The 54208-nt window shown below is 73.2% G+C and carries 59 protein-coding genes (1 of these 59 running past the window's edge); 32 read left to right on the top strand and 27 right to left on the bottom strand.

Annotated elements, in window-relative coordinates:
- Window positions 1-1366, top strand: the 3' portion of a protein-coding gene (locus tag ACZ4TR_RS47665) for an aminotransferase class I/II-fold pyridoxal phosphate-dependent enzyme (RefSeq protein ID WP_465295636.1). 95 nt of this gene lie to the left of the window's left edge; only the last 1366 of its 1461 coding nucleotides appear in the window; its start codon lies off the left edge, out of view; the stop codon is at window positions 1364-1366.
- Between the two features lie 212 nt (window positions 1367-1578).
- Here ACZ4TR_RS47665 and ACZ4TR_RS47660 read toward each other — a convergent pair whose 3' ends face one another.
- Window positions 1579-2058 (bottom strand): hemerythrin domain-containing protein, encoded by a 480-nt coding sequence (locus ACZ4TR_RS47660; RefSeq protein WP_364528213.1) that lies wholly within the window; start codon window positions 2056-2058, stop codon window positions 1579-1581.
- 8 nt (window positions 2059-2066) lie between these two features.
- Complete coding sequence (locus ACZ4TR_RS47655) at window positions 2067-2429, bottom strand: hypothetical protein (protein ID WP_465295634.1); 363 nt, start codon at window positions 2427-2429, stop codon at window positions 2067-2069.
- A gap of 94 nt (window positions 2430-2523) precedes the next feature.
- Between ACZ4TR_RS47655 and ACZ4TR_RS47650 the strand changes: the two genes are divergently transcribed.
- Window positions 2524-3612 (top strand): carboxylate-amine ligase, encoded by a 1089-nt coding sequence (locus ACZ4TR_RS47650; RefSeq protein ID WP_465295632.1) that lies wholly within the window; start codon window positions 2524-2526, stop codon window positions 3610-3612.
- Window positions 3613-3697: 85 nt separating this feature from the next.
- Here the strand turns inward: ACZ4TR_RS47650 and ACZ4TR_RS47645 are convergent, their stop codons facing one another.
- Window positions 3698-4108, bottom strand: a complete 411-nt coding sequence (locus ACZ4TR_RS47645; protein WP_465295630.1) for an STAS domain-containing protein — start codon at window positions 4106-4108, stop codon at window positions 3698-3700.
- Window positions 4109-4217: 109 nt separating this feature from the next.
- Between ACZ4TR_RS47645 and ACZ4TR_RS47640 the strand changes: the two genes are divergently transcribed.
- Window positions 4218-5348, top strand: a complete 1131-nt coding sequence (locus ACZ4TR_RS47640) for a carboxylate-amine ligase (protein ID WP_465295628.1) — start codon at window positions 4218-4220, stop codon at window positions 5346-5348.
- A 9-nt stretch (window positions 5349-5357) separates the two neighbouring features.
- Complete coding sequence (locus ACZ4TR_RS47635; protein ID WP_465295626.1) at window positions 5358-6359, top strand: iron-containing redox enzyme family protein; 1002 nt, start codon at window positions 5358-5360, stop codon at window positions 6357-6359.
- On the opposite strand, the gene ACZ4TR_RS47630 is transcribed toward ACZ4TR_RS47635, so the two are convergent.
- Both ACZ4TR_RS47630 and ACZ4TR_RS47625 read right to left on the bottom strand, forming a co-directional pair.
- Window positions 6341-6553 (bottom strand): CDGSH iron-sulfur domain-containing protein, encoded by a 213-nt coding sequence (locus ACZ4TR_RS47630; RefSeq protein WP_465295624.1) that lies wholly within the window; start codon window positions 6551-6553, stop codon window positions 6341-6343. The genes ACZ4TR_RS47635 and ACZ4TR_RS47630 overlap by 19 nt on opposite strands.
- A complete protein-coding gene (locus tag ACZ4TR_RS47625) occupies window positions 6540-7259 on the bottom strand; it encodes a methyltransferase (protein WP_465295622.1) in 720 nt (239 codons plus the stop codon). Before ACZ4TR_RS47625 ends, ACZ4TR_RS47630 begins: the two co-directional genes overlap by 14 nt.
- A 155-nt stretch (window positions 7260-7414) precedes the next feature.
- Here ACZ4TR_RS47625 and ACZ4TR_RS47620 point away from each other — a divergent pair, with 155 nt between their 5' ends.
- Entirely contained in the window at window positions 7415-7579 is a 165-nt protein-coding gene (locus ACZ4TR_RS47620) for a hypothetical protein (protein ID WP_465295620.1), read from the top strand.
- 108 nt (window positions 7580-7687) lie between these two features.
- Here the strand turns inward: ACZ4TR_RS47620 and ACZ4TR_RS47615 are convergent, their stop codons facing one another.
- The 4 genes from ACZ4TR_RS47615 to ACZ4TR_RS47600 all read right to left on the bottom strand — a co-directional run bounded on the left by ACZ4TR_RS47615 (window position 7688) and on the right by ACZ4TR_RS47600 (window position 12698).
- Window positions 7688-9565: a CheR family methyltransferase gene (locus ACZ4TR_RS47615; protein WP_465295618.1), complete on the bottom strand. Its 1878-nt coding sequence runs from the start codon at window positions 9563-9565 to the stop codon at window positions 7688-7690.
- Window positions 9566-9575: 10 nt separating this feature from the next.
- The gene (locus ACZ4TR_RS47610; protein WP_465295616.1) at window positions 9576-10340 is read right to left on the bottom strand and encodes an ATP-binding protein; all 765 of its coding nucleotides are present in this window, start codon (window positions 10338-10340) and stop codon (window positions 9576-9578) included.
- A complete protein-coding gene (locus ACZ4TR_RS47605; protein WP_465295614.1) occupies window positions 10337-11344 on the bottom strand; it encodes a chemotaxis protein CheB in 1008 nt (335 codons plus the stop codon). The genes ACZ4TR_RS47610 and ACZ4TR_RS47605 overlap by 4 nt, the downstream gene beginning before the upstream one ends.
- Before the next feature lie 79 nt (window positions 11345-11423).
- A complete protein-coding gene (locus ACZ4TR_RS47600; RefSeq protein ID WP_465295612.1) occupies window positions 11424-12698 on the bottom strand; it encodes an ATP-grasp domain-containing protein in 1275 nt (424 codons plus the stop codon).
- Between the two features lie 85 nt (window positions 12699-12783).
- Between ACZ4TR_RS47600 and ACZ4TR_RS47595 the strand changes: the two genes are divergently transcribed.
- Together ACZ4TR_RS47595 and ACZ4TR_RS47590 are read left to right on the top strand one after the other, a co-directional pair.
- A complete protein-coding gene (locus ACZ4TR_RS47595) occupies window positions 12784-14286 on the top strand; it encodes an FAD-dependent oxidoreductase (RefSeq protein ID WP_465295610.1) in 1503 nt (500 codons plus the stop codon).
- 20 nt (window positions 14287-14306) lie between these two features.
- Complete coding sequence (locus tag ACZ4TR_RS47590) at window positions 14307-15107, top strand: endonuclease/exonuclease/phosphatase family protein (protein ID WP_465295608.1); 801 nt, start codon at window positions 14307-14309, stop codon at window positions 15105-15107.
- Here the strand turns inward: ACZ4TR_RS47590 and ACZ4TR_RS47585 are convergent.
- Together ACZ4TR_RS47585 and ACZ4TR_RS47580 are read right to left on the bottom strand one after the other, a co-directional pair.
- Window positions 15104-15625, bottom strand: a complete 522-nt coding sequence (locus tag ACZ4TR_RS47585; protein WP_364528255.1) for a DUF1360 domain-containing protein — start codon at window positions 15623-15625, stop codon at window positions 15104-15106. The two genes, ACZ4TR_RS47590 and ACZ4TR_RS47585, sit on opposite strands and share 4 nt — an antisense overlap.
- On the bottom strand, window positions 15622-16416 hold the full coding sequence (locus ACZ4TR_RS47580; RefSeq protein ID WP_465295606.1) for an SDR family NAD(P)-dependent oxidoreductase: 795 nt from the start codon (window positions 16414-16416) through the stop codon (window positions 15622-15624). The genes ACZ4TR_RS47585 and ACZ4TR_RS47580 overlap by 4 nt, the downstream gene beginning before the upstream one ends.
- Window positions 16417-16513: 97 nt before the next feature.
- Here ACZ4TR_RS47580 and ACZ4TR_RS47575 point away from each other — a divergent pair, with 97 nt between their 5' ends.
- Window positions 16514-17527 (top strand): DNA topoisomerase IB, encoded by a 1014-nt coding sequence (locus tag ACZ4TR_RS47575; protein WP_465295604.1) that lies wholly within the window; start codon window positions 16514-16516, stop codon window positions 17525-17527.
- 133 nt (window positions 17528-17660) lie between these two features.
- Window positions 17661-18002, top strand: a complete 342-nt coding sequence (locus ACZ4TR_RS47570; RefSeq protein ID WP_465295602.1) for a hypothetical protein — start codon at window positions 17661-17663, stop codon at window positions 18000-18002.
- Window positions 18003-18081: 79 nt separating this feature from the next.
- Here the strand turns inward: ACZ4TR_RS47570 and ACZ4TR_RS47565 are convergent, their stop codons facing one another.
- Window positions 18082-18471 carry a VOC family protein gene (locus ACZ4TR_RS47565; RefSeq protein WP_465295601.1) on the bottom strand — a complete coding sequence of 130 codons (390 nt, stop codon included), beginning with the start codon at window positions 18469-18471 and terminating at the stop codon, window positions 18082-18084.
- Window positions 18472-18476: 5 nt separating this feature from the next.
- Window positions 18477-19463 (bottom strand): YihY/virulence factor BrkB family protein, encoded by a 987-nt coding sequence (locus ACZ4TR_RS47560; protein WP_465295652.1) that lies wholly within the window; start codon window positions 19461-19463, stop codon window positions 18477-18479.
- A gap of 81 nt (window positions 19464-19544) precedes the next feature.
- On the opposite strand from ACZ4TR_RS47560, the gene ACZ4TR_RS47555 reads away from it, so the two are divergent.
- Window positions 19545-20009, top strand: coding sequence for an SRPBCC family protein (locus ACZ4TR_RS47555; protein WP_465295599.1), 465 nt, complete (start codon window positions 19545-19547; stop codon window positions 20007-20009).
- Window positions 20010-20520: 511 nt separating this feature from the next.
- Here the strand turns inward: ACZ4TR_RS47555 and ACZ4TR_RS47550 are convergent.
- From ACZ4TR_RS47550 to ACZ4TR_RS47525, 6 genes are all read right to left on the bottom strand, one after another.
- On the bottom strand, window positions 20521-22113 hold the full coding sequence (locus ACZ4TR_RS47550) for a phytoene desaturase family protein (protein ID WP_465295597.1): 1593 nt from the start codon (window positions 22111-22113) through the stop codon (window positions 20521-20523).
- 14 nt (window positions 22114-22127) lie between these two features.
- Window positions 22128-23201 (bottom strand): NAD-dependent epimerase/dehydratase family protein, encoded by a 1074-nt coding sequence (locus ACZ4TR_RS47545; RefSeq protein ID WP_465295650.1) that lies wholly within the window; start codon window positions 23199-23201, stop codon window positions 22128-22130.
- Window positions 23202-23234: 33 nt separating this feature from the next.
- Window positions 23235-25259, bottom strand: a complete 2025-nt coding sequence (locus ACZ4TR_RS47540) for a CocE/NonD family hydrolase (RefSeq protein WP_465295595.1) — start codon at window positions 25257-25259, stop codon at window positions 23235-23237.
- 19 nt (window positions 25260-25278) lie between these two features.
- On the bottom strand, window positions 25279-26469 hold the full coding sequence (locus ACZ4TR_RS47535) for a zinc-dependent alcohol dehydrogenase (protein ID WP_465295593.1): 1191 nt from the start codon (window positions 26467-26469) through the stop codon (window positions 25279-25281).
- Window positions 26470-26535: 66 nt separating this feature from the next.
- The gene (locus tag ACZ4TR_RS47530) at window positions 26536-27531 is read right to left on the bottom strand and encodes an inorganic phosphate transporter (protein ID WP_465295591.1); all 996 of its coding nucleotides are present in this window, start codon (window positions 27529-27531) and stop codon (window positions 26536-26538) included.
- The gene (locus tag ACZ4TR_RS47525) at window positions 27532-28146 is read right to left on the bottom strand and encodes a DUF47 domain-containing protein (protein WP_465295589.1); all 615 of its coding nucleotides are present in this window, start codon (window positions 28144-28146) and stop codon (window positions 27532-27534) included.
- A 93-nt stretch (window positions 28147-28239) separates the two neighbouring features.
- On the opposite strand from ACZ4TR_RS47525, the gene ACZ4TR_RS47520 reads away from it, so the two are divergent.
- Both ACZ4TR_RS47520 and ACZ4TR_RS47515 read left to right on the top strand, forming a co-directional pair.
- Window positions 28240-29169 carry a glycosyltransferase gene (locus tag ACZ4TR_RS47520; protein ID WP_465295587.1) on the top strand — a complete coding sequence of 310 codons (930 nt, stop codon included), beginning with the start codon at window positions 28240-28242 and terminating at the stop codon, window positions 29167-29169.
- A gap of 19 nt (window positions 29170-29188) precedes the next feature.
- Window positions 29189-30397, top strand: a complete 1209-nt coding sequence (locus tag ACZ4TR_RS47515; RefSeq protein WP_465295585.1) for a glycosyltransferase — start codon at window positions 29189-29191, stop codon at window positions 30395-30397.
- A 65-nt stretch (window positions 30398-30462) separates the two neighbouring features.
- Here the strand turns inward: ACZ4TR_RS47515 and ACZ4TR_RS47510 are convergent, their stop codons facing one another.
- The 3 genes from ACZ4TR_RS47510 to ACZ4TR_RS47500 are packed head-to-tail and all read right to left on the bottom strand — an operon-like array spanning window position 30463 to window position 33043.
- Window positions 30463-31353, bottom strand: a complete 891-nt coding sequence (locus tag ACZ4TR_RS47510) for a glycosyltransferase family 2 protein (protein WP_465295583.1) — start codon at window positions 31351-31353, stop codon at window positions 30463-30465.
- Complete coding sequence (locus ACZ4TR_RS47505) at window positions 31332-32198, bottom strand: glycosyltransferase family 2 protein (protein ID WP_465295581.1); 867 nt, start codon at window positions 32196-32198, stop codon at window positions 31332-31334. The genes ACZ4TR_RS47510 and ACZ4TR_RS47505 overlap by 22 nt, the downstream gene beginning before the upstream one ends.
- Complete coding sequence (locus ACZ4TR_RS47500) at window positions 32195-33043, bottom strand: polysaccharide pyruvyl transferase family protein (protein WP_465295579.1); 849 nt, start codon at window positions 33041-33043, stop codon at window positions 32195-32197. The genes ACZ4TR_RS47505 and ACZ4TR_RS47500 overlap by 4 nt, the downstream gene beginning before the upstream one ends.
- A gap of 71 nt (window positions 33044-33114) precedes the next feature.
- On the opposite strand from ACZ4TR_RS47500, the gene ACZ4TR_RS47495 reads away from it, so the two are divergent.
- The 9 genes from ACZ4TR_RS47495 (at window position 33115) to ACZ4TR_RS47455 (ending at window position 41624) form a co-directional block, all read left to right on the top strand.
- Window positions 33115-34080 (top strand): UDP-glucuronic acid decarboxylase family protein, encoded by a 966-nt coding sequence (locus ACZ4TR_RS47495; RefSeq protein WP_465295577.1) that lies wholly within the window; start codon window positions 33115-33117, stop codon window positions 34078-34080.
- A 113-nt stretch (window positions 34081-34193) separates the two neighbouring features.
- Entirely contained in the window at window positions 34194-35867 is a 1674-nt protein-coding gene (locus ACZ4TR_RS47490; RefSeq protein ID WP_465295575.1) for a carbamoyltransferase family protein, read from the top strand.
- On the top strand, window positions 35867-36427 hold the full coding sequence (locus ACZ4TR_RS47485; RefSeq protein WP_465295648.1) for a D-sedoheptulose-7-phosphate isomerase: 561 nt from the start codon (window positions 35867-35869) through the stop codon (window positions 36425-36427). Before ACZ4TR_RS47490 ends, ACZ4TR_RS47485 begins: the two co-directional genes overlap by 1 nt.
- Window positions 36424-37791 carry a PfkB family carbohydrate kinase gene (locus tag ACZ4TR_RS47480; RefSeq protein WP_465295573.1) on the top strand — a complete coding sequence of 456 codons (1368 nt, stop codon included), beginning with the start codon at window positions 36424-36426 and terminating at the stop codon, window positions 37789-37791. Before ACZ4TR_RS47485 ends, ACZ4TR_RS47480 begins: the two co-directional genes overlap by 4 nt.
- A gap of 25 nt (window positions 37792-37816) precedes the next feature.
- Entirely contained in the window at window positions 37817-38503 is a 687-nt protein-coding gene (locus ACZ4TR_RS47475; protein ID WP_465295571.1) for an SDR family oxidoreductase, read from the top strand.
- The gene (locus ACZ4TR_RS47470; RefSeq protein WP_364528057.1) at window positions 38494-39444 is read left to right on the top strand and encodes a glycosyltransferase family 9 protein; all 951 of its coding nucleotides are present in this window, start codon (window positions 38494-38496) and stop codon (window positions 39442-39444) included. The genes ACZ4TR_RS47475 and ACZ4TR_RS47470 overlap by 10 nt, the downstream gene beginning before the upstream one ends.
- Window positions 39437-40747 (top strand): UDP-glucose dehydrogenase family protein, encoded by a 1311-nt coding sequence (locus tag ACZ4TR_RS47465; RefSeq protein WP_465295569.1) that lies wholly within the window; start codon window positions 39437-39439, stop codon window positions 40745-40747. The genes ACZ4TR_RS47470 and ACZ4TR_RS47465 overlap by 8 nt, the downstream gene beginning before the upstream one ends.
- On the top strand, window positions 40744-41349 hold the full coding sequence (locus ACZ4TR_RS47460; RefSeq protein WP_364528063.1) for a flavodoxin family protein: 606 nt from the start codon (window positions 40744-40746) through the stop codon (window positions 41347-41349). Before ACZ4TR_RS47465 ends, ACZ4TR_RS47460 begins: the two co-directional genes overlap by 4 nt.
- Window positions 41350-41441: 92 nt before the next feature.
- Complete coding sequence (locus ACZ4TR_RS47455; RefSeq protein WP_465295567.1) at window positions 41442-41624, top strand: hypothetical protein; 183 nt, start codon at window positions 41442-41444, stop codon at window positions 41622-41624.
- Window positions 41625-41801: 177 nt separating this feature from the next.
- Here the strand turns inward: ACZ4TR_RS47455 and ACZ4TR_RS47450 are convergent, their stop codons facing one another.
- Entirely contained in the window at window positions 41802-42974 is a 1173-nt protein-coding gene (locus tag ACZ4TR_RS47450) for an FUSC family protein (RefSeq protein WP_465295565.1), read from the bottom strand.
- Window positions 42971-44320 carry an aldehyde dehydrogenase family protein gene (locus ACZ4TR_RS47445; protein ID WP_465295563.1) on the bottom strand — a complete coding sequence of 450 codons (1350 nt, stop codon included), beginning with the start codon at window positions 44318-44320 and terminating at the stop codon, window positions 42971-42973. The genes ACZ4TR_RS47450 and ACZ4TR_RS47445 overlap by 4 nt, the downstream gene beginning before the upstream one ends.
- 90 nt (window positions 44321-44410) lie before the next feature.
- Between ACZ4TR_RS47445 and ACZ4TR_RS47440 the strand changes: the two genes are divergently transcribed.
- Genes ACZ4TR_RS47440 through ACZ4TR_RS47430 form a run of 3 tightly spaced genes read left to right on the top strand, consistent with a single transcriptional unit; the run spans window position 44411 to window position 47533 of the window.
- Window positions 44411-45889 (top strand): HAD-IIIA family hydrolase, encoded by a 1479-nt coding sequence (locus tag ACZ4TR_RS47440; protein WP_465295561.1) that lies wholly within the window; start codon window positions 44411-44413, stop codon window positions 45887-45889.
- Entirely contained in the window at window positions 45886-46926 is a 1041-nt protein-coding gene (locus tag ACZ4TR_RS47435; RefSeq protein ID WP_465295559.1) for a glycosyltransferase family 9 protein, read from the top strand. Before ACZ4TR_RS47440 ends, ACZ4TR_RS47435 begins: the two co-directional genes overlap by 4 nt.
- A 37-nt stretch (window positions 46927-46963) precedes the next feature.
- The gene (locus ACZ4TR_RS47430; protein ID WP_465295557.1) at window positions 46964-47533 is read left to right on the top strand and encodes an antibiotic biosynthesis monooxygenase; all 570 of its coding nucleotides are present in this window, start codon (window positions 46964-46966) and stop codon (window positions 47531-47533) included.
- Window positions 47534-47574: 41 nt separating this feature from the next.
- On the opposite strand, the gene ACZ4TR_RS47425 is transcribed toward ACZ4TR_RS47430, so the two are convergent.
- Window positions 47575-47763 (bottom strand): DUF2795 domain-containing protein, encoded by a 189-nt coding sequence (locus ACZ4TR_RS47425; RefSeq protein ID WP_364528084.1) that lies wholly within the window; start codon window positions 47761-47763, stop codon window positions 47575-47577.
- A 164-nt stretch (window positions 47764-47927) separates the two neighbouring features.
- Here ACZ4TR_RS47425 and ACZ4TR_RS47420 point away from each other — a divergent pair, with 164 nt between their 5' ends.
- The 7 genes from ACZ4TR_RS47420 to ACZ4TR_RS47390 all read left to right on the top strand — a co-directional run bounded on the left by ACZ4TR_RS47420 (window position 47928) and on the right by ACZ4TR_RS47390 (window position 51327).
- Window positions 47928-48752 (top strand): SDR family oxidoreductase, encoded by an 825-nt coding sequence (locus tag ACZ4TR_RS47420; RefSeq protein ID WP_465295555.1) that lies wholly within the window; start codon window positions 47928-47930, stop codon window positions 48750-48752.
- 149 nt (window positions 48753-48901) lie between these two features.
- Complete coding sequence (locus ACZ4TR_RS47415) at window positions 48902-49372, top strand: DUF4383 domain-containing protein (RefSeq protein ID WP_465295553.1); 471 nt, start codon at window positions 48902-48904, stop codon at window positions 49370-49372.
- A gap of 11 nt (window positions 49373-49383) precedes the next feature.
- Window positions 49384-49551, top strand: coding sequence for a hypothetical protein (locus ACZ4TR_RS47410; protein WP_465295551.1), 168 nt, complete (start codon window positions 49384-49386; stop codon window positions 49549-49551).
- On the top strand, window positions 49548-49979 hold the full coding sequence (locus tag ACZ4TR_RS47405; RefSeq protein WP_465295549.1) for a hypothetical protein: 432 nt from the start codon (window positions 49548-49550) through the stop codon (window positions 49977-49979). The genes ACZ4TR_RS47410 and ACZ4TR_RS47405 overlap by 4 nt, the downstream gene beginning before the upstream one ends.
- Window positions 49976-50338: a VOC family protein gene (locus tag ACZ4TR_RS47400; protein WP_465295547.1), complete on the top strand. Its 363-nt coding sequence runs from the start codon at window positions 49976-49978 to the stop codon at window positions 50336-50338. The genes ACZ4TR_RS47405 and ACZ4TR_RS47400 overlap by 4 nt, the downstream gene beginning before the upstream one ends.
- 51 nt (window positions 50339-50389) lie before the next feature.
- On the top strand, window positions 50390-51031 hold the full coding sequence (locus ACZ4TR_RS47395; protein ID WP_465295545.1) for a MerR family transcriptional regulator: 642 nt from the start codon (window positions 50390-50392) through the stop codon (window positions 51029-51031).
- A complete protein-coding gene (locus ACZ4TR_RS47390) occupies window positions 50968-51327 on the top strand; it encodes a hypothetical protein (protein ID WP_465295543.1) in 360 nt (119 codons plus the stop codon). Before ACZ4TR_RS47395 ends, ACZ4TR_RS47390 begins: the two co-directional genes overlap by 64 nt.
- 1 nt (window position 51328) lies before the next feature.
- On the opposite strand, the gene ACZ4TR_RS47385 is transcribed toward ACZ4TR_RS47390, so the two are convergent.
- Complete coding sequence (locus ACZ4TR_RS47385; protein ID WP_465295541.1) at window positions 51329-51766, bottom strand: DUF6292 family protein; 438 nt, start codon at window positions 51764-51766, stop codon at window positions 51329-51331.
- Window positions 51767-51820: 54 nt separating this feature from the next.
- Window positions 51821-52477, bottom strand: a complete 657-nt coding sequence (locus tag ACZ4TR_RS47380; protein WP_465295539.1) for a phosphoribosyltransferase — start codon at window positions 52475-52477, stop codon at window positions 51821-51823.
- Window positions 52478-52631: 154 nt separating this feature from the next.
- Here ACZ4TR_RS47380 and ACZ4TR_RS47375 point away from each other — a divergent pair, with 154 nt between their 5' ends.
- Window positions 52632-54074, top strand: a complete 1443-nt coding sequence (locus ACZ4TR_RS47375; RefSeq protein ID WP_465295537.1) for a glycoside hydrolase family 76 protein — start codon at window positions 52632-52634, stop codon at window positions 54072-54074.
- Window positions 54075-54208: the final 134 nt, after the last annotated feature.

Genomic DNA, 54208 nt, shown 5'->3' with positions numbered 1-54208 from the left:
GGGCGTCGATCCGCGAGTGCTGGAGATCGTCGGCGCGAAGGTCTTCGAGTCCGACGTCATCGCACTCAACGGCCTCGACGACCGGCTGATGCGCCAGGGCGTGCTCGCCGAAGCGCAGGAACTGATGGCCGACGCGGTCGGCGCCGAGCACACGTTCTTCTCCACCTGCGGCAGCTCGCTTTCGGTGAAGAGCGCGATGCTCGCGGTCGCCGGGCCGCACGAGAAGCTGCTGGTGCCGCGGCACGTCCACAAGTCGGTGGTGTCCGGGCTGATCGTCAGCGGCGTCCAGCCGGTGTGGGTGCGGCCGCACTGGGACGCCGGGCAGCACCTGACCCACCCGCCCGGCCCGCGGGAGTACGCGGAGGCGTTCGAACGGGACCCCGACGTGAAGGGCGCCCTGATGGTGACGCCGACCGACTACGGCACCTGCGGCGACGTCCGCGCGGTCGCGGAGTTCTGCCACGCCCGCGACCTCCCGCTGATCGTCGACGAGGCGTGGGGCGCGCACCTGCCCTTCCACGACGGCCTGCCGCCGTGGGGGATGTTCGCGGGCGCCGACGTGTGCGTCACGAGCGTGCACAAGATGGGCGCGGCCGTCGAGCAGAGTTCGGTGTTCCACCTGCAGGGCGACCGCGTGGACCCGAACGTGCTGAAGTCGCGCGAGGACCTGCTCGGCACCACGAGCCCGAGTTCGCTGGTGTACGCCGCCCTCGACGGCTGGCGGCGGCAGATGGCCGAGCACGGCAAGGAACTGCTGGACGGCGCCCTCACCCTGGTGAAATCCGTGCGCGGCCGGGTGTCGGACCTCGGGTTCACGGTCCTGCACGACGAGTTCCTCGGGCCGGACCTCGCGGATTCCGTGGACCCGCTGAAGGTCGTGCTCGACCTCGCACCGCTGGGCATCAGCGGGTACCAGGCCGCCGACTGGCTCCGCGAGCAGCAGCACGTCACCGTCGGGCTGTCGGACCATCGCCGGATCGTGGCCCAGATCAACCATTCGGATGACGACGAGACGACGGGCGTGCTCGTCTCCGCGCTCGAAGCGCTGCTGAAGGCCGCACCGGAGTTCAAGACGCCGCCGAAGGTCGAGATCCCGCCGCCGGCGGAGTTCGAGCTGGAGACGGCGATGCTGCCGCGCGACGCGTTCTTCGGCCCGGCCGAGCAGGTCTCCCTGGACGAGGCACCAGGCCGGATCGCGGCGGAGATGATCACGCCGTACCCGCCGGGCGCTCCCGGCGTGCTGCCGGGTGAAGTGATCACGAAGCCGATCCTGGATTACCTGCGCAGCGGACTGGAGGCGGGGATGGAACTGCCCGACCCGGCCGACTCCGAGCTGAAGTCGGTCCGGGTGGTCGCCCGGCAGTGAGGAGGGCCGGGTCGGAACCTCCTGGTGCGACCCGGCTTTGCCGGGATCGCGGAACGGCCCGCGCCGGATCACCCCCGATGCAGTGAATGACTCATTCCTGGCGCCGGACGCCAGGAATGAGTCATTCACTGCATCGAAATCCCCTGTGCGAGTTCTGCAAGCGTGAACCCGGCGGCGCTGCGGTGCCGGAAACGAGCAACGCCGCCGGTGCCTCAGGCCTTCGCGCTCTTTAGTTCGAGAGGATTCTTCGGCGCGTCCGACCGGGCGTCGATCATCCGCTGCCCCAGTTCCTGAAGCCGCTTGCGCCCCATGGCCGAGCGGACCTCCGGGAACCACTCGTCCTCTTCCTCCTCCACGTGGTGGCGGACGTTCTCGGTCAGCACCGTGACCTTCGCGTCGAACGTCTCTTCGTGGGGGTCGAGGTCGAGCAGTTCGGACAGCATCCACACCACGACGTGGTGCTCCTCCACGCTCTCCAGGACGTGGTCCTTCGTCTCCGGCACCGCCTCGCGCGCCGCCGGGTAGAAGATCTCCTCCTCGATGTACGCGTGGACGGTCAGCTCCTCGATGATCGAGTCGGCGATGCGGCGCTTCTCGTCGTAAGCGTCCTCCCCCGCCTTCTCGAACTCCTTGAACAGCTTCTCCACGGTCTTGTGGTCGTTCTTGAGCAACACGATCGCGTCGGTCGACATCGATTTCCTCACGGTGTGGCCAGGTCCCGCAGGGCGACCTGGGAGTTCTCCAGTTCCTTCGTCATCAGCAGAGCCACGGTGCGGGCGTGGGCCAGCGCCCGGCCGACGGCCCCCACCGCGTCCCACGTCGCCTCCACGGTGCCGCCGTGGCCGGTCACCCGGCCGGACAGGAGGCCCTCCTCAAGCCGGCCCTGCAAGGCCGGCAACAGGTGGGTCAGGTCGTCCGCCAGCAGCCGCAGGGCGCCGAGCACCCGGTACATCTCGGCCGGCGAGTCGAGTCCGCCCTCGCCCACGCAGCGGGACAGCCGGCGCACGGTGGCCCCGGCGTCGGCGGCCAGCAGCGACGGCGAGGAGGCTGCGCTCGGGTTCATGACCGCTCGAATACCCGTTCGCCGCCGGGGAAAACGCCGTTTGCGCGGTACTCCATCCGGGTACTCAGCCGACTCCCCGATACCAGGAGCAGCGGTGAACCCAGACGTGTTGACGTTCGGCATCGAAGAAGAGTTCTTCGTCGTCGACCGGCGTGGCCACCTCTCGCAGGCCGGCGATGACGTCGTCGACGCCGCGGAGGCGGCCGACGACGTTCAGGGCGAGTTGCAGCACGAGCTCAACCTGTCGCAGGCCGAAACCGCCACCGACGTCTGCCGCACGCACGCCGAGGCGCTGCGGCAGCTGAGCGGGCTGCGCGAGGACCTCACCCGGGCGGCCCGTGCCCGCGGCTACCGGCTGCTGCCGGCCGGCGCGCCGCCACTGGCCGAATCGTCACCACCGCGCATCACACCGAACCCGCGCTACCAGCGGATGGCCGAGCACTTCGGCGCCACCGCGTGGACGTCGCTCACCTGCGGCTGCCACGTGCACGTCGCGATCCCCGACAAGGAAAGCGGGATCCGGGTCCTCAACAGCGTCCGGCCGTGGCTGCCCGCGCTGCTCACGATCACCGCGAACTCGGCCATCGCCGACGGCTACGACACCGGCTACGCCAGCTGGCGCTACCACCAGTGGAGCCGGTGGCCCTCGGCCGGCCCGCCGCCGCGGTTCGCTTCGCTCGACGAGTACGAGAGCATCGTCGACGGCTGGCTGCGGTCGGGGGCGATCCTGGACCGCGGGATGATCTACTGGGACGTCCGCCTGTCGGAGAAGCAGCCCACGCTCGAATTCCGCATATCCGACGTCGCCGCGAAGCCGGCGGACGCGGTGCTGCTGGGGGTGCTGGCACGTGGTCTCGTCGCGACCGCGCTGGCCGACGGCGCGCGGTCACCGGAGCTGTCGAACGAGGTGCTGCGCGGCCGGCTCTGGCGAGCGTCGAAGGAAGGGGTGACCGGCTCCTGCCCGCATCCGCGGACCGGTGACCTGCAGCCGGCGAAAGCGGTGCTCGACGACCTGATCGAACTGACCGCCCCCGCGCTGAAAGCGGCGGGAGACCTGGACTTCGCCCGGGAAGGGATCGCCCGGCTGGTCGCCGAAGGCGGCGGCGCCGACCGGCAGCGCCGTGCCTTCGCGGAAAAGGGCCGGGCGGAAGCCGTCGTGGACCTGCTGACCGAAGGCGGCTAGTGCCGCGCGTCCGAGGGTCGTTGACGGTCGCGAGGGTCCGCTGGGGCGTGGTCGTGAGTGAGGAACCGGGTTGGATCCCGGTTTCTCACTCCCGACCGTCCGGGCCTCGGGAGCCGGGTTGCGGTGGGAGCTGCTCGAGCAACTGGAGCGCGCGCACGGCGGCGTGGGAGCGGCCGGGGTCGACGACGAGGTGGACATCCGCGGCTTCGGCGTCCCGGCGGGCCTCCAGCAGCACGCGGAGACCGGCGGCACCGAGGAACCCGACCTCGCCGAGGTCGACCCGCAGCACCGCGGGACGGGCGCGCACGTGCCCGGCCAGCGTGGCCTCCAGCTCAGGTGCGCTGCACGCGTCGATTTCGCCCGTCACCTCGACGACGATCGCGTCGGCGCTCTTCCACCGAACCTCGCTGTGCAGGTCGGCGGGCGCGCGCGGCGAGGGCAGGCTCTGGGCCGGAGAAGCCGTCCGGGCCTCTCCCCGCCGGGAATCGGTCGTCATGACACAGGAAGTACCCCCTGCCGGCCGAACGTCAAACAGCGCCCGGTCCGAGTGCATTTCCGCCGGTGGAACGGGTAACCGGCGGCGAATCCGCGGAAGGAGCCCGCCCATGTCCGACGGCCCGCCCACGATGGGCGTCGAAGAGGAGTTCCTGCTCGTCAACCCGCGCACAGGGCACGCGTCGGCGTGCGCGGAGCAGGTGCTTGCGCGGTACCACCACCACGGGCCGCTGCCCGACGGCGCCCAGGTCCACCGCGAACTGCGGCTCACCCAGATCGAGGCCGCCAGCGGCGTCTGCACCACTGCCGGCGAGCTGCGTGACCAGCTGACGGCGGCGCGCCGGGTGCTGGCCGGGGCCGCCGCGGCCGAGGACTGCGCGCTGCTGGCCACGGGCACGCCGCTCGGGCCCGGCGCGGTCGAGCCGCCCGCGGCCACCGGCCGCTACGCCGAGATCGACGCCGCCTACGGTGCCGTGGTCGCCGACTACGAAGCCTGCGGCTGCCACGTCCACGTCGGGGTCGCCGACCCGGACACCGCGGTCGCGGTCGTCAACCACCTCGGCCGCTGGCTGCCCACGCTGCTCGGCCTGTCGGCCAACGCGCCGTTCGACCACGGGCGCGACACCGGCTACCACAGCTGGCGGATGGTCCAGCAGTCCCGCTTCCCCGGTTCCGGCGTCGCGCCGCACCTGCGGGACCACGCCGCGTACCGCCGGGCGGTCGGCACGCTCGTCGAGTGCGGCGCGCTCGTCGACCCGGACCAGACGTTCTGGCTCGCCCGCCCGTCCGGCCGGTTCCCGACCGTCGAGTTCCGCGTCGCCGACACCGCGCTGACCGTCGACCACGCCGTGCTGCAGGCCCTCCTGAGCCGGGCCCTGGTGCGGCGGGCGCTGGACGACCTCGCCCGCGGGCGGGAAGCCGCGCCGCTGTCCCCGCAGGTGGCCGCGGCGGCGGTGTGGACCGCGGCGCGCCACGGGCTGACCGGCTCGCTCGTCGACGCTCTCGACGAGACGCGCCGTCCGGCGTGGACACTGGTCGAAGCCCTGCTGGAGCACGTCCACACGGCTCTCGAGGAGAACGGTGACCTGGCCGAGGTCCAGGTGCTCGTCGCGGCGCTGCGGGCGGACGGGACCGGATCGGCGCAGCAGCGCGCGGTGGCCGGGCGCGGGACGGCGGCCGCGGTGCGGTGGCTCACCGCGCGGACCGTGCCCGCCGGGCATGGAACGCGGCTCACCGGGTAGTCACCGGCCATGACGACCTTCACCACCGCCACCGCGCTGCCGGCGTCGCGCGGACCGCTGTCGGAGTCCGTGCTCTCGACGCTGCTGCGGGATCAGCCGCGAGCCGATCTCGGTTTCGACGGCCTGGCGGACGCCGACCCGCTCGGCGACGACCTCCAGCTGGCCCTGCACCTGTGCTACGAACTGCACTACCAGGGCCTGCCGGGAGTGTCGGCCGACTGGGAGTGGGACCCGGAGCTGCTGCGCCTGCGCGGCGCGCTGGAGGCACGTTTCCTGGCCGCGCTGCGCGACAACGTGCCGGGCGGGGACGACGTCCAGGCCGAGCTCGACGCCCTGCTCGTCGAACCGCTGGACGCCGAGGGCGTGTCGCACTTCCTGCGCGACCACGGCGAATGGAACCACGTGCGCGAGTACTTCGCACACCGCTCGGTCTACCACCACAAGGAGGCCGACCCGCACGCGTGGGTGATCCCCCGGCTGCGCGGCCGTGCCAAGGCGGCACTGGTGGCGGTGGAGTTCGACGAGTTCGGCGGCGGGCGCGCGGAGCTCGCGCACTCCCGCCTGTACGCGGACCTGCTGCGCGCGGCGGGGCTGCCGGACGGGTACCTGGAACTGGCCGACCACGTGCCGGGGCCGATGTTCGCCGTGGTCAACATGATGTCGATGTTCGGCCTGCACCGGTCGCTGCGGGGTGCGCTGTGCGGCCACTTCGCGGCGGCGGAGATCACCACGGCGCCGTCCGCGGCGCGCATGGACCAGGCGCTGCGCCGGCTGAACGCGCCCGAGGCGTGCCGGTTCTTCTTCACGGAGCACATCGAGGCGGACGCGGTCCACGAACAGGTGCTGCGCCACGACGTGCTCGGCGGCCTGCTCGAGCAGGAGCCCGAGCTGGCCGCCGACGTGGTGTTCGGGATCCAGGCGACGGAGTTCCTGGAAGGCCGGTTCGGCGCGCGGCTGCTGGAACACTGGCGCGCGGGTGAGTCTTCGCTGCGTCAGCCGTTGCCGGGCTGAGTCCGCACCCGCTTGCGGTGGCTCGTGTCGCAGAGCGGGAACCGCTTGCTCCGGCGGCACGCGCACACCGCGACCACGAACCGGTCGGACCGCACGAGCTCGCCCTCGGGCGTGCACAGCTCGACCGGCCCTTCGACGAGGACCGGCCCGCCCGGGACGACGGTGACGCGGCGGGGCCGCTCAGCGGCCGGCACGCAGCACCACCAGCTCCTCCATCCGCTGCCCCGGCTCGATCAGGCCGGCCGCTTCCAGGAACTCCGTCCGTCCGGAAAGGACCGGCCCGAACGGGATGCGGGCGCGCCGGTCCACCGAAGCCCGGAGACCCTGTGCCGTCAGCATCTCCAGTGATCGATCCACATCGGACAGTGCGGATTGGACGAGCAGGAGCGTGCCACCGGGGCGCAGCAGCGTGCCCGCCCGGGCGCAGAGCGGATCGAGGACCGCGCGGCCGTCCGGCCCCGCGTCCCAGCCACGGGTGCCTCGGACCGTCGGAGCCGGGGACGGCACGTAGGGCGGGTTGGCGACGACGACGTCGAACGGGCCCTCCGCCAGCGCCGTCGTCAGGTCGCCCCGGCGGGTGCGGACCCGGAGCCGCCGGGTCAAGGCGTTGAGGCGTACCGACGCGAGTGCGCGGCGCGAGAGGTCCAGTGCCAGCACGGTTTCCGCGCCGCGGCGGGCCAGGGTGAGCGCCTGCGCGCCGGTGCCCGTGCACAGGTCGAGGGCTCGCGCGCCGGGCGGCATCGCGAGGTCGCCGATCGCCTCGGCGAGCAGGGCGGTGTCTTCCTGGGGGCGGTAGACGCCCGGGAGCCGCAGCAGCCGCGGGGCGGCCGGGACGGGCCGGAGGACGACGGGCCGGGCGGCCAAGGGGCCCGGGCGGACGGGTTCCGCCGACGTGGTCATCTCGGTCTCCTTCACCTCGCCGCGGCCCGGCGCACTCGCCGGCGGACAACCGCGTCGCCCCGGGCTACCCGGCGAAGATCGCCGCAAACGCCGCCGGTTGAACCCGCTCCGGCGGGGTATCCGGGCCGCAAAGGACCCCGGAGAAAGGCACGGCGATGACGTCCCAGGACCGCACCCAGCACCCGACCGACCCGGCCGAAGGCGCCCGCGGCGACGACCCGCACGGCAACACCCCGGAAGCACAGCGCGAAACGCTCCGCGGCGAACAAGGCACGTCGAGCGGCGACGAGCACGACGACAGCGACCCGCAGTCGGGCTGACGGCACCGCGGGGAGCGCACACTGCGGCGGCCCGATGTGGCAAGGTGCTTTCCGGCGCCCCGAACGCCTCATCGGGCCCTCGGCACACCGGCCGGACGCCGCCGCGCCTCAGGACGCCGGCGCTGTCTCCTCGGCCACCGGCCCGGTCTCTTCCATCATCAGCAGAGCGCCCACGCTGGCGCCCACGCGGTCCTGCAAGGCGCTGCACAGCAACCGGACCACGACGGTGCGCCCCCGGCGGTTGACGGCGTCGAGGGCCCGCTCGGCCCGGAACCCGGCGTCGGCCAGCGCTTCGCGGAGCACCGGGCGCAGCTCGGCGATCGGCAGGCCGATGTCCAGGTTGAGCAGGTGGGTGCCCTCCGCCTCCTCGCGGCGGACACCCCACAGGTTCTCCGCACCGCGGTTCCAGGCCTTGATCCGCATTTCGGAGTCGATCACCACGATCCCGGCCTGGACCGCGGTCAGCACCGACTCCAGGAAGTCGTTCAGCTCGTCGAGATCGAGGCCGCGGTCCCGCAGCGCGTCGTTGATCGTCTGCAGCTCGTCGTTGGTGGAGTGCAGTTCCTCGTTCATCGTTTCGAGCTCTTCGTTGGTGGACTGGAGCTCTTCGTTGGTCGTCTCCAGCTCCTCCACCGTGGACTGGAGCTCCTCGTTCGTGGTCTCCAGCTCTTCGTTGGTCGACTGCAGTTCCTCGTAGGCCAGCTTGAGCCGGCCGTTCGTGTATTCGAGCTCGGTGAGCAGCGAGCGCGCCCAGCTCACGTCGTGGAACACCACCGACACGCCGAGCAGGCTCTTCTCCTTGCCCAGCAACGGGTTCACGTGCACGTCGTACCACACGGCGTCACCGGCCCGGCGCCACTCGACGTCCTTGATCCGCAGGGAGCGGCGTTCCAGGCGGGCCTGCTCGACGTAGGGCCGGAGCGTGACCGGGCGGTAGGAGACGTCGAGGTCCCACAGCTTCCGCCCGACGTCCCGCTCGGACAGTCCGAACAGGATCTCGGCCTGCCGGTTGACCAGCGCGACGACCTCTTCGCCGGTCACCACGAGCTGGGCGACGGGACTGGTCGCGAACGCGTGCTCCCGCAGCTGGTCGAAGCCGGGGACGTCGGCCGGGGCCCGCGCCGGGTTGCCGTGGGCGGTGAAGTGCTGGTGGCCGGCCTGGGTGGCGCCGCTCTTGCGGAAGACCCGTTGCTTGAGGTCGAGCGGTTCGAACAGCCGGGTGTGGCTGAGCAGCATCTCGGCCTTGCCCAGGAACACCACACCGCGGGGCGCCAGCGCGAAGTGGAGCCGCTCGAGGATCTTCGTCTGCGTTTCGGCGTTGAAGTACATCAGCGTGTTGCGGCACACGAGCAGGTCGATCCGCGAGATGGGGGCGTCCTGCACGAGGTCGTTGCGGCCGAAGATGACCGAGCGGCGGAGGTCCGTGCGGAAGGTGTACCGGCTGCCCTGCTGCTCGAAGTACTCCGCGAGCTGGGCTTCGGGCACGCCTTCGAGTTCGTCCGGGGTGTACGCCGCGTGCCGGGCCTGGACGAGGGCCTCTTCGTCGACGTCGGTGGCGTAGATCTTGACCCGCCGGCGGAAGGCGTCGACCCCGAGCGCGTCGGCGAGGGCGATGGCGATGCTGTAGGCCTCCTGGCCCGCCGCGCAGCCCGCGCTCCACACGCGGATGGGCTCTTCGGGGTTGCGTTCGGCCAGCAGGGTGGGGATCACCTGCTGCCGGAGGTACTCCCAGGCTTCCGGGTCGCGGAAGAACCCGGTGACGTTGATCAGGATGGTGTTGAACAGGGCGACGAACTCGTCGGCGTTCACCTGGAGCTGGTCGATGTAGTCCGCGTAGCCCTCGGCGCCGACCTGGCTCATCCGCCGCTGGACCCGCCGCATCAGGCTGGTCCGCTTGTAGCCGGTGAAGTCGAAGCCGCGCGATTCCTTGAGGTACACGAGCACGGATTCGAACTCGTCGTCGGCTTCCGGCCGGAGCTCCGTCACCGGGTACACGCTACCCGCTGCCCCCGCGCGCGCCGCCGTGCCGGGCCAGCACCGCCCACACGACCTTGCCGCCCGCCCAGGACCTGCTGCACCCCCAGACCCGGGCGATCTGCACGATCATCTGCAGCCCGAGGCCCCCGTCGGAGCTGTGGACCCGCTCGTGCAGCACCGCCGGCCGCGGATCGTCGTCGGCGACGGCGACGGTGAAGACGCCCCGCCGCAGCTCCAGCCGGAGCCGGGGAGCGGAGAAGGTGTGCCGGATCGTGTTCTCGACCAGCTCCGTCGCGATGAGCAGCGCGTCCTCGGTGTTCTCCGATACCCCCCACTCGGCGCAGACGCGGGTGACGAACTGCCGCGCCAGTGCCGACGCTCCGTCGGACGGCATCAGCAGCTGCACCGCCCGGCGCCGCGCCGGGTGGTCCCGCTCCCGCTCCGCCGTGCCGACATCGGCGTGGACCGCCACGAAGCGGTCGATCGCCTGGGTCCTCAGCACCGCGATGTGCTCTGGCCGGGCCGAGACGAGGGCGAACGGGACGCCGGGCCAGTCGCTGATCCGCATGGCGACCGTCGAGAAGACGCCCGCCAGCTTGTCCTCGCCGATCGTCAGCCCGCCGATGTCGGCGATCACGCTGTCCGGGGCGTCGGTAACGATCTTGAGCAGGCCGTCGCGCAGGTCGGGGTAGCTCGCGAGGTCGAGCCACCCGGTCACGGTCACCAGCGTCGACCGGGCCCGGACCTCCGGGACCAGGAGTACTCCCCCACCTTCGCCGGTCATGGTCCCGATCCGGTCTCGGCGTCCTGCGTGAGCAGGAACCGCCGGAGCGTCTCGGCGGCCGCGACGCACTCGCGCAGGGTGCTCTCGTACCGACCGGTCGCCAGCCCGGACCCGCCGGCGGCGTTCTGCTGCATCCGCCGGGCCAGCGCCGCCTTCTCGTCGAGGGAGCGCAGCGCGGTCCACAGCGCCCGCTCGAACTCGAGGTCGTGCGCCCGGAGCAGGGCCTCCGCCGACCACGCGTGCCCGATGCGGCACCGGTAATGACCGTCCCGGCCGCCGATCTCGACGAGCGTGCCGCCGCAGTCGGGGCACGTGTGCCCGGACGGGGGGTTCCCGTCGCCCGGGACGACGGCGTCGAGCCGGACTCCGTCCCGGGCGATCCGGTCTTCCAGGAGGAGGGCGGCCGAGGGCGGCGGCACCCTGGCGGCCGACCCGGGCGTTCGGACCAGCTTGTCCAGCACCTTGCCGAGCAGTTCGACCGGGTACACGTGCTCCGTCGCGGTGTGCGCGAGCGCGCTTTCGGGCATGCCGGGGTAGAGCGCCTCCTCCGGGTCCTGCACCATCGCGACGCCCCCTCGTTCGACGATCGCGCGGAGCCCGAGCGCGCCGTCGTCGAGGGCGCCGGAGAGCACGACCCCGACCGCCGCCGGTCCCGCCGCGACGGCGGCGGACCGGAAGGTGGCGTTGATCGCCGGGCGGTGCCCGCTCTCGGTAGGGCCGTGGCTGAGGAACTGCACCCGGTCGTCGACGAGCAGGTGCCGGTCCGGCGGGGCGACGTGGATCACGCCCGCGGTGAGCGGCCGGCCGTGCGTCGCCACCACCGCCGGGAGCGCGCCGGCCCGGTCCAGGATCTGCGGCAGCGCGCTCGTCGACCCGGGTGCCAGGTGCATCACGGCGAGGATCGCGGCCGGGAAGTCGGCGGGCAGGACCCCCGCCAGCCTGCGGAGCGCCTCGACCCCGCCCGCGGACGCGCCGATCACCACGACGTCGCGCTGGACGGGCACGGCGACCACCTCCTCACCCGGTCACGGTAGTCGCATCACCCTCCCGGGTAGCCTGTGGGCGCTCTCCGAAACGTGGTAGTCACCCTTCGTCGAATTCGAACGCCAGCGCGTCGACGCAGGCCTGGTACTTCTGCGTCATCTCGTGCTCGGTGTGCGCCGCCACGAACAGCTGCGCCAGCTCGAAGCTGTAGCTGTCCTGCTCCGGCAGCTCGGAAAGCCGCTGCCCCGCTTCCGGCACGATCTCGATCTGCACGCCGTCGACCCGGTCCTGGATCTCCGCGATCTCTTCCGGGGTCGGCACCCGCGTCACGACGCCGTCTTCGAAGCGGCGCAGGTACCACTTGCCGGCGATCTGGTACTCGCCCTTCCGCGGCCGGCGCCCGGGGTCTTGGCCGAGCCCCAGACGCACCATGATCTCGTGGTTGGCGACGCCGTCGACGAACTCGAAGAGCTCCGCGTGCGACTGCGAGTGCCGCGGGTTGATCTCCAGCAGGGCGACCTGGCCCGACTCGGGGTCGCAGAAGAACTCGATGCTGAAGGTGCCGTTGTCGTACCCGATCCGCTTCATCACCCGCTCGGCCACCTGGCGCATCCGCCGGACGGGTTCCTCGTCCAGCTGGGACGGGTACTGGTGGCGCAGGAACGACGAGCTGTCCGGGTAGTTGATCGAATCCAAGGCGCCGTAGACGACGACCTCGCCGTGGTGGACGTAGCCCTCCACGGCCGCCTGGACGCCGTGCAGCGCCTCCTCGGCCAGGCACGCCGCGCCGCCGACGCGGGCGATCTCCGGCGGCAGCCGGACCTGGTCGAGGACGTAGCCGAACGGCTCCCCCACCCGGCCGACACCGGCGCGGATTTCGGCGACCGCGTCGGCGAACTCGGCCTCGTCGCGGGCCTTGAACGCGAGTTCGGAGGAGAACGACTTGACCGGCTTGAGCCACATCGGGAAGCCGACGCCCTCCGGCGGCACCGGCCGCTCGTCGTCGAGGTCGACGATGCCGAAGTTCGGCAGCTCGTCGATCACCTGCCGCTGCTCGAGCCGGCTCCAGTACTTGTGCTCGCACTTCAGCACCGCCTCCAGCGACAGGCTGGGGAGGCCGTACCGGGCGCACAGGATCGGGACGAGCGTCGCCGCCGGGAAGTCCCAGTAGGTCACGATCGCGCCGACGTCCCCGTCGAACGCGTCGAGCTGGTGCTGCGCGGTCTTCAGCAGCGCCTCGAAATCGATGTCACCGTGCTGCAGTTCCTCCGGGCTCAGCAGGCCGTGGAACCGGTAGGACCCCGACCCCGGCAGGCGCTCCAGTACGCGCTGGTTCTCCTCGTCCAAGCCGACCACGAAAATGTTGGTACTCATACCGGAAGGCCTACCCGGCCCGGCGAACCCCCGAAACGGCCCAGACGGCCCGTTTGCCCGGCGCTCGAGCGGGAATCCCGCCGCCATGACAGCGCTGCCCGAACCGCTTTCCCTCTGGGTCGACACCGCGCCCGCGCCGGACCGCACCGGAGTCCCGGTGCCCGCGGAGGCGGACATCGCGGTGCTCGGCGCGGGCATCGCCGGGCTCACCACCGCGCTCCTGCTCGCCCGCGCCGGCCGCTCGGTCGTCGTACTGGAGGCCGAGCGGGTCGCCGCCGGGGTGTCCGGCCACACGACGGCGAAGGTCAGCGCCCAGCACGGCGCGAAGTACGCCGAGCTGACGTCCCGGCACGGCGCCGGGGCGGCCAAGACCTACGCCGAGACGCAGTCGGCCGCCCTCGAGTGGATCGCCGCCACGGCGGCCGAGCTGGGGATCGACTGCGGCTTCACCCGCGCGGACAGCTTCGTCTACACGACGCAAGAGAAGACCGTCGACTCGCTGAAGCGGGAGGCGGACGCAGCGGCCGCGGCGGGCCTGGCCGCGTCGTTCGTCGACGACGTCGCGCTCGACGTCCCGGCGCTCGGCGCCGTCCGGACCACCGGGCAGGCGCACTTCCACCCGCGCCGGTGGCTCTTGGGCCTCGCCGACGAGATCGAGCGCGCCGGCGGCACGATCGTCGAGCACGCGCGCGCGACCGCGCTGAACGGGCAGACCGTCCGCACCTCGCGCGGCGACGTCGTGGCGCGAGAGGTCGTCGTCGCGACCCACTACCCCGTCCTCGACCGCGGCCTGTACTTCGCCCGGCTCGACCCGGTCCGGGACCTCGTCGTCGCGGGGCCGGCGGCCGGGAACGCACCGCCGGAGGGCATGTACCTCGACGCCGACACGCACCACTCCGTGCGCGGGTACGAGCAAGCGGGCACCCCGATGGTGATCGCCGGCGGCGAGCACTACCGCGTCGGGGCGCACGTGAACGTGGAGCGCCGGTACCGGCGGCTCGCGGACTGGGCGGACGAGCACGCCGGCCTGCACCGCGTGACCCACCGCTGGTCCGCCCACGACATGTCCACCCCGGACAGCATGCCCTACGTCGGCCGGTACCTGCCGGGGACGAAGAACCTCTGGGTGGCCACCGGGTTCGGCCAGTGGGGCATGACCGGCGGCACCGCGGCCGGGCACGTCCTCGCGGCGCGCGTCCTCGGCGAGCCGCACCCGGCCGCGGACCTGTTCGACCCCAACCGCTTCGACGCCCGTTCGGTGCTTGGCGTGGCCGAGGACAACCTCACGGTCGCGCGGTACCTGATCGGCGACCACGTCGCCGCGCTGTGGCGGTCGGAGAAGCTGGACGACCTCCGGCCCGGTGACGCGGCGGTCGTCCGCGTCGGCGGGGAGCTCGTCGCCGCGCACCGCGACGAAGCCGGGCAGCTGCACACCGTCGGCGCGCACTGCACGCACCTCGGCTGCCTGGTTTCGTTCAACGACGCGGAAAAGACCTGGGACTGCCCCTGCCACGGCTCCCGGTTCGGCGTCGACGGCGAGGTCGTCCAAGGCCCGGCGGTCCGCCCGCTGCGCCGCGGGCCCGCATGAGCCGACTGCGCGTTCTCACGATGAACGTGCTGGCACCGGAGTACGCCTGCTGGCCGGAGCGCCGGCGGTTGCTCGCCGGGCGGCTGCGGGCGCTGGAACCGGACGTCGTCGCGCTGCAGGAGGTCGCGCCGGACGGGGTGGCGGAGCTGCTCGGCGACGGCTGGCACGTCGTCGCGCACTCCGGCGCCGACGGTGGCGTGGGAGCGGCACTGGCGAGCCGGTGGCCGTTCGGCGAGACCCACGAGATCGACCAGCGGCCCGCCGGGCGGGCGATCCGGCCGGCCTGGTGCGCCACGGTCGTGGCGCAGGTGCTGGCCCCGCCGCCGTGGGGTCCACTGTGGATGGTCCACCACAAGCCGAGCTGGCCCTACGGCTACGAAGCCGAGCGTGAAACGCAGGCGCTGCGGGCGGCCCGGTTCGTCGAAGAGCTGCTGCCACGCCCCGAAGAGCACGTGGTGCTGCTCGGCGACCTGGACGCGACGCCGGACTCGGCCAGCATCCGGTTCCTGACCGGCAAGCAGGCGCTCAACGGCACGAGCGTCTGCTACACCGACGCGTGGGCGAGCCGGTACCCCGACGAGCCCGGGCACACCTTCACCCCGGCGAACGCGCTGGTCCGCGCCGGGGACATGCCGCTGGAGACCGGCCGCCGGATCGACTACGTGCTGGTCCGCGGCGGCCACTGGGGACCGCCGCTGGCCGTCGCCGGGTGCCGGCGGGTGCTGGTCGACGCGATCGACGGCGTCCAGGCGAGCGACCACTACGGCCTGTTCGCCGAGCTGACCGTCCCGCCGCACCCGCCGGGCACCTGGCCGGGCTAGGACGCGAGCTTCTTGCCCGCGTCGTACAGCAGGTGCAGGACGTCCGCCGCGCCCACGACCGTGAGCACCGTGGCCGCCAGCCGGGTCGGCTTCGGGGCCATGACCAGGCCCGCGGCCAGCCCGGTGCCGATCCAGACGTCGAGGCAGAACGGGCAGGACAGCAGCTCGCCCAGCGCGTGCTCGGCGTGCCCCTTGCCGGGGACGGACTCGTTGAGCTCGTCCTCCCCCGCGGCCTCCTCGAAGCGGGTGAACGGCGCCCGCAGCGGGCTGGTGATCGCCGCCTTGGCCAGCATCCGGCTGGCCTTGAACGTCGCCGCGCCCAGCAGGGCCGTGTCACCCACACCGACGCGGCGCGGCAGCCGGGCACCGAGGACGCGCCCGAGCGCCGTCAGCCCGCCGACGAAGGCCCCGTACGCACCCATGGCGCCGACGTACCCGGCCAGCGGCCGGTCGGCGTCGCCGGCGTAGTCACGCTGCACCTGCTTCGCCTTCGTCGTGATGTCCTTGACCACGCTCACGATTCCGCCGATCCGGGCTTCATCATCTTGCCCTGCTGCTTCGCCTTCGCCTCGTCCGGCAGCACCCGCGCCGCGGCCGACTGCAGCTTGTTCTTCGCCGCGCCCGGCACGACCTTGTCCTCGCCGGCCATCAGTGCTTCGTACCCGGCTTCGGCGATCTCGGCCGCGGAGTCCTTGTCGCCGGCGGCGAGCTTCGTGTCCTCCATGTCGGCACGCGCGAAGAACTCGGTGTCCACGGGGCCGGGCAGCATCGCCGTCACGGTCACCCCCTTGTCCTTCACCTCGCCGCGCAGTCCTTCGGAGAACGACGTCAGGAACGCCTTGGAGGCGGCGTAGACCGCCTGGTACGGCGCCGGCGACGTGCCGGCGATCGACGAGGTGAACAGCACCCGGCCGTGGCCCCGGCCGACCATGCCGGGGACGACCCGCTTGGTCAGGTGCACGGCCGAGCGCACGTTGAGGTCGACGACGGTCAGCTGGTCCTCGAGCAGGGTGTCGCCGGCGAACTCGCCGTTGATGCCGACGCCGGCGTTGACCGCCAGCGCTTCGACCGGGCGGCCGTCGAGCTGCCGGACGAGCTCCTCGACCCCCTCCGGAGCGGCGAGGTCGGTCCGGACCGCGTCGACCCGCGCCCCGCACGCGCGGACCTGGTCGGCGGCCGCGGTCAGCTCGTCGTCCTCGGCGGCGAGCACGAGGTCGAAGTCGTGCCGGGCGAACTGCTTCGCCAGTTCGAGCCCGATGCCGCTGGACGCGCCTGTCACGACGGCCAGCGGCTTGGTGGCGGTGGTCATGCGTCACTCCCTTCCGGTGATTGCTCCCCCGCATACCCGTCGCGGCCCGCGGCAACCATCATGGTTTCCCGGCCCGCGGCGCGGGTATTTGGCGGCGATGGGACGCACCAGACTGCGGCGCAGTGACCTGCAGGGACCCGGCATCCGGCGGATCCGCCGCGGCCGCGGGTTCTCCTACGCCACGCCCGACGGCGAGCCCGTCAACGACCCGGAGGTGCTCGGCCGGATCAAGGACCTGGTCATCCCGCCGGCGTGGCGGAACGTGTGGATCTGCCCGTACCCGAACGGGCACGTCCAGGCCGTGGGGACCGACGACGCGGGGCGGCGCCAGTACCTCTACCACGAGCAGTGGCGCCGGGACCGCGACGAGGAGAAGCACGACCGCGTGCTGGCGATGGCGCGCCGGCTGCCGGCGTGGCGCGCCGAGGTCGAGGCCGACCTGGCCGGGCGCGGCCTCACCCGCAAGCGCGTCCTCGCGGCGGCGCTGCGGATGCTCGACCGCGGGATCTTCCGGACCGGCGGTGAGGAGTACGCCGAGGAGAACGGCACCCACGGCGTCGCGACGCTGCTGCGGGAGCACGCCGCCGTCCGCGGGGACGAGTGCCGGTTCTGCTACGTCGCCAAGGGCGGCCTCGACCGCGAGGTGGCGATCCGGGACGCGGCGCTGGCGAAGGTCGTGAAGTCCCTGCTGCGCAGCGATTCGGGCAGCGACCGGCTGCTCGTCTACCGGGAGGGCGACACCTGGCACGAGGTGCACGCGGCCGACATCAACGAGCGGTTCAAGGAGCTGGCCGGCGAGGACTGCACGGCGAAGGACCTGCGCACGTGGAACGCGACGGTCCTGGCGGCGACCGCGTTCGCCACGGCGGACCCGCCTTCGTCGGAGACGGCTCGCAAGCGCGCGGAGGCGGGCGTGATGAAGGAGGTCTCGCGGGCGCTCGGCAACACCCCGGCGGTGTGCCGCTCGTCCTATGTGGACCCGCGGCTGGTCGAGGCGTACCGCGCGGAGCGCACGATCGCGCCGGCGCTGAAGCGGGCCGCACGCGCCGAGGGGGACGACGCACGGGCGGTCCTGGAGAAGGCGTGCGCGCGCCTGCTCAGCCGCACGTGATTGAAGGTCACCTTATCGGGGAAATCAGCTGGTGGTTCATGGTTATCGAGGGACAGGAGACACGGTGAGTGAGCGTCGATCCACCCGTCCGTGTACTGGCCCGCGGACCCGTTCTTCCGGGAACCTGGGACCGGTGAACTCCGATGCTGCCCCTGTGCGCTGGCGCGCGTCGATCGGCCTCGCGGTCGGCGGCGACGGGCCGGTGTCGAGCATCGTCGAGTCCGACCACGGGAGCGAGGGCTCGGCCCGGGAGTGGATCGAGCGGAAACTGCCTGGGACGAGGTTCCCGGCGTGGATCCCGGCGGCCCGGCGCGCCGACGGCGTGGAATTGTTCGGCCGGGTGGCCCGTGGGCGCGTGGTGACGGACCGGCTGCTCCCGACATGGGAGTCCGAGGCGACGACCGTGTGGCACGCGGATCGGGCCGGTGATCGGGTCCAGTGGCGCCGGTGCGCGGCTGAGAGCGACGAGCGCTGACGGCTGCCCGGCTCTGCGGGCGCGGCTGAGAAGGTCATGAAAGAGTCGTTCACCACGTCCGGCGCGGTGAACGACTCGTTCATGACATCCCGCCCGCCCCCACGTCCTTGCGCAGCAAGCAGAACTCGTTGCCCTCCGGGTCCTGCAGCACTTCCCAGGACTCGCTGCCGTCCTGACCGACGTCGGCCGGCCGCGCGCCCAAGGCCAGCAGCCGGGCCAGCTCCGTCTCCTGGTCGCTGCCCGCCGGGCTCACGTCCAGGTGCAGCGGCAGCTTCCCGCGCCGGGGGTGCTCCGTCCGGGCCAGCACCAGCGTCGGGGGTCCCTCGCCGAAGCGGCCGCCGGGCGGCCCCAGCTCGAGGCCGTCGGGCTCGTGGCCGATCACCTCGTAGCCGAGCGCCGCGCACCAGAACTCCGCGAGCCGGTCGGGGTCCCGGCAGTCCAGCACGAGTTCGGTGATCCGGCAGGCCATCCAGCTCAGCTCCGTTCGGTTTCCCTCGCCACGTCCGCGGCTTCGTCGTCGTCCATCGCCTTCGTGTCGCGCGGCGGCAGGAACGGCTCCTGCTGGTCTTCCGCGCGCCCCGCCTCGATCGTGCGCCCGCGGGCGACCTCGGCGTCCAGCTCCGCCCCCAGCAGGACCGCGAGGTTCGAGATCCACAACCATACAAGGAACACGATCACCCCGGCCAGCGAACCGTAGGTCTTGTTGTAGGAGCCGAAGTTCGCGACGTACAACGCGAAGCCCGCCGACGCCAGCACCCACAGGACCACCGCCACCAGCCCACCCGGCGTCAGCCACTTGAACCCCGGCTGCCGCACGTTCGGCCCGACCCAGTACAGCAGCGCGAACGCCAGGCTGACGAGCAGCGCGATCACCGGCCACTTCGCGATCTCCCACACCAGGACCCCGGTCGAGCCGAGCCCGATCAGGTCACCGATCCGGCGGGCGACCGACCCGGTCGCGACCACGCCCAGTGCGCAGGCCGCCAGCAGCACGACGATGCCGACCGTCAGCGCGACCCGCAGCGGGATCGTCTTCCAGATCGGACGTCCCTCGGGCATCCCGTAGATCGAGTTCGACGCGCGCATGAACGCGCCGACGTAACCGGACGCCGACCACAGCGCGCCGAGCAGGCCGATGATCGCGAGCGGCCCGGCGAGGCCGCGCGAGCCGGCCAGCTCCTTGATCGCGCCGACGAGGATGTCCTTGCCCTGCCCGGGAACGACCTGGTTGACGTTGTCGATCACGGTCTGGATCGCGTTCGGCCCCAGCAGACCGAGGATCGCCGTGAGCACGATGATGCCCGGGAACAGCGACAGCACGGCGTAGTAGGTGAGCGCCGCCGCCCAGTCGGTCAGGTTGTCCCGGTTGAACTGCTTGAAGGTGCGCTTCAGCACCCCACCCCACGTCCCCTTGGACAGTTCGCCCGGGCCCCCGGGTTCTTTCCGCCGTCTTGCCACGATGGCCACCTCCGTTTGTCGACGGCGGGCATACCCCGAACGAGACGGGGTACTCCTGGTTCGTCCCGACCACAGGAGGAAGCCGTGACCGAGGTCAGCCGCGTGATCGACGTGCCACCCGACGCCGTGTTCGAGGTCCTCGCCGACGGCTGGCTCTACGCCGGCTGGGTGGTCGGGAGCTCCCACATTCGCGACGTCGAGGACGCCTGGCCCGCCGTGGGCTCGCGGATCCACCACAGCGTCGGCCCGTGGCCGGTGCACATCCAGGACGAGACGGTGGTGACGGCGGTCGAGCCGGGACTTTCGCTCTCGTTGGAGGCGCGAGGCTGGCCCCTCGGCGCGGCGGCGGTCGGGTTGACGCTGGTGCCGCACGGGGAGGGGACCCTGGTCCGGATGACCGAGCACATCGTCCGCGGGCCCGGGAAGGTGCTCCCGGCGGCGGTGCAGTCGCTGCTGATCAAGCCGCGGAACACGGAGTCCCTGGCGCGGCTGGCCGACTTGGCCACGGGTAAGTACGCCCGCGCGAAGAGCGGTCACCCTCGCCCGTAGGAATCCGCGTGCCGTGAACGACCCTTTCACCGCGTCCGGCGCCTTGGCAGGCCCGAACTTGCCGCAGTGAATGACTCATTCCTGGCGTCGGACGCCAGGAATGAGTCATTCACTGCATCCGGAGGCGACTCGGCGTGGGGTCGGCAGCAGCGACCTGCCGCGTCCCACCACGTACCGCTGGGTCCCAGCCGGGGGCGCCGGGTGGCGGGTGGCGGGTGCGGGTGCCGGCTGGCGGGTGTCGGCTGGCGGCTGGCGGCTGGCGGCTGGCGGGTGTCGGCTGGCGGGTGGCTGGTGCCGGCAAGCGGCCGACAGCAAGCGGCCGACAGCAAGCGGGTGCTGGCCGGCGGCCGACAGCAAGCGGGTGCTGGCCGGCGGCCGGCGGCAAGCGGGTGCCATCCGACGGCAAGCCGCCGCGCGCGTACGTCATCGAAGCGACTCGCACCTCACGCCAGCCACCGCTACCTACACCAACCGAACTCGCACCTCGCGCCGTCGAAGCGCAACCTGCTGCTCAGCCGTAGATCGCGCGGTGGGCCGCTTTGATCACCGCGGCATACCCGCCGCCGAGCCGACCCGCTCGGGCCAGCGCCGCCCGGGCCGCGTTCGCCCCCGGGCCGCCGTGCACCGCGCCACCCGGGTGCGCCGACGCTCCCGCCAGGAACAAGCGGTCCACCGGCGTGTCCGCGCGGCCCGTGCTCGGCACCGGGCGGAAGAACAGCTGCTGGTGGATCGCCGTCGTCCCGCCGTTGATCGCGCCGCCCACCAGGCCCGGGTTGTGGTCCGCCAGCTCGGCCGGCCCCTGCACGTACCGGGCCTTGATCAGGCCGGTGAACCCCGGCGCGTTCGCCTCGACCGTCTCCTCGATGCGCTTGGCCCGCCGCTCCAGGGCAGTCCGGTTCTCCATCGTGCCGCGCGGTACGTGCGTGTACGCCCACGCCGCCTCGGTGCCCGCCGGCGAGCGCGTCGGGTCGGTCGTGGTCATCTGGCCGAGCAGCAGGAACGGGCGGCGCGGGGTCCGGCCGCGGGAAAGCTCGCCGCCGAACGCCGACAACCCGTCGAGGTCCGCGCCGAGGTGGATCGTCCCCGCGCCGCGCGCGCCCGGCGCCGTCCACGGGATGGGGCCGGACAGCGCCCAGTCCACCTTCACCGTCGCACTGTCCCACTCGAACTTGCCGAGGTCCTCGACCAGCCGCGCGGGCAGCCACTCCTCCCCCACCAGCTCGCGGTACAGCACCGGCGCGGGGACGTCGGCGAGCACGGCCTTGCGCGCCCGCACCGGGTCACCGTCGGCGTCGCGCACACCCAGCGCGCGGCCGCCGCCGACCAGGACCTCCCGCACCGGACGTCCACAGTGGACCTTCCCGCCGCGGGACTCCAGCCGGCGCACCAGGGCCGAGATCAGCTCGCCGGCGCCGCCTTCGGGCACCGGGAACCCTTCGTCCTGGCCGATCATCGCGAGCAGCCAGCCGAAGACCGCGCTGCCCGCGTTGTCCACGGACAGGTCGCTGTGCGCGGAGTTCCCCGCCACCAGCAGCCGGGCGCCTTCGCCGGCGAACAGCTCGTCGCCGAAGCGGCGCGCGGGCAGCGTCAGCATGCGCGCGAGGCGCAGCGCGTCGGCCGTGCCGGTGCGGCGCAGCAGCTTCAGCGCCGGGCGGACCGGCGGGAACGGCGTGAACAGGGCGCTCAGCAGTGGCTCGCGGATTTCCCGCCACTGCTCGAAGAGCCGTCGCCACGCGTCGCCGTCGCCCGGCGCGAACTCGTCGACCGACGCCGCCGTGCGGTCGACGTCCCGGGACAGCACCGCGCACCGGTCGTCGGGCAGCACGTGCGCCAGGACGTCGGGGGCGTGCCGCCAGCGCAGGCCGTGCTCCTCGAGCCGCAGGCCCTGGATCACCGGCGACACCGCCGTCATCGGGTAGAAGGCGCTGAACAAGTCGTTGCGGAAGCCCGGTTCGGTGACTTCGGCGGTCCGCACCGCGCCGCCCGGGTGGTCCGTCGCCTCCAGCACGAGCACCGACCACCCCGCGTCCGCCAGGACGTTCGCCGCCACCAGACCGTTGTGGCCGGCACCGATCACGACGGCATCGACGGCTTCGGTACTCACTGGCGGCCTCCCGTTCAGGCTTGCGACTGGTGGCTCGGCCCCACCCGCGCGAGCGAGCGGAGCCGGGACACCACCCCGCCACGGCGTGGCGGGGTCAGCGGCGGGCTCGCCGCACCCGATCCCGACCGGAGCCCGGCGACCAGGTCGGCGACCGCGGACGCGGCGTCGTACCGAGGTTGCCAGCCCAGCGCGATCTCCGCCAGGGTCGTGTCCGCGAGCGCGGCCCGGTCGGCGAGCTCGAGCCAGCCCGGGTGCAGCGGAAGCGCACCGCTCGCCCAGGCCGCCCGGACGGCCAGCCGCGCCAGCGGTTTCGGGACCGGCAGCCGGGTACCGCCGAGGACCGCGGCCAGCGCGTCGGCGTCGAGCACGTCGGGCGCGGCGAGGTTGACCGGGCCGGTGAAGCGGGCGTCGAGGATCAGCCGGACCGCCTCGGCGACGTCGGAGGTGTGCACGGCCTGCGCGCGCAGGTCCGTCCACAGCGGAACCGGCAGCGCGCGGCCGCCGACGAGCCGGGCGGGCACGACCGGGTCGAGCAGCCAGCGCGCGAACTCCCCGGCCGCGCGCCGGTGCAGGATCGCGCACGGCCGCAGCCGGGCCACCCCGACCTGCGGGTTCCGTTGTTCGAACCGGTCGAGCAGGGTCTCCAGCGCGGCCTTGCCCCGGCTGTAGGCGCTGTGCGCGATCCCGGTGCACGGCCGGTCCTCGGTCACGCGCTCCCAGCGCGGCGCGGGCCCGTAGGCGGCGACGGACGACGCGACGACCAGGTGCGGCACCCGGGCGGCCGCGGTCGCGGCCAGGACGTGCCGGGTGCCGTGGTCGTTGGTCCGCCACATCGGCGGATCGCCGCGCAGCGGCGAGATGGCCCAGGCGAGGTGGACGACGGCGTCGGCGCCCTCGAACAGCGCGGTCAGCTCCCGGTCCGCGCCGGGTTCGCCGACGTCGACGGCCCGCCAGCCCGCCCGGCGGTAGGGCTCGGCCGTCGTGTCGGGCAGCCGCCGGGCCAGGCCGACGACGTCGTGGCCGGGTTCGAGGGCGGCCAGCAGTGCCGTTCCGACGTTGCCGGTGGCCCCGGTGATCACGATCCGCACTCCCGGTGCGTACCCCGTCACGCGAAGGTGAAACTAGACCAGGTCGCGCGGAATCGTCCGGTGCCAGTTGCGGGAGACGATCCGCCGGGCGCCCTCGTAGCCGTCGAGCTGCGCGTCGATGACGAACTCGGTGTCCGTGCACGAGACCCGGGTGCGGGTCTCGCTGCGCGCCAGCCACTCGCCGCGGGCGAACGTGACCGACCACTCGGTCTCGGCGACCGGCGAGCAGAAGTCGTCGGCCTCCCAGCTGTAGCGCTCGCGGACGTCGCGGGTGACCTCGAGGTCGAGGTCGTCGAAGCGCACGGTGCCGGCGTTCTTGACGATGTCGAGCGCGGAGTGGTAGTCGACGAGGTCCCGCGAGACGGTCCAGCGCTGCTCCCCCGGCGTCAGCGCGGTGACCGGGATCGGCGGCGCGCCTTCGGGTTCGCCGAAGGGGTTGGCGGGCAGCTCGTCCGGTTCGGCGACCGGGCGCACCGGCAGCTCCAGCGCGCTGTGTCCGGTGTGGACGGACAGCAGCACCGGCATCGGCGGCGGCCACGCCAGCGGCCAGTACGAAGTGGACAGTGACAGCCGGATCCGGTGCCCGGCCGGGAAAGCCTGGGCCACGGCGTTCAGCTCGATCTCGACCGCGCAGCGCTCGCCGGGTTCCATCGGCGCCGGCTCGTCGTGGCCGTCCCGGTGGGTCAGGTTGAGCAGGCCGTAGGTGACGCGCGTGGCGCGCCCGTCCGGCGCGACGTCGGACAACCGGGCCGCGACCATCGCGACCGGCTGGTCGGCCGAGACCTCCAGGCGCACCTTCGGCGCGCCGAGGATCTCGCAGCGTTCGGTGAGCACGTCGGTGTCGAAGACCAGCGAGCCGCCGTCCTCCTCGCGCTGGTCGTAGGGCAGGTCGGGCGGGGCGCTGTAGGAGGCCCACTTGCCGGAGAACTGCCCGACCGAAAGGGGCGAGGACACCGTCAGCGCCTCGTCTTCGACGGTCTCTTCGGGGCGGGCGAGGCGGTGGCGCGCCAAGGGCAGCTCGGTCGGCTTGACGTGCGGCGACGGCCAGGTGGACTCCCCGACCCACCGGCCGGGCCGGTCCTCGTAGGACGTCGACGGCGGGACGCTCTCCTGCATCCACGTCCGCAGCATCGGCCCGTCCATGGCCTCGTTCTCCTCGCCACGCAGCCAGTGGTCCCACCACGTCACGACTTCCTGGAGGTAGCCGATGGCCGGGCCCGGCTCGCCCAGGTGCGGGTACTTGTGCGACCACGGCCCGATCAGCCCGCGCCGCGGCACGTCGAGGTGGGCGAGCAGCCGGATCACGGCGTTCGAGTAGCCGTCGGCCCAGCCGCTGGAGGCGAGCACCGGGACCTGGACGTCGGTGTAGTTCCCGCAGACCGACGCGTGCCGCCAGTAGTCGTCGCGGCGCTGGTGGGCGAGCCAGTTCTCGATCCACAGGCTGCAGTTCTCCAGCCGCTCGAGCCACATGTCGCGCCACCGCTCGCCGACGACCGCCGGGTCCGGGGGCAGCGTGGCGTAGGCGAACATGGTGCCCGACTCGGCGACGTTGTCCGAGAGCAGGCAGCCGCCCATGTAGTGCATGTCGTCGGCGAACCGGTCGTCGGTGAACGACGAGATCACGATCGCCCGCAGGCTCGGTGGCTTCCGCGCGGCGACCTGCAGGGCGGCGAACGCGCCCCACGAGATCCCCATCATGCCCGTGTCGCCGGTGCACCACGGCTGCGCGGCGATCCACTCCAGGACGTCCTCGGCGTCGAGCTGCTCGCGTTCGAGGTACTCGTCGGCCAGAACGCCCTCGGACTCGCCGGTGCCGCGGATGTCGACGCGCACGCAGGCGTACCCGTGCCCGGCGAGGTAGGGGTGGTGGATCGAGTCGCGCGGCGCGGTGAGGTCCCGCTTGCGGTAGGGGATGTATTCGAGGATCGCCGGCACCGGCTCGGTGTCCGACGCGACCGGCCGCCAGATGCGGGCGGACAGCACGGTCCCGTCGGACGCCGGGATCCGGACGTGGTCCTCGACGGTGATTTCGTACGGCAGCGAGGTGACGGCTCGCAAGAGTCAGTTCCCTCCCGGGTTACTTGGCGGGCTGCAGCAGGATCTTCTGGGCGCCCTCGAGCTTCTTCTGGAAGATCTCGTACGCGCGGGGCGCGTCGGCCAGCGGCAGCTTGTGCGTGGCGAAGCCTTCGACGCCGAGCGGGTCGCCGTCGCCGGTGAGCACCGGCATGATGTCGTCGAGCCAGTGCCGGACGTTGGCCTGGCCCATCCGCAGCTGGATCTGCTTGTCGAAGAGCTCCATCATCGGCATCGGGTCGACCATGCCGCCGTAGACGCCGGACAGCGAGATCGTGCCGCCGCGGCGGACGCTGTCGATCGCCGCGTACAGCACGCTCAGGCGGTCGATGCCGGCCTTCTCGGTGATCTTCTCGCCCAGCGGCTGCGGCAGCAGCCCGACGAGAGTGTGCGCCAGCTTGCCGGCCGGGGCACCGTGCGCTTCCATGCCGACGGCGTCGATGACCGAGTCCGCGCCGCGGCCGTGCGTGAGCTGGCGGATGGCGTCGCCGATGTCCTTGTGGTCGCGTGTGTCGAGCGTGGTGGCGCCGTGTTCGCGGGCCCGGGCGAGCCGCTCGGGCACGAGGTCGACGCCGATCACCTGGGCGGCGCCGCGGTGCCGGGCGATCCGGCAGCACATCTGCCCGATCGGCCCGAGCCCGAAGACGACGACCGTGCCGTCCTTCGGGACGTTCGCGTACTCGACGGCCTGCCACGAGGTCGGCACGACGTCGGAGAGGTAGACGAACCGCTCGTCCGGCGGGCCATCCGGGACCTTGATCGGGCCGTACTGGGCCTGCGGCACGCGCAGGTACTCGGCCTGGCCGCCGGGGACCTGGCCGTAGAGCTTGGTGTAGCCGAGCAGCGCGGCGCCCTTGCCCTGCTCCTTCACCTGGGTGGTCTCGCACTGCGACTGCAGGCCCCGCTCGCACATCCAGCAGTGGCCGCAGGAGATGTTGAAGGGGATCACCACGCGGTCGCCGGGCTTGAGGTCCGGGACGGCGGGCCCGACCTCTTCGACGACACCCATCGGCTCGTGGCCGAGGATGTCGCCTTCGGTCATGAACGGTCCCAGCACCTCGTACAGGTGCAGGTCGGAGCCGCAGATCCCGGTCGAGGTCACGCGGATGACCGCGTCGGTGGACTCCTCGATCTTGGGGTCCGGCACCTCCTCGACGCGGACGTCGCGCTTGCCGTGCCAGGTCACTGCCTTCATGGCTCTCCCTTTCCGCGTGCGGGTCTCGGGATCCGGTTTCCCACGTCGGCGAGCAGCAAACGCGGCTCAGGTGAGCGCGTCGGCCACCAGGTACACCGCCGCCGCGACCGCCGCCGCGGCCGGGAACGTCAGGACCCAGCCCAGGATGATGTCGCGCGCGATGCCCCACCGCACCGCCGACAGCCGCCGCGTGGCGCCCACGCCCATGATCGCCGCCGTGATCACGTGGGTCGTCGAGATCGGGGCCTTGACCGCGAACGCCGTCACGTACAGCACCGACGACGCCACCGACTCGGCGACGAAACCGTGCGGCGGGTCCAGGGGGAACACCCGCCGCCCCAGGGTGCGCATGATGCGGAGACCGCCCGAATAGGTGCCCAGCGACAAGGCCGCCGCGCACAGCAGGGTCACCCATACGGGCACCTCGAACGTCGACTGCTCCCCCGCCGCCACCAGCGCCAGGACGATCACGCCCATGCCCTTCTGCGCGTCCTGCAGGCCGTGGCCGAGGGCGAGCGCCGACGCCGAAAGGATCTGGAACCGGCGGAACACCCGGCCGCTGCGGTGCGGGTTCGCCCGGCGCAGCAGCCACAGGGCCGCGACCATCGCGAAGTAGCCCAGGCCCAGCCCGAGCAGCGGGGACAGGACCATCGGGATCAGGACCTTCTCCCCGATCCCGGCCCAGTGCACGGTGCTCGCGGCGGCCAGCGCCGCGCCGACCATCCCGCCGATCAGCGAGTGCGAGGACGACGACGGGAGCCCGAAGTACCAGGTGATCAGGTTCCAGGTGATCGCCCCGGCGAGCGCGGCGAACACGACCGTGAGCGCGTCCGGGCCGGCCGGGACGTCGATGATGCCCTTGGCCACCGTCGCAGCGATGCCGGTGGACAGCAGCGCGCCCGCCAGGTTCATCACCGCCGCCAGCAGCAGCGCCGCGCGCAGGGTCAGCGCCCGCGTCGACACCGCGCTCGCGATCGCGTTCGCCGCGTCGTGGAACCCGTTGGTGTAGTCGAAGAAGAGCGTCAGGACGATGACGACGACCAGGGCGGCGGTGCCCGTCACTCAGGACTCCTTGACGGCGATGGTCTGCACCACGTCCGCGACGTGCTCGAAGGCGTCGGCCGCCAGCTCGAACTGCTCGACGACCTCCTTGGTCTTCAGCACCTCGAGGGCGTCCCCGCCGGGCTCGAACAGGTGGGCCAGGATCCGCCGGTAGATCCGGTCGGCCTCGTTCTCCAGCTCGTTGATCTCGATCCAGTACGGCTCGAGCTCCCCGACCTTGGCCAGCCCCGGCATCGACTCCGCGGTCAGCTCCGCGGCCCGGCAGAGCACCCGGACCAGGACGTCGGTGCCCGGCGGGAACGCTTCGAGCCGGTACAGCACGGCGAGGTCGGCCGCGGTGTCCATGAAGTCGAGCACGTCGTCGATCTTCCCGGCCAGCGCCTGGATGTCCTCGCGGTCGAACGGCGTCACGAACGAGCTGTTCAGCTCCACCATGATCGTGTGCATCAGCTCGTCGCCGTGGTGCTCGACCTCGTGCAGGCGCTTCGCGAGCGGCTCGCGCTCGGCGGGCTCGGCGGCGATGAGCTCGCGCAGCACCGCGGTGGCGGTCACCAGGTTTCTCGCCATGTCGGTGAGCAGTTCGAAGAACCGCGTACCCCGGGGGGTGAACCGCATGGATGGCCGTCCCTTCGTCGACGCAAGCGCCGTGAGCCGGGTACCCCGTGTCGAGGCACGTTTAACAGGCTGTCTCCGGGAAACCAGAAGGTCATGACCGATCCCGGCTCCCGGCGCCTGAGAGTACTGCTCTGGCACGTGCACGGCTCGTGGACCGACGCCTTCGTCCGCGGCCGCCACGACTACTTGCTGCCCGTCTCCCCCGAAGGGCCCCCGTGGGGGCTCGGCAAGGCCGGCCGGAACTGGCCGTCGGTGACCGAAGTGCCACTCGACCGGCTGGCCGAAGCCGAGCCCGACGTCGTCGTGCTGCAACGCCCGGAGGAGCTCGACCTGGTCGCGCACCTGGGCGTGCCGTCCGTCTACGTGGAACACAACGCGCCCCGGCCGTACGCCGCGTCGAGCGAACACCCCCTCGCCGGGCGCTCCGACATCACCGTCGCGCACGTGACGCACTTCAACCAGGCGATGTGGGACTGCGGCCGCGCGCCGACGACGGTCGTCCCGCACGGCATCCCCGACCCGGGCGCGCGCTACACCGGCGAGCTGGCCGCGGGCGTGTCGATGATCAACGAGCCGGTGCGCCGGCGCCGCGTCACCGGCGCCGACCTCCTCGACACGCTCGCCGAGGCCGCCCCGGTCGACCTGTTCGGCATCGGGAGCGAAGAGGTCGGCGGCCACGGCGACGTCCCGGCGCCGGCGCTGCACGACGAGATCGCCCGCCGCCGCGTCTACCTGCACACCGCCCGCTGGACCTCGCTCGGACTGTCCCTCCTGGAGGCGATGCACCTGGCGATGCCGGTCGTCGTCTTCGCCGCCACCGAGGCGATCGAGGCGGTGCCGCCCGACGCGGGCGTGCTCTCGACCGACATCTCCGTGCTGGCACGGGGCTTCCGCGAACTGGTGCACGAACCCGACTTCGCCGCCCTCGCCGGCAAGAACGCACGCGAACACGCCCTGAAAAAACACGGGCTGGACGCCTTCCTCACCACCTGGGACCGCCTCCTCGCCGAGACGGTCCGCTGAACCTCGAAGGGACCACCCGATGAAGATCGCGATGGTGTCCGAGCACGCCAACCCGTTGGCAGCACTGGGCGAAGCCGACGCCGGCGGACAGAACGTGCACGTCGCCGAGCTGTCGGCCGCCCTCACGCGCAGCGGCCACGACGTCACCGTCTACACGCGCCGGGAAAGCCGCGACGAACCGGCCGAGGTCGAGACGTCGCAAGGGTTCCGCGTGGTCCACGTGCCCGCCGGGCCGCCGCGCAAGGAGCCGAAGGACCGCCTCCTGCCGTACATGGGCGAGTTCGGCAGCGTCCTGCGCGACCGGTGGTCGGCCGACCGGCCGGACCTGGCGCACGCGCACTTCTGGATGTCCGGCCTCGCGACCGCCCTCGCGGCGAGCGCGACCGGGACCCCGGTCGCGCAGACCTTCCACGCCCTCGGCGTCGTCAAGAAGCGCTACCAAGGCGCCCAGGACACCAGCCCGGCCGACCGGGTCCGGCTGGAGCGGATCATCGGCCGGCAGGCCGGCCGGGTGATCGCCACCTGCTCCGACGAGGTGTTCGAGCTGTCGCGCCTCGGCGTGCCGCGGTCACGGATTTCGATCGTGCCCTGCGGCGTGGACCTCGGCCGGTTCAGCCCCGACGGCCCCGTGGCGCGGCGCCGGGAGCGCCACCGCCTGGTGACCGTGGGCCGGCTGGTGCCGCGCAAGGGGTTCGACATCGCGATCACCGCGCTCGCCCAGCTGCCGGACACCGAACTGGTGATCGCGGGCGGCCCCGAGCGGGGCCGGCTGTCGCAGGACCCCGAGGCGAAGCGGCTGCGCGAGCTGGCCGAGCGGCTGGGCGTCGGCGACCGCGTCCGGTGGGCCGGCCAGGTGTCCCGTGAGGACATGCCGGCCCTGCTGCGCTCGGCCGACGCCGTCGTGTGCACGCCCTGGTACGAGCCGTTCGGGATCGTGCCCCTCGAGGCGATGGCCTGCGGGGTCCCGGTCGTCGCGGCCGCGGTGGGCGGGCTGACCGACACCGTCGTCGACGGCGTCACGGGCCTGCTCGTCCGCCCGCAGCAGCCGCGGGAGCTCGCGTCCCGGATCCGGCGGCTCCTCGACGACCCGGCGCTGCGCCACGCGTACGGCACCGCGGGTCACGACCGCGCGACGGCCCGCTACTCGTGGGACCGCGTCGCCGCCGACACGCTGCGGGCGTACCGCAAGCTGGTGCCGGAAACCGCGGTCACGGCCGAGGCCCGCTGACCGGGCAAAGCCTCTGAAGGCCACCATGAGGGCACCTGGTTCCCTCATGGTGGCCTTCGGAGCGTTCAGCCCACGTAGCGGCGGGCCTTCGAGTTCCGCTGGGGTTCTTCCAGCAGGCGCAGACCGTGCTCGACGTGCGGCGGGACCACCCGGCGGTCCGCGAGCACCCACGGCAGGCCGCGCACGACGTCGACGAGCGCCGCCGCCGTGGCCAGGTCGGCGGGCGCGGACCGCAGCACCTCTCGGCCGCGGCGGAAGACCGCCGGCCACGGGCGGCGCAGCAGGAGCGTCCACAGGGTGTTGCGGATGCCGAGGCGACGGCGGTGGCGGGGATCGCGCAGCTTCGACGGCGCGTGGTGGATCACCACGTCCTCCGCCCAGCACATCCACCAGCCTCGCGCGGCGAGGTCGAGGGCGAAGAGCTCCTCCTCGCCGCCGAGCCACATCCGCGTCGAGAAGCCGCCGACCTCCCGGAACGCGCTCACGCGCACCGCGGTCAACCCGGCCATGATGCCCAGCAGCGCCGGTCCGGGCAGCCACGACGGACCCGGCACCGGCGACTCGCGCAGCTCCGGCGTGATCGGGTCCTCGGCCAGGCCGGGTTCGACCAGGCACCGCCCGGTCACCGAGCCGAGGCCGGGGTGGGCGTCCAGGAGGTCCGCCGCCCGGGTCAGCGCGCCCGGCTGCCAGGTGGTGTCGTCGTCGCAGAACGCGACGTACGGCGTGGTCACCTCTTCGACGGCGACGTTGCGCGCCACCGCGCCGAGGTTCTCCGCCAGCCGGAACAGCCGGACGCCGGGGAACTCGCGGGCGACCATGTCGGCGGAGCCGTCCGCGGACCCGTTGTCCGCGACGAAGATCGGCGGGTCGTCCGGCAGCGACGTCATGTGTGCCAGGGTTTCCCGCAGCTGCTCACGCCGGTTGCAGGTGATGATCACGACCGAGATGCGCGCCATTCGGCGGTCCTTTCCAGTGTCCGGGCCTGGTCTTCGACGTGGTCGGGCAGCACGCGGCGGGAGCTCAGCGCCCGCGGCAGCCGGGGCACCGCGCCGAGCACGGCCCGGGGTGCGGTGACGAGCGTCCGGGCGACCTCGCGGCGGCAGATGCGCGGCGGGCGCCGCAGCACGGCGATGAGCAGCCGGTTGCGCAGTTCGGCCCGGCGGCGCCACGACGACGGCGGCCGCGACCGCGACGGGTGGTGGTGGGCGCGCAGGTGGCCGACGTAGCAGACGTCCCAGCCGCGCGCGGCCAGGTCGTAGGCCAGCAGTTGCTCTTCCGCGCCGAAGTGCAGCAGCGGGCTGAAGCCGCCCACCTGCAGGTACGCCGTGCGGCGGACGATCGCCGAGCAGGCGAGGAAGCCCAGCACCAGCGGCCCGGGCGCGCCGTCGGGGTGGCCCAGCGGGCTGCGTTCCATTTCGGGCGTCACGGGATCGTCCCGGCATTCCGGGCCGACGAGGGTGCGCGCGGCGAGGAGGCCGGTCCGCGGGTGCTCGTCGAAGATCCGTTCCGCTTCGGACAGCGCGTCCGGCGCCCACCACGAGTCGTCGTCGCTGAAGGCGACGTACGGCGTGTCGGCCACGATGACGCCGAGCGTGCGGGCGGCAGCGCCGAGGTTCTGCGGCAGCCGGATCACCCGCACGTTCCGGTACCGGCCGGCGACCTCGGCCGTGTCGTCCTCGGAAGCGTTGTCCAGCACCACGACCGGCGGCCGGGGCTCCAAAGAGGACAGCTGTGCGAGGGTGCGCGCCAGCTCCCCGGCCCGGTTGCGCGTGGCGATGACGACAGTCGTGCGCGCGCTCACCGCGACTCCGCCAGCTCGTCCACCAGCCCGGAGAGGGACGGCGTCGGCGGTGGCACCACCGTCGTGGCGAGGCACCACTTCAGGCGGGCGTCGAGCAGGGCGGTGTCCCGGACGTCCTCGGCCGCCACGACCGGCCAGCCGAGCGCCTTCGCCTGCGCGGTCACCTTCCCGCCGCCGGCCACCGGGTCGACGGCGACGACCGGGACCCCGGCCTTCAGCCCGAGCACCAGGCCGTGCAGCCGCGTGGTGACCACGGCGTCCATTTTGGACACCAGGGAGACGAACTGGTCCGGCGTGGCGCACCGCTGCCAGTCCTCGTGCGCCAGCCGCGTGTCCACGGGCACCCGCGCGCAGTCGAGGCCGGCGACCCAGGCGGTCAGCGCCTCGTGGACTTCGCCGTGCCGCCCCGCGCCGCCGTACTCCGGCTGGTGCGGCGCCAGGACCACGCCGAGCACCGGTGTCTTCGAGACCGGCGCGGCCAGGGAGAGGTCCGGGGTGACGCCGTCGTCACGCGGGAAGACCCGGTGGAACCCGGTCACGGCGGGGTCTTCCGGGTCGGGCACGCTGACCCCGGCCGCGATCCGGCGGCAGGCCGCGTACCGCTCGTGCAGCGAACGCACCTGCGGCCCGTGCACCGGGCCGCAGGCGAACACCACGTGGGTGTAGTCCTCGGGTGGTGCATCGGGCAGGTGCCGGGCGCCGGGGCGGAAGCCGGGGCTCCACGCGACGTCGTGGTCGATCCCCGCCTCGGTCAGCGCGGCTCCCACCGCGCTCAGGCTGAGGACGTCCCCCGCGGTCGCTTCGCCGTGCAGGAAACTGGCCCATCCGGTGAGCAGAACTCGCATGCGCCACCGGGTACCCGGGTGACGGAGCCTAAACGAGTTTGCAGGCACCGGGGACGGGTAGCCGGATCGGCATGACGAATCCGGGAGTGACCAGGCGGTTCGAGCGTGCGGTGGTGACCGGGGGTGCCGGCTTCGTCGGCGCGCACCTGTGCGAGCTGCTGCTCCGAGAGGGCCTCGAAGTGATCGCCGTGGACAACCTCGTGACGTCCTCGGCGGACACCCTCGACGACCTGCGCCGCCACGAGCGGTTCCGGTTCGTGCGCCACGACGTCACACAGCCGATGCCGCTGAACTGCCGGGCCGACGTCGTGTTCCACCTGGCCTCGGCCGCGTCGCCCCGCGACTACCTGGCCCTGCCGCTGGAAACCCTGCGCGCCGGCTCGTACGGCACCGAGCACGCGCTCGACCTCGCCCACCGCGACGGTGCGCGGTTCGTCCTCGCGTCCACCAGCGAGGTGTACGGCGACCCGCTGGAACACCCGCAGCGCGAAGAGTACTGGGGCAACGTCAACCCGATCGGGCCGCGCAGCGTCTACGACGAAGCCAAGCGCTACGCCGAAGCACTCACCTCTGCCTACCGCCGCGAACACGGCGTCGACACCGGGATCGCGCGGATCTTCAACACCTACGGTCCCGGCATGCGCGCCCACGACGGCCGGATGATCCCGGCGTTCCTCGACCAGGCCCTCAAGGGCGAATCCATCACGGTCACCGGGACCGGCGAGCAGACCCGGTCCATCTGCTACGTCGAAGACACCGTCCGCGGCCTCCTGGACCTCGCGCGGTCTGACCATCCCGGTCCGGTCAACATCGGCAACCCGCACGAGCTGACGGTCCGTCAGGTCGCCGAACGGATCAAGGCGATCACCGGGTCCGGTTCGCCCATCGAGCAGATCGACGCCGTCGTCGACGACCCCCAGCGCCGCTGCCCCGACATCTCCCTCGCACGCGACGTCCTGGGATGGGAACCGAAGGTCGACGCCGACGACGGTCTTCGTCGCACAGCGGCGTGGTTCCGGCGGGCGCCGTCGCGCTGAGTAGCGACGCCCAGGGCTTTTGCCGTCAATCGTTTATGAGTGACTTCACCGGGTAGCGCTATAGACGAGAGCGGACGGCAGGAGGTCCGCACCGGAACGCCAGAGGCAGGTCGATGCGCATACTCGGGATCAACGCCGTTTTTCACGACCCGGCCGCGGCTTTGGTCGTGGACGGCGAAATCGTCGCCGCGGCCGAAGAGGAACGCTTCAGCCGCCGCAAGCACGGCAAGCAGGCCGTCCCGTTCTCCACTTGGGAGCAGCCGGCCCAGGCCGCGGCCTGGTGCCTCGAACAGGCCGGGCTGACCGCGAAGGACCTCGACGCCGTCGGTTACTCCTACGACCCCGCACTGGTCGAACCCGGTCTGGCCGGCCACGACCCGAGCGGTGAGGAACTGCGGACCGAGTTCGCGAAACGGGCCCCGCTGTTCCTCAAGTCCGCTCTGCCCGGTTTGGACCCCGGCATCGTCCGGTTCGTCCGCCACCACGTCGCGCACGCCGCGTCGGCCGCGCTCGCCGCGCCGTTCGGGGACTGCGCCGTGCTCGTCGCCGACGGCCGCGGTGAGAGCACGTCCTACCTGGCCGGTGAGTACCGCGACGGCCGGTTCAAGGAGCTGGCGGCGCAACGGCTTCCGCATTCGCTCGGCCTGCTCTACGAAGACCTGACCGAGCACCTCGGCTTCGCCCGCTCCAGCGACGAGTACAAGGTGATGGCGCTGGCCTCCTACGGCAAGCCCGAGTACCTCGACGCACTCTGCGAACACGTGCACGTCACCGGCGACGGCGGCTTCCGCGCCGCCGGCGTCGACCTGGCCGCACTGGCGCCGCGCCGAGAAGCCGGCGAAGAGCTCACCCGCCGGCACGCCGATCTCGCCGCGAGTGTCCAGAAAGTCCTCGAGGACATCCTGCTGGAGCTCACGGACTGGCTGCACGACCGCACCGGCCAGCGCGATCTGGCGCTGGCGGGCGGGATCGCGCTCAACTGCGTCGCCAACACCCGCCTGCACGCCGAAGGCCCGTTCGACCGGATCTGGGTGCAGCCCGCGGCGGGCGACGCGGGTACCGCACTGGGCGCGGCCCTGCAGCTCGCCGCCGACGCGGGCGAGCGCGGCGCACCCATGGGCGACGCCGGCCTCGGTCGCGGGTGGACCGACGAAGAACTCGAAGAGATCCTCGTCAAGGCGAAGCTGCCCTACGAGCGTCCCGCCGACGTCGCCGAGACCGTGGCCGAGGCACTGGCGAACGACGAGGTCGTCGCCTGGTTCCAGGGCCGGGCCGAGTTCGGGCCACGCGCGCTGGGGCACCGGTCGCTCCTGGCTCACCCGGGCCGCAAGGCGAACCTGGAGCGGCTCAACGACGTCAAGGGCCGCGAGCAGTTCCGCCCGGTGGCGCCGATGGTGCGGGCCGAACGGGCGGCGGACATCTTCACCCGCGGCCCGCTTCCCAGCCCCTACATGCTTTTCGTGCACGACGTCGCCGACGGCTGGCGCGACCGCATCCCGGCCGTCACGCACGTCGACGGCACCGCCCGGGTCCAGACCGTCGAAGAGCGCGAAAACCCCGTGCTCGCCCGGATGCTCGCCGGGTTCGAACGGCGCACCGGCCTGCCGGTCGTGATCAACACCAGCCTCAACACCGCGGGACGGCCGATGGTCGACTCGCCGCGCGACGCGCTGGAGTGCTTCGGCTCCGCGCCCGTCGACCTGCTCGCGCTGGGGCCGTTCGTGCTCCGGCGTCCTCGTGCGACACGAACCGGCGCGGCGTCGCCGGAGGAAAAGGAGGTGCCGTGATGGAAGACCATCTCGCCGCGCTGGCGGAAGCCGCCCGCCGGACCAGCGAATCCGCCCCCAAGATAACCGCGTGGGGCCGGCACCTCGCCGGCGTGTTCGAGGCCGGCGGCCGGCTGCTCGCCTGCGGCAACGGCGGCAGCGCGGCCGAAGCCCAGCACCTGACCGGCGAGCTCGTCGGCCGGTTCCGCCACGAACGGCGGCCGCTCTCGGCGATCGCGCTGCACGCGGACACGTCCGCGACCACGGCCATCGTCAACGACTACGGCGACCATGAGGTCTTCGCCCGCCAGGTGCACGCCCACGGTCGCCCGGGCGACGTCCTCGTCTGCCTCTCCACCAGCGGCAGCAGCCAGAACGTCGTCGCCGCGGCGAAGGCCGCGCACGAACTGGGCGTCACGACGTGGGCCTTGACCGGCCCCGCGCCGAACCCCCTCGCCGCGTTGTGCGACGACGCCGTGACGGTCGAAGCGCCGACCGTCGCGACCGTGCAGGAGATGCACCTGGCGCTGGTGCACGGATTGTGCGCGGCGCTCGACGACGCGCTCGGGGTGACGGCGTGAAGCCGCTGGTCGTCCTGGGCGACACGCTGCTCGACGTCGACGCCGAAGGCACCGCCGACCGGTTGTGCCCGGAGGCGCCGGTGCCGGTGGTCGACCTGACCGCGCGCCGCCGCCGCCCGGGTGGCGCCGGGCTCGCGGCCCTGCTGGCCGCGCGGTCCGCGGCCGAGGTCGTGCTGGTCACGCCGCTGGGGGACGACGAAGGCGGGCACGCGCTCACCGGCCTGCTCGAACCGGACGTCACCGTGCTGCCGCTGCCGCTGCGCGGCACGACGGTGTGCAAGACCCGGGTCCGCGCCGGCGGGCAGTCGTTGCTGCGCCTGGACTCCGGCGACGGCACGGCCACCGCCGACCCGCCACCGGACCGGGTGCGCGAGGTCCTGGCGGGCGCCGGCGCGATCCTCGTCGCCGACTACGGCCGCGGCGTGACGCGCAACCCGCACCTGCGGCGGCTCCTGCGCGAACTGTCCGAGGAGATCCCGGTGGTCTGGGACCCGCACCCGCGCGGCGCCCAGCCGGTGCCGGGCACCCGGCTGGTCACCCCGAACCTCGCCGAAGCGCGCACCGTGCTCGCCGGGCACGAGGAACCGGCCGAGCTGGCCAAGCTGCTGCGCGGGCACTGGCTCGCCGGCGCGGTCGCCGTCACCGTCGGCGCCCGCGGTGCCGTGCTCGCCGACGGGCTCGGCGAAACGGCCGTGCCGGTTCCGTCCGCGGCGCGGGCGCCGGGGCACTCCGCACCGGACACGTGCGGTGCGGGCGACCGGTTCGCCGCCGCGGCCACGGCGGCCCTGCTCGACGGCGCGGACACGACCGAGGCCGTCGCGACGGCGGTCGAGGCGGCCGCGCGGTTCGTCGCCGACGGCGGGGCCACGGCACTGTCCACGAACGACGGTCCGGTGGCGGACCCGCAGCCGGCCACGGACGCCTTCGGCCTCGCCGAGCGCGTCCGGGAGCGCGGGGGCCGCCTGATCGCCACCGGCGGCTGCTTCGACCTGCTGCACCCCGGCCACGTGAGCCTGCTACGGCAGGCGCGCGCCCTGGGTGACGCGCTCGTCGTCTGCCTGAACTCCGACGCGTCGGTGCGGGCCCTCAAGGGTCCCGGCCGCCCGCTGGTGCGGGACCGCGACCGGGCCCGGCTCCTGACGGCCCTGTCCTTTGTGGACGCCGTCGCCGTGTTCGACGAGGCATCCCCCGCCGCCGTGCTGGAGCGGCTGCGCCCGGACGTGTGGGTCAAGGGCGGTGACTACGCGCAGGCGGATCTCCCCGAACGTCAAGTCGTCGAGCGGCACGGCGGTGAGGTCGTGCTCGTCCCGACCGTCCCGGGCTACTCGACGTCCCGGCTGGTCGCCGCCGCGGCCGGCGCCTGAAACCCCCGACTTCCCAAGGAGTGCGATGCGACCCCTCGGCAACGTCCTGATCACCGGTGGCGCGTCCGGCCTCGGTGCCGCCACCGTCGACGCCGTCCGCAAGGCGGGCGGCACCCCCTACATCCTCGACCGCGTCCGCCCCGACGACCCGGCCGAGTACGTCGAAGCCGACCTGACCGACACCGCCGCGACCGAGGCCGCGGTGCGTGAGCTGGCCGAGCGCGCGGGCGGCCTGGACGGCGTCTTCACCGCCGCCGGCACCGACGCCTGCGGACCGCTCGGCTCGGTGTCCACAGAGGACTGGGAGCGCGTGGTCAAGGTGAACCTGCTCGGCACGGCCGCGGTCGTCCGGGCCGCGCTGCCCTTCCTGGAACGTTCGCACGGCACCGTCGTGACCGTCGCGTCCACCTTGGGCATCAAGGCCGTGAGCGACGCGACCGCCTACTGCGCCTCGAAATTCGGCGTCGTCGGGTTCACCCGCGCGCTGGCCGCCGAGCTGGCCGGGCGGGTCGGCGTCACGCTCCTGATCCCCGGCGGGATGTGGACGCACTTCTTCGACGACCGCACCGACCAGTACAAGCCGCCGCCGGACGCGAAGCTCAACCAGCCCGAACACGTCGCGGACACCGTCGTCTTCGCGCTGCAGCAACCCCCCGGCTCGGAGGTCCGCGAGCTGGTCGTGTGCGGTTCGGAGGAGGGGTCGTGGCCGTGAGCTCCGCGGTCCTCGTCCTGCGCGCGCTCGGGCTCGGCGATCTGCTGACCGCCGTCCCCGCGCTGCGGGCGCTGCGGGCCGCGTACCCGGACGACCGCCTGGTGCTGGCCGCGCCGGAGGGGCTGCGCGACCTGGTCGAGCTGATCGACGCCGTCGACGAGCTGCTGCCGACGCCCGGGCTCGGCGAGCTGGCCTGGCCGGGACCGCCGCCGAGGCTGGCGGTGAACCTGCACGGCAGCGGCCCGGAAAGCGTCCACGACCTGTTGGCCGCCGACCCCGGCGAGCTGCTGACCCACCGGCACCCCGACTTCCCCGACGTGGCGGGCCTCGAATGGCGCGACGACGTGCACGAGGTCGACCGCTGGTGCCGGCTCGTCGAGTACGCCCACCACCCGGCGGACCGCACGGCGCTGCGGCTGCCCGTGCCCCCGGGCCCGAGCCCCGCCCCGGACGCCGTCGTGGTGCACCCCGGCGCGGCGTTCCCCGCCCGGCGCTGGCCGCCCGAGCGGTTCGCCGGCGTGGTCGGCGCGCTCGCCGCGGCCGGGCACCGCGTCGTGCTCACCGGCAGCGCCGCCGAACGCGACCTGGCCCGCTCGATCGCCGATCGGGCCGGCCTCGGCGAAGACGCGGTGCTCGCCGGGCGGACCGACCTGGCGGAACTGGCCGCGCTGGTCGCCGGGGCGGCGCTCGTCGTGTGCGGTGACACCGGCGTCGGGCACCTCGCGACCGCGTTCGGCACGCCGTCGGTGCTGCTGTTCGGCCCGACCCCGCCGCGCCTGTGGGGCCCGCCGCCGGAGGCCCGCCAGCACGTCGTGCTGTGGGCCGGCAACGTCGGCGATCCGCACGGCGAAGAGCCCGACGGCGGCCTGCTGCTCCTCGGCGAGGAGCGCGTGCTCGCCGCCACCCGCTCGGCGCTGGAAGCGCGGGTGCCGCATGGCTGAGCACATCGGCATCGTCGGCGCCGGCTACGTCGGCCTGACCAGCGCCGCGTGTTTCGCGCGGCTCGGCCACCGGGTGACCTGCGTGGACGCCGACGAGTCCAAAGTGGACGCGTTGCGCCGGGGCGAGGTGGCCATCGCCGAGCCCGGCCTGCCCGAGCTGGTCGGCCAGGGCCTCGAGGACGGCACGCTCACCTTCACCGATGCCCAAGCCGAGCTGTACGGCGCCGGCATCGTGTTCCTCTGCCTGCCGACGCCGCCCGACCGCGACGGCCGCCCCGACCTCGGTGTCCTCGAAACGGTCGTGCCGCAGCTGGGCCGGCTGCTGCGGCCCGGCTGCGTGATCGTCACCAAGTCGACCGTCCCGGTCGGCACCGCGGCCCGGCTGCCCGGCCTGCTGGGCCGGGACGACCTGCCGGTCGTGGCCAACCCCGAGTTCCTCCGGGAAGGCCACGCCGTCGAGGACTTCCTGCACCCGGACCGGGTCGTGGTGGGCACCGACCCGCCGGAGTCCGCCGCCGCGCACCGCGTCGCGCGTCTCTACGAGCCGACCGGCGCTCCGCTCGTCGCGACCGACTCGGCCAGCGCCGAACTCGCGAAGTACGCGAGCAACGCGTTCCTGGCGGTGAAGCTGTCCTACGTGAACGTCCTGGCCGAACTGAGCGAGCGGTTCGGCGCCGACGTCCGGGAGGTCGCCCGCACGATGGGCCTCGACGCGCGGATCGGCCCGGAGTTCCTCGCCCCTGGCCCGGGCTGGGGCGGCTCGTGCCTGCCGAAGGACACTTCGGCACTGCTGCACGCGGCCGAGTCGGCCGGGGTCGAGTTCGGCATCCTGCGCGACGCGGTCCGCGTCAACGCCCGGCAACGCGCCCGGGTCGTGCGGGCCGTGCGCGAAGCGGTCACCGGGTCGGCGGCGGGCTCCCTCGCCGGCGCCCGGATCGGCCTGCTGGGCCTGGCGTTCAAGGCCGGCACGGGCGACCTGCGCGACTCGCCGGCCCTGGCGGTGGCGGCCGACCTCGCCCGGGCGGGTGCGGAACTGACCGCGCACGACCCGGCGGTCGGGGCCGTGCCGGGCCTGGACACCGTCCAGGTGGTGGACGACCCGTACCTGGTGGCGAAGGACGCCGCCGCGCTGGTCGTGCTCACCGAATGGCCGCAGTTCCGGGACCTCGACTGGGCCCGGCTGGCCGCGTCGGCCGCGCACGCGGTCGTCATCGACACCCGCAACCTGCTCGATCCCGACGCTCTCGCCGCCGCCGGCTTCACGCACCTCGGCGTCGGCACCCACCCACGGAGGCAGTCATGACCCTGCGCGTCCTCGCGCTGACCTGCACGCTCAAGCCGTCGCCGGCGAAGTCGAGCAGCGACCTCATCGCGCGCCAGCTGCTCGACCTCTTCGCCGAGCAGGGCGTTCCCGGCGAGCTGGTCCGCGTGGTCGACCACGACGTCCGCCCGGGCGTCGAGGCCGACATGGGCTCGGGTGACGAGTGGCCGGAGATCCGCCGCAAGATCGCCGCCGCGGACATCCTGCTGGTCGCCACCCCGACGTGGGTCGGGCACATGTCGAGCGTCGCGCAGCGTGTCCTCGAGCGGCTGGACGCCGAGCTGTCCGAAACGGACGACGAGGGCCGGCCGGCGATGTTCGGCAAGGTCGCGGTGGCGGCGGTGGTCGGCAACGAGGACGGCGCCCACAAGATCATCGCGGACCTGTTCCAGGCGCTGAACGACACCGGCTTCACGGTGCCCGCGCAGGGCGCCACGTACTGGAACGGCGAAGCCATGCAGGGTGGCGACTACCAGGACCTCGACGAGACGCCCAAGGCCGTGGCCTCCACGAACGCGACGCTGGTCCGCAACGCCGTCCACCTGGCGAACCTGCTCGGAGCGCAGCAGTACCCGGCGTCCTGACTACTCCGTTCGGGTGACGTGGTTGCGCCGGACGAGTGTGGCTCCGATCACGGGGTAAGCGGCTCGCAACCTCCGACCCGACAGGGAGCGCCATGCCGAACCGAATGCTGATCAGCCGCGACAGCAAGCCGATCCCGTGCGAGGAGTGCGGGCTGCCCGCGCTGCACGTCGCCCGGCTGATCGCCGCCGACGGCAGCCTGCTGGGCCAAACCATGGTGTGCACGGCCTGCCGCCGCCACCGCTCCGAAGCCGAAGCGTCCGTCGCGGTCCAGTAGCCGTCGCCGTGCCGGTGCCGTAACTCGCTCCGGGCGCAGCCCCGCTCTCACCGGTGTGGAGCGCAGCACCCACGACCGCGCCCGGCCGACCTAGCCCCGGAACTCGCAGTGAATGACTCATTCCTGGCGTCCAGCGCCAGGAATGAGTCATTCACTGCATCGGCGACCCCAGGGCGGTCAGCGGTTTTCCAGCTTCTCCACCAGCAGCCGCGCCGGGAGCGTCATCGTGCCCAGCCCCAGCCGGGCGGGGACGCCGTCTTCCTCCGCCGTCACCAGCCGCTCCTCCAGCTTCTCCAGCAGCGCGCGGCACTCCTCCAGGTCGACCGGCTCCCCGGCCACCGCCACCGCCTGCACGGCACCGGCCAGCAGGTGCACCAGATTCGCCAGCGAGTCCCGCGCGTCCTTCCACGGGTACTCGAACGGGTGCTCTTCGCGCCGCGCCGCCGTGGTGCTCACCGCGGCGAGCAGCTGGGACACCGCGGGCCACAACGCGATGAGCGTCCGAAGGGGACGTTCGTGGCGCGCGCCCGCCTCCGGGCGGCCGCGGCGCAGGTTGAGCAGCTGCCCTTCCCGGGTCAGGCCGACGGCCTCCTCGGCCGCCAGCACCTGGCTCCGCGTGTCCTGCGCCTTCGACCACAGCTCGTCGAGGTTCCCCGGCTCGTCGCGGCGGACCACGTCGGACAGCGACTCCAGGAGGTCCGCCAGCGCCGTCGCGAGCCGGTCGGCCGCCGTGGCCAGGCGCTCGCCGTAGAGCGGCGGGAAGATCAGCGTGTTCACCGCGACGCCGATGGCCGCGCCCAGCGCCGTCTCCAGCAAGCGGTCGCCCATCAGCGCCAAGTCCCGCGCGGTGCCGTAGGAAACCAGCAGCATGCCGGTGACGCCGACCCAGACCCCCGCGTCCCCGAAGCGCCGCCAGCTCCCCGCGAGCAGGCCCACGAACACGACGACCGCCAGCGCGACCGCCTGCGCCGGGATCAGCTGGCCGGCCACGGCCGCGAGGAGCACGCCCGTGGCCACCGAGCCGACCTGCTGGATCCACCCGCGCAGCGAGCGGTACACGGTCGCTTCCACCAGGAAGATGGCCGCGTACGGGGCGAGGAACGGCTGCGGCAGCTTCAGCACCAGCGTCGCCAGCAGCCACGCCGCGGTCGCCGCCAGCGTGGCCTTGGCCGTCTGGACGACGATCCGGCGTTCGCGGCCCGGCACCCGCAGAGCGCGGGCCAGCCAGCCGACCGGAGTGCGGTCGTGCCGGTCGGCATCCACCGGCGGGAACGCGGTGGCGAGACCGCGCTTGACGTCTTCCCCCGCCTTCAGCCGGAGTGCGCGGGCCCGGTCACGCCGTCCGGTCATGCGGGCGGAGCGAGGTGCACGAGCTTCGTCTGCGTCAGCTCGTCGAGCAGCTCGGGCCCGTAGCCGTAGCCGTTCCCGCTGCGGCCGCGCGGGTGCGCCGCCCCGCCGGGCGCGCCGCCGAAGACGTTGTTGACCTTGACCGTCCCGGCGGGCAGCTCCCGCCAGGCGCGCTGGGCGTGCGCCATCGACGCGGTGAGCGCGGTCGCGGCGAGCCCGTACTCGCCCTTCGCGGCTTCGGCGAGTGCCTCGTCGAAGTTCGCGACGACCTGCACCGGGGCCACCGGGCCGAACGTCTCCTCGGTCATCACCCGCAGGCCGGACGCGCACCCGGTGAGCACGGTGGCCGGGTAGTGCGCGCCGGGGCCGTCCGGCACCGCTCCCCCGGTGAGCAGCCGGGCGCCGCGCGCGACGGCGTCCTCGACGTGCGAGTGCACGTGGTCGCGGTGCCGCCGGTCCACCAGCGGGGCGAGGGTCCGCGCCTCGGCCTCCTTGACCAGCGCGGCCAGGAACGGCTCGGCCACGGCTTCGCAGACGTAGATCCGCTCGACGGCGACGCAGATCTGACCCGAGTTGGCGAACGCGCCCAGTGCCGCCTGGCTCGCGGCCCACTCCGGGTCGACGTCCGCGTCGACGACGAGCGGGTCGTTGCCCCCGTTCTCGAGCAGCGTCTTCGCGCCGGTCGCGGCCGCGCTCGCGGCGATCGACCGCCCGGTCGCGGTGCTCCCCACGTGGGCGATGACGTCGACGTCGTCGCGCATCGCCAGGATCGCGCCGACGCCGCCGTCACCGTGCAGCGTCTGCAGCACCCCACCGGGCAGCACGCCGGACAGGACCTCGCCGAGCAGCTGCCCGGTGTGCGGCGCGCGCTCACTCGGCTTGTGCACCACGGTGTTGCCGGTCGCCAGGGCCGCGCCGAGCAGCCCGCAGGCGACCGCGACCGGGTCGTTCCACGGGGTGAGCGCGACGACCACGCCGCGCGGCTCGGGCACCATGAGGTCCGTCGCGCCCGCGTCGCCGAGCAGGCTGCGCCCGCGGTGGACCGGGCCGAGCTCGGCGTACTGGTCGAGGGTTCCCGCGCCCGCCATGACCCCTTCGCGAGCTTCGTCGCGCGGGCGCCCGGTCTCCGCTTCGTTGGCCGCGGCCAGCTCGTCGGCGTTGGCGCGCAGGCGTTCGGCCGCGGTGTGCAGCAGCGCTCCCCGTTCCGCCGCCGGAGTTCGCGCCCACGCCGCCTTGGTCTGGTTCGCCAGCGCCAAGGCGGCGGCGATTTCGTCTTCGCCGGCGGCGGGCACGCTGCCCACCACGCTGTCGTCGGCCGGGTTCCGGATTTCGATCGTCCCCGCGGTCATCCGCACCTCCTTCGTCTCCTCGCCCCGGTTACCCGCGCGCTCGCGATCGACACGCCGTTTGACCGGTCCCGCCGCGGGTAGCCCACTGCGGTGACTGCTTCGCTCGACTACACCGTGGTGATCCCCACAACGGGCCGGGAGACCCTTCGGCCACTGCTGGAAACGCTGCTCACCGGCGAGGGTCCGCGGCCGGCCGCGATCCTCGTCGTCGACGACCGCCCCGGCGGGTCCGAACTGGACGTTCCCGGCGGCGTCCGCGTCCTGCGCTCCGGGGGCCGGGGTCCGGCGGCCGCGCGGAACCTCGGCTGGCGCACGGCGGAGAGCGAGTGGATCGCGTTCGTCGACGACGACGTCGTGCTCGCTCCCGACTGGCCCCGGCAGCTGGGCGAGGACCTGCTGTTCCTGCCGCCCGAGGTGGCCGCCTCCCAGGCCCGGATCACGGTCCCGCTGCCCGCGGACCGCCGTCCCACCGACGACGAGCGCGGCACCGCGGGCCTCGAGCACGCCCGGTGGATCACCGCGGACATGGCGTACCGGCGCAGCGCGCTCGTCGAGGCCGGCGGCTTCGACGAGCGGTTCCCGCGCGCGTTCCGCGAAGACTCCGACCTCGCCCTGCGCGTCGCCGAAGCCGGGCACCGGATCGACCGGGGCGAGCGGCTGACGACCCACCCGGCCCGCCGGGCCGGGTTCTTCTACAGCCTGAAAGCCCAGCGCGGCAACGCGGACAACGCGCTGATGCGGTACAAGCACGGCGTGCTGTGGCGTCAGCGCACCGGAGCCGGCCAGGGCCGGCTGGGGCTGCACGCACTGTCCACAGTGGCCGGACTGGCCGCACTCGCGCTCCCCCTGCTGCGGCAGCGCGGGAAGGCGAAGCTCGCCGCCGGGATCTGGGCCGGGCTCACGGCCGAGTTCGCCACCCGCCGGATCCTGCCGGGCCCCCGGACCCCGGGCGAGGTGGCCCGGATGGTCGTCACCAGCGCGCTCATCCCGCCGGCCGCGTGCTACCACCGGATCCGCGGGGAGATCGCGGCCCGGCGCCCGAAGCCGCCGGTCGCGGTGCTGTTCGACCGGGACGACACGCTGATCGTCGACGTCCCCTACCTGAACGACCCCGACGGCGTCCGCCCGGTGCCCGGCGCGGTCGAGCTCGTCCGGGGCCTGCGGGACCGCGGCGTCCCGGTCGGCGTCGTGAGCAACCAGTCGGGAGTCGCGAAGGGACTGATCACCCCCGACCAGCTCGCCGCGGTGAACGCCCGGGTCAAGGAGCTGTTCGGCCCGTTCGGCACCTGGCAGGTGTGCGTCCACGACGACGGCGACGGCTGCGCCTGCCGCAAGCCCGCGCCCGGCATGGTCCTGCGCGCGGCCGGCGAACTGGGCGTCGACCCGGCGTCCTGCGTGGTCATCGGCGACACCGGGGCCGACGTCGACGCCGCGCTGGCCGCCGGCGCCCGCGCGGTGCTGGTGCCGACGGCACGCACGCTCGAACCCGAGATCGCCCGCGCGCGCCGGCACGCCGCCGTCGCACGGGACCTGTCCGAGGCGTTGCGCGTCGCCGGGGTCGCCGGATGAGCCGCGTGCTCGTCGCGCGCCAGGACAACCTCGGGGACGTCCTGCTCGCCGGGCCCTGCATTCGCGCGGTCGCCACCCGCGCGTCCCACGTGACCCTGCTGGCCGGGCCCCGCGGCCGTGCCGCGGGCGGCCTGCTGCCCGGCGTCGACGAGGTCCTCACCTGGACAGCACCGTGGATCGACCCCGAGCCACCGCCGGTGACCGCCGAGGACACCGGTGAGTTCGTCGCGCTGATCCGGTCGAAGTCGTTCGACCGGGCGCTGGTCCTGACGTCGTTCCACCAGTCGCCCCTGCCGCTGGCGCTGCTGCTGCGCCAGGCGGGAGTGCCGTGGATCGGGGCGATCTCCGAGGACTACCCGGGCAGCCTGCTCGACCTGCGGCACCGCGTCGAAGGCGACCCGCCGGAACCGGTCCGCATGCTCTCGCTCGCCGAGGCCGCGGGGTACGCGCTGCCGCCGGACGACCACGGCGCCCTCGCCCTGCGGCGCCCGCTGCCGGACGTCACCCGGCTGACCGGCGGCGGCGCGTACGTCGTCGTGCACCCGGCCGCGTCCGTGCCCGCGCGGCAGCCCTCGCCCTCCTGGACCCGGCGGGTGGTTCGCGCGCTGGCCGCCGAAGGGCACCGCGTGCTCGTGACGGGCGCGCCGGGCGAAGCCCACCTCACCGCGAACGTGGCCGGCGCGTCCGGGGTGAACCTCGGGGGCCGGACGTCGCCGGCCGAGCTGGCGGCGGTGCTCTCCGGCGCGCAGGTGGTCGTCGCCCCCAACACCGGGCCCGCGCACCTCGCCGCGGCGGCGGGCACGCCGGTGGTGTCGCTGTTCGCACCGGTCGTGCCGGCCGCGCGCTGGGCACCCTACGGTGTCCCGGTCGTGCTGCTCGGCGACCAGCGCGCGCCGTGCCGGGACAGCCGGGCCCGCGTCTGCCCGGTGCCCGGGCACCCGTGCCTCGAGGGGATCGACCCCGCCGACGTCTGCCGCGCGGTGACCGAGCTCGGGGCGGTCGCCCCACCCCGGGCGGAGATGTCTTCCCTGCTCTAGAAGTTTCCCCGCGCTCGGTACGGGTACCCGCACCTTCATGTCCACATCGGACACCCGGCCGCGCCGCGGGCACCCCGAAGAACCGGTGACCACGGTGTACAGCTGGCGCGCCAAACCGGACCGGGTCGGCGAGTTCGCGGAGTGGGCGCGCGGGGCGACCGCCGAAGCGGCCCGCTACCCGGGCAACCTCGCGGCGACGGTCGTGCACAACGAGGACAGCCGCGACTTCCACGTCGTCCACCAGTTCGCGACCCGCCGCGACCTCCGGAACTGGCTCGACTCCCCGGAGCGGCAGAAGTGGCTGCGCCACGCCCGGACCCTGGCCGCGACCAAGACGGCGCAGCAGCACCGGACGGGCCTGGAGACGTGGTTCCACGTCCCGTCCGAGGCGATCGCGACGATGAAGCCCCCGCCCCGCTGGAAGATGTGGCTGATTTCGCTGGTCTCGGTCTACCCGCTGGTGCTGGCGTTCCAGGCTTGGGTGGTGCCGATGACGGCGTCCTGGCCGCTGTGGCTGCGGGCGGCACTGTTCCCGGTGGTCCTGCTGACCACGATGACGTACGTGGTGATGCCGGCGGTGACCCGGCTGCTGCGCCGGTGGCTGTGACGGTCCGGGCGGGCGGCACCCCCGCCCGGACCGCGCCTGCGTCAGCCGCCGATCTCCTTGCTCACGCCGCTCGGCCCCTCGTAGGTGCGGTCGGGCAGGCCCCGCACGATCTCGAGGGTGTCCTTGTCGGCGCCGTTGCGCTCGGCGGCGCTGACGAGGTCGTCGCGCTGGGCCGGGTAGTCCACACCGGAGAGGTACTTCTGCAGTTCGATCGGGTTCGGCTTGCTCACGGGGTTCTCCTTCCGTTCGGGGAACGGCGCGGTTACCCCGGCGACCGCCGGACACACGCTCCGGCCGGCACCGGTTGTTCCCGGCCGGGTGATCCCTGGCCGCCCCGCCGCGCGTTTAGGCCCGCAACGGCGTGGTAGCCGCCGGCGAACGAGAGGAGAGGCCCATGTCCCTTCCGGCGCCGCTACCCGCCGAAGCCGCTTCGCCGCGGCGCGCCGTCGTGACCGGCGCCGACTCCGGCATCGGCCGGGCGGTGGCCGTCGCCCTCGCCGGCGGCGGCCTGGACGTCGGCATCACCTACCACTCCGACGCCGACGGCGCCGAAGAAACCGCCGCCGAAGTCCGTTCGCGGGGCGTGGCGGCGTACGTGCGCAAGCTCGACCTGACCGAGCTGCCCGGCGCCGCCGACGTCGTCGACGCGTTCGCCGGCGACCTCGGCGGGATCGACGTCCTCGTCAACTGCTCGGGCACCGGCAGCAGCCAGCGCGTGCTCGACCTCGACTACGAGAAGTGGCGTGAAGTCCTCGACGTCGACCTCGACGGTGTCTTCCTGCTGTCGCAGCGCGCGGCGCGGCACATGATCGACGCCGGCCACGGCGGCCGCATCATCACCATCACCAGCGTCCACGAGCACATCCCGCGCGTCGGCGCGGCGCCCTACTGCGCCGCCAAGGCCGGAGCGGGCGCGCTGACCCAGGTGCTCGCGATGGAGCTGGCCGAGCACGCCATCACCGTGAACTCGGTGGCGCCGGGCGAGATCTCGACGCCGATGACCGGGCAGGCCGACGCCGATCCGCGGGAGCAGCAGCGGCCCGGCATCCCGCTCGGCCGCACCGGCCACGCCACCGAGGTGGCGGCCGCCGTCGCGTTCCTGGCGACTCCCGCGGCCGGGTACATCACCGGTACGTCGCTCGTCGTCGACGGCGGCCTGCTCCTCATGGGCGCCCAGCACGGCACGGCCCACGACGGGCACGACTGGCGCTCGCCCTGAGACCAGGGACCCGCGCCGGGCTGCAGGGACCGGCGCGGTCCCGCCCCGGGCCGGACGGCGGTTCCCCCAGCCCGCCGTCCGGCCCCCGCCATTCCCCCGTTTCCCGTCCGGTACCCCGGGTATCCGCGCCCGGAGGGAAGGAGGCCCCCATGTCGTCGTCCGCCGACACCCGAAAACCGGCCCCGGCCTGGCTCCGCCCGGCCGCCGCCGTGCTCGGGCTGCTGTACCTCGCGCTCGGGATCGCCGGGTGGCTGACGCCGGAAACGGCGACGGTCGGCCACGTGACGACCGGTCAGGTGATCGGGCTCTTCAGCTCGAGCGTCGTCCTCAACCTCGTCCACACCGTGGTCGGGGTGCTCGGGCTCCTCGCCGCGACCCGCCACGCCGGCGCGCTCATCTACTGCTGGGTCCTCTTCGTCGGTCTCCTCGGCATGACCGCTTACGGCGTGCTCGCCACGGCGTTCAGCACGCCGGAAGACCCGATCAACCTCAACTGGGCCGACAACTGGCTGCACGGGCTCACCGCGCTCGTGGGCCTGGTGCTCGGGATCGCCGCGGCCCGCGCGGGCCGCGCGGTTTCGGCTCGTGACCGCCGGGTAGCCGGGCAAGACACCGCGTGAAGGAGGTTCTCATGCACCGCGAAAGCGACCAGCACTCGCCGCGCGAAGATGACGAGCTGAAGGCCGAGCTGCGCGGGACGCTGCAGGGCAACGGCCCGTCCCGGGCCGAGGAGTGGCGGGACCCCGAGGGCCCCGCCGATGACGACCCGGACGTCCCGCCGATGGGCGGAGGCGCATGACGACGGGTGAAGCCACGGCGGTGGAGCGGCCCGCCGTGGTCGTGCACTACCGCCTGCGTGCCGAGTTCGCCGTGCGGTTCCCTCGGCTTCGCCGCCTGCTGGGCACCCGCAGTGGCCTCGAGCTGGACGCCGACGGCCTGCGCGTCCGGCTCGGGCCGTGGCTCGTCTCGACCCCGCTGGCCAACATCGCGGGTGCCGAGGTCAGCGGGCCGTACAGCGCGCTTCGCGGCCTCGGCGTCCGGCTGTCCCTCGCCGACCGCGGCCTGACCTTCGGCACGACCACCGAAGGCGGTGTGTGCCTGCGGTTCCACGAGCCGGTGCCCGGCATCGACCCGTGGGGCCTGATCCGCCACCCGGGCCTGACGGTCACGGTCTCCGAACCGGACCTGGTCGCCGAAGCGATCAACCGCGTGGTGGCGCAGCCGTGACGACCCTGCGGATCCTGGCCGTCGCGGTGGACTGCCGTCAGCCGGACCTGCTGGCGGAGTTCTGGGAGAAGGCGCTGGGCCGGGGAAAGACGCGAACTTGGACCGACTCCCAGGGCGTGACCTACCACCAGCTGGAGTTCGACGACGGGCCGGCGTTGCTGTTCCAGCCGGTGCCCGAAGAGAAGGCGGGCAAGAACCGGCTGCACCTCGACCTGGCACCGGCCGAGGGCGACCAGCGTGCGGAAGTCGAGCGGCTGGTGATGCTGGGCGCGAAGGTCCTCGACGACCCGCCGGACGACCCGTGGATCGTGCTCGCGGACCCGGAGGGCAACGAGTTCTGCGTCCTGCCGCCGCGCTGACCCACGGTTTCGAGTTGAGTCTCCCTCGGGGGGAGACGGCAGGCTGTGGGCATGGACGACGAGAACCTCCTCACGATCGGGACGCTGGCCGCGCGGACCGGACTGTCGGTCAAGAAGATCCGGTTCTACTCCGACCGGGGGATCGTTCCGGCGACCTGTCACAGCCCGGCCGGCTACCGCCTGTACGACGTGGCCGCCCTGGCCCGGCTGGAACTGGTCCGCACGCTCCGTGCGCTGGACATCGATCTCGCCACGGTCCGGCGCGTGCTGGCCGGGGAGACCACGCTGCCCGAGGTCGCCGCCGCGCACGCGACGGCCCTCGACGTGCAGATCCGGGCACTGCGCCTGCGGCGTGCGGTGCTGGCGGCGGTCGCGAACCGGAAATCGACTCCTCGGGAGACGGATCTGATGCACCAGCTGGTGAACCTGTCCGATGCCGAACGGCGCCGCTTCATCCACGATTTCGTCGACGACACCTTCGGCGGTGTCGACGCCAATCCGGCCATGGTGGAACTGCTGCGTTCGAGCATGCCGGAGCTTCCGAAGACGCCACCCCCGAACAGGTCGAGGCGTGGATGGAACTCGTGGAGCTGGTGCAGGACACCGACTTCCGGGCCGCGGTGCGGCGGATGGCCGAGTACCAGGCGGCCCAGCGCGCCGACGGAGACACGACCGGCCTGCACCACGAGCTGACCGAGACCGTGCGCGAAGAAGCCGGCCGAGCGCTCGCGGCGGGGACCGCCCCGGACTCGGAGCAGGCCGGCGACGTGGTCGCCACGCTCACCGCACGCTACGCCGAGACATTCGGCAAGACCGACGACGACCGGCTGAAGCGGTGGATCCTCGACCGGCTCGAGGTCGCCGGCGACCGTCGCGTCACGCGGTACTGGCAGTTGGTGGCCACCATCAACGGCCGGCCTCCGTTCCCGGACCTGGAACCGGTGTTCACCTGGTTCGGCCGGGCGCTGCGCGCTCGTCTCGTGCGCTGACTCAGGCCTGGCCCTCGGGCAGGCAGACGTCGTCGCCCGCGTAGGTCGCGAGGCGTTCGTCGAAGCCGTCCGGGGCCCCGGGTCTCCGGAAGTCCGGCGCGTCCGGCTGCCCTGGATAGCCGTCGCCGTACAGACCTCGCACGAACGCCACGACCGCGTCCGGCGCCGGCAGCACGTCTTCGCCGAGGTACGCGAGCACCACCACGTCGTCGCCGGCCGCGGACTCGACCGCGGCGGCCCAACCGTCGCACTCGTCCCACAGCAGCGCCGTTTCGTGGTCCGGGAACCGCGGGAGCCGCTGCTCCAGCGCGAGGTACGCCGTGGCGGGCACCTCCACCTCGCAGAACCAGGCGGGCGCGGCCAGCTCGGCCGCAACGGCCAGCAAGTACTGTCTCAGCCCGCGCGCCGCCGCGCCGAGCCCGTCCCGTTCGATCACCACGAGCCTGTCCTCCGGTCGGTACCCCCGCCGGGTGGTACCCCACCGCCTCCGCGGTCAACCGCGGTACTCCCCCAGGTGGAGCAGCAGGTCAAGGACCTCTTCGTCACTCGTCTGGCGGAAATCCGCGTACCACTGACCGACCGCGCGAAACTCCGGCGGTTCGGTCACGCAGACGACGGCGTCGGCCTCGCTCCGCAACCCCGCCGCCGCGCCGGGGGCGCCGACGGGCGCCGCGAACACCAGTGATCGGGGATTCCGGGCCCGCACGTCGCGCAGCGCCGCCGTCGCGGTGACGCCGGTCGCGAGCCCGTCGTCGACGAGGAGGACGTCCCGGCCGTCGAGACCGGGGGCGGGCCGGCCGTCCCGGTAGCGCTCGAGCCGCCGGCGCGCCTCCGCGCGTTCCCGGCGTTCCGCCCGCGCCATCCGCGCCGTGGTGAGCTCGAGCCCGCGCAGGATCGCTTCGTCGTAGATCGCCGGGCCGTCCGGGGTCACCGCGCCGACGCCGAACTCGCGCCGGCCGGGCGCGCCGATCTTGCGCGCCACCGCGACGTCCAGTTCGGCCCCGAGCCGCCGCGCGACGACGGCGGCCACCGGCACGCCGCCGCGGGCCAGGCCGAGCACGAGCGGAGCGGACCAGCTGCGGCGGACCAGCTCTTCGGCCAGCCGCCGTCCGCCGTCCTCGCGGTCGGCGAAGACCCGCTGGCCGTCCATTGCCCGCTCCCTCCGCATCGGCCGCCAGGACAAACCCGCGCCCTTGCGAGCGACGTGCGTGATTTCCTGTCCGAAACCTGTCTCGGTAAGGACTGGACCAATATTATCAGCGCCCGAGAATGGAAGCATCTCCCTTCAGCGCGGAAGGTGACAGATGAGCTTCCTGATCCCCCTGCTGACCGTGGTCCTGGCGGCCACGCCGACACCGGCCCCGAGCCCGGCCGCGGCCGCTCCGCTCGCGGCGATCTGCGACAAGTACTGCGACGCCAGGGATCCCGCCCTCTCCCCCGGCGACCGTGAAGGCGCTTCGGCGTCCATCAGTGGCCGGCGGCTCTCCCTGCACCTCGACGACGGCGACGACATGGGCTGGGCGGCGATCACGGGGGGTGCGGCCGGCGACCACGTCTGGCTGGACCGCTCGTTCGACGCCGGACGGACCTGGGCGTCGGGCAGCAAGCTGGGCGACACCGCGACACCGTCGGGTTCGACCGGCTGGCGGACCCTGATGTACAACGCCGACGACTGGGCGAACAAGGGCGTCGGCCTGCTGCGGGCGTGCGGGCAGCCCGCGGGTTCGGGGAGCATCGCCTGCACCGGCTGGGCGCGCCCGACGTGGAACGCCTGGGACCGGCGCACCGCCGCCGCCACCGCGCTGATGGAGCGCTACAACCTCGGCACCGGTCTCTTCGACACGACCGGCTGGTGGAACTCGGCCAACGCGCTGACCGCGATCATCGACAACGCCCGGATCAGCGGCATGGGCAGCTACCGCTACGCGATCGACACCACCTACACGAAGAACCTCGGGGCCCAGGGCGGCCAGTTCCGCAACGACTACCTCGACGACACGGGCTGGTGGGGCCTGGCGTGGGTGGACGCGTACGACCTGACGGGCGACAGCAGGTACCTGAACACCGCGCGCGCCGACGCCGACCACATGTACGCGTACTGGGACGGCGTCTGCGGCGGCGGGGTCTGGTGGAGCACGAGCCGTACCTACAAGAACGCCATCCCGAACTCGCTGTACGTCCAGCTGAACGCGGCCCTGCACAACCGGATCCCGGGCGACACGGTGTACCTGGCGCGGGCCCGGGCGGGCTGGACCTGGTTCGCCGGCAGCGGGATGATCAACGGCTCGAACCTGGTCAACGACGGCCTGACCACGTCGACGTGCGCGAACAACGGCCAGGCGGTGTGGTCGTACAACCAGGGCGTGCCGCTGGCGGCGCTGACCGAGCTGAACCGCGCGACGGGCGACGCGAGCCTGCTGACGAAGGCCCGCGCGATGGCGAACGCGTCGACGACGAACGGCTCGCTGAACCCGGGCGGCATCCTCCGCGACCCGGGTGAGTCGGCTGGGGGCGGCGGCGGGGACGGGCCGACGTTCAAGGGCGTCTACGCCCGGGACCTGGCGGCGCTGAACGCGGCGTTGCCGGACCGCCCGTACACGAGCTACCTGCAGCGCCAGGCGAACTCGGCGTACGCGAACGACCGCACCGGCGCGGACGCCTACGGGCTGATGTGGGCGGGCCCGTTCGACCAGTCCGACGCCGCGCGCCAGCAGAGCGCCCTGGACCTGATGAACGCGGCCCCCTGACGGCCCGGCGGGTCGTGGGGGGGGAAAAGGGGCAGAACACCGTTTTCCCCCCCCCCCCCCCTCCCCGGCCGGGAGGTCAAAGGGTCTTCTTCAAGGGGGCGGACAGCAGTCTTACGAACACCAAAGGGTCGGCC

This window comes from Amycolatopsis sp. NPDC028719, assembly GCF_055565395.1.
This window is presented reverse-complemented; position numbering and strand designations above follow the sequence as displayed.

Bases quoted from the DNA above. Each gene is read 5' to 3' on its own strand.
- ACZ4TR_RS47575 (WP_465295604.1), top strand. From the start codon at position 16,514: ATGGGACGCACCAGACTGCGGCGCAGTGACCTGCAGGGACCCGGCATC.
- ACZ4TR_RS47625 (WP_465295622.1), bottom strand. From the start codon at position 7,259: ATGACCACGTCGGCGGAACCCGTCCGCCCGGGCCCCTTGGCCGCCCGG.
- ACZ4TR_RS47640 (WP_465295628.1), top strand. From the start codon at position 4,218: ATGTCCGACGGCCCGCCCACGATGGGCGTCGAAGAGGAGTTCCTGCTC.
- ACZ4TR_RS47410 (WP_465295551.1), top strand. From the start codon at position 49,384: ATGCACCGCGAAAGCGACCAGCACTCGCCGCGCGAAGATGACGAGCTG.
- ACZ4TR_RS47610 (WP_465295616.1), bottom strand. From the start codon at position 10,340: ATGACCGGCGAAGGTGGGGGAGTACTCCTGGTCCCGGAGGTCCGGGCC.
- ACZ4TR_RS47580 (WP_465295606.1), bottom strand. From the start codon at position 16,416: ATGACCACCGCCACCAAGCCGCTGGCCGTCGTGACAGGCGCGTCCAGC.
- ACZ4TR_RS47565 (WP_465295601.1), bottom strand. From the start codon at position 18,471: ATGGCCTGCCGGATCACCGAACTCGTGCTGGACTGCCGGGACCCCGAC.
- ACZ4TR_RS47465 (WP_465295569.1), top strand. From the start codon at position 39,437: ATGGCTGAGCACATCGGCATCGTCGGCGCCGGCTACGTCGGCCTGACC.
- ACZ4TR_RS47660 (WP_364528213.1), bottom strand. From the start codon at position 2,058: ATGTCGACCGACGCGATCGTGTTGCTCAAGAACGACCACAAGACCGTG.
- ACZ4TR_RS47500 (WP_465295579.1), bottom strand. From the start codon at position 33,043: ATGCGAGTTCTGCTCACCGGATGGGCCAGTTTCCTGCACGGCGAAGCG.
- ACZ4TR_RS47525 (WP_465295589.1), bottom strand. From the start codon at position 28,146: ATGCGGTTCACCCCCCGGGGTACGCGGTTCTTCGAACTGCTCACCGAC.
- ACZ4TR_RS47600 (WP_465295612.1), bottom strand. From the start codon at position 12,698: ATGAGTACCAACATTTTCGTGGTCGGCTTGGACGAGGAGAACCAGCGC.
- ACZ4TR_RS47590 (WP_465295608.1), top strand. From the start codon at position 14,307: ATGAACGTGCTGGCACCGGAGTACGCCTGCTGGCCGGAGCGCCGGCGG.
- ACZ4TR_RS47380 (WP_465295539.1), bottom strand. From the start codon at position 52,477: ATGGACGGCCAGCGGGTCTTCGCCGACCGCGAGGACGGCGGACGGCGG.
- ACZ4TR_RS47460 (WP_364528063.1), top strand. From the start codon at position 40,744: ATGACCCTGCGCGTCCTCGCGCTGACCTGCACGCTCAAGCCGTCGCCG.
- ACZ4TR_RS47420 (WP_465295555.1), top strand. From the start codon at position 47,928: ATGTCCCTTCCGGCGCCGCTACCCGCCGAAGCCGCTTCGCCGCGGCGC.
- ACZ4TR_RS47485 (WP_465295648.1), top strand. From the start codon at position 35,867: ATGGAAGACCATCTCGCCGCGCTGGCGGAAGCCGCCCGCCGGACCAGC.
- ACZ4TR_RS47655 (WP_465295634.1), bottom strand. From the start codon at position 2,429: ATGAACCCGAGCGCAGCCTCCTCGCCGTCGCTGCTGGCCGCCGACGCC.
- ACZ4TR_RS47405 (WP_465295549.1), top strand. From the start codon at position 49,548: ATGACGACGGGTGAAGCCACGGCGGTGGAGCGGCCCGCCGTGGTCGTG.
- ACZ4TR_RS47475 (WP_465295571.1), top strand. From the start codon at position 37,817: ATGCGACCCCTCGGCAACGTCCTGATCACCGGTGGCGCGTCCGGCCTC.
- ACZ4TR_RS47450 (WP_465295565.1), bottom strand. From the start codon at position 42,974: ATGACCGGACGGCGTGACCGGGCCCGCGCACTCCGGCTGAAGGCGGGG.
- ACZ4TR_RS47645 (WP_465295630.1), bottom strand. From the start codon at position 4,108: ATGACGACCGATTCCCGGCGGGGAGAGGCCCGGACGGCTTCTCCGGCC.
- ACZ4TR_RS47415 (WP_465295553.1), top strand. From the start codon at position 48,902: ATGTCGTCGTCCGCCGACACCCGAAAACCGGCCCCGGCCTGGCTCCGC.
- ACZ4TR_RS47495 (WP_465295577.1), top strand. From the start codon at position 33,115: ATGACGAATCCGGGAGTGACCAGGCGGTTCGAGCGTGCGGTGGTGACC.
- ACZ4TR_RS47595 (WP_465295610.1), top strand. From the start codon at position 12,784: ATGACAGCGCTGCCCGAACCGCTTTCCCTCTGGGTCGACACCGCGCCC.
- ACZ4TR_RS47620 (WP_465295620.1), top strand. From the start codon at position 7,415: ATGACGTCCCAGGACCGCACCCAGCACCCGACCGACCCGGCCGAAGGC.
- ACZ4TR_RS47430 (WP_465295557.1), top strand. From the start codon at position 46,964: ATGTCCACATCGGACACCCGGCCGCGCCGCGGGCACCCCGAAGAACCG.
- ACZ4TR_RS47515 (WP_465295585.1), top strand. From the start codon at position 29,189: ATGAAGATCGCGATGGTGTCCGAGCACGCCAACCCGTTGGCAGCACTG.
- ACZ4TR_RS47635 (WP_465295626.1), top strand. From the start codon at position 5,358: ATGACGACCTTCACCACCGCCACCGCGCTGCCGGCGTCGCGCGGACCG.
- ACZ4TR_RS47520 (WP_465295587.1), top strand. From the start codon at position 28,240: ATGACCGATCCCGGCTCCCGGCGCCTGAGAGTACTGCTCTGGCACGTG.
- ACZ4TR_RS47445 (WP_465295563.1), bottom strand. From the start codon at position 44,320: ATGACCGCGGGGACGATCGAAATCCGGAACCCGGCCGACGACAGCGTG.
- ACZ4TR_RS47375 (WP_465295537.1), top strand. From the start codon at position 52,632: ATGAGCTTCCTGATCCCCCTGCTGACCGTGGTCCTGGCGGCCACGCCG.
- ACZ4TR_RS47395 (WP_465295545.1), top strand. From the start codon at position 50,390: ATGGACGACGAGAACCTCCTCACGATCGGGACGCTGGCCGCGCGGACC.
- ACZ4TR_RS47510 (WP_465295583.1), bottom strand. From the start codon at position 31,353: ATGGCGCGCATCTCGGTCGTGATCATCACCTGCAACCGGCGTGAGCAG.
- ACZ4TR_RS47390 (WP_465295543.1), top strand. From the start codon at position 50,968: ATGGCCGAGTACCAGGCGGCCCAGCGCGCCGACGGAGACACGACCGGC.
- ACZ4TR_RS47490 (WP_465295575.1), top strand. From the start codon at position 34,194: ATGCGCATACTCGGGATCAACGCCGTTTTTCACGACCCGGCCGCGGCT.
- ACZ4TR_RS47435 (WP_465295559.1), top strand. From the start codon at position 45,886: ATGAGCCGCGTGCTCGTCGCGCGCCAGGACAACCTCGGGGACGTCCTG.
- ACZ4TR_RS47535 (WP_465295593.1), bottom strand. From the start codon at position 26,469: ATGAAGGCAGTGACCTGGCACGGCAAGCGCGACGTCCGCGTCGAGGAG.
- ACZ4TR_RS47455 (WP_465295567.1), top strand. From the start codon at position 41,442: ATGCCGAACCGAATGCTGATCAGCCGCGACAGCAAGCCGATCCCGTGC.